The organism is Pseudomonas sp. GW821-FHT02H06 (genome assembly GCF_059421525.1).
Genome location: NZ_JBWKVD010000001.1, coordinates 573873 through 630162, shown reverse-complemented (window position 1 = coordinate 630162; position 56290 = coordinate 573873). Strand labels below are relative to the sequence as shown.

Sequence of the window (56290 nt, the reverse complement as noted above, 5' to 3'; positions counted from 1 at the left end):
TCGCCATTCGGCACGCACCAGACGTGGGAAGTCCGCCAGCACAAAGCTCAGCAACTGCGCACTGAACTGGCTTCGGTGGCGATACAACTGCTGGTGCCCACGCATCGCAAGCTGCTGCAGTTGCTCGACCAGATGACTGGCGTAGCCACGGTCGATTGCCAGCGCAAGCTGTTGGCAGATCTGACGGTATTCGCGGCTGAAGCCGGCACCGGACCCGCTTTTGCGGCGACTCGCTTCCAGCGCCTCAAGGCGTGTTGCAAAACGCTGCCAGTCTTCTGCATGGCGTTGTTCGAACAGGCTTTGCTTCATGACGAGCCGGCCAGGCTGTGGGCAATGCCATTCAATTGCTGGACCGGGTAGTGAGGATCTCGCGAGCTGGACAACTGCAAAGGCTGCGTGACGATGGCAGCAAGCTCTTGAGCCCTCGCCGAAGAAAGTGTGCCTTGCCGCTCGGCAAAGGCTTGTATGGCGCGCTGTTCCTCCAGCAAGAGGGGCAGCGGCGGAATCCTCGCGGTGGCTTCAGCCAGTGGCGGCCGTTGCGGGGGCACGTCCCGATAGATGACCAGCGTGCCCGCCGCCAGATCCCCAAGGCGTTTGAACAGCGGGTGCTGCAAACAGGTAAACGCGCCGACGCAATAGCCGAAGGGCAGCATGTCGACGAAGCGCAGCAGGTTGCGCAGCACTGAAGCCGACCAGCCAATCGGGGTGCCGTCATCGTGAATGACCCGCAGCCCCATGATCTGTTTGCCCGGAGTGCGCCCTTGATGCAGCACTTCGAAGAGCACCATATAGCCCCAGGTCCCGATAAACAGCGCGAGCATGAACAGCCCGGTGCCGAAGTCGCCCAGTGTTCCCAGCACGAAAAACAGCGCACCCAGTAGCGCGCCGCGAATCATCAGATCAATGCCGAAAGCAATTGACCGGGACAGCAACCCGGCAGGTCGCAGGATGAGGTCTATGCCCTCGGGCGTTTCCATGCGAACACGAGTGTCCAGCAGGGCAAGCGGTGCAGTAAATCCTGGCTCTGCATGGGAAAGGGACATAGAGGAAGGTACGCCGGTGGAAGAGGTTTGATGCTAGCCACGCCGGAGTGGCTAAGCAACAGGATGATTCTGGACAATGTGTGGGAAAGAGCCTGTTACAACTTGCTGGCCTTCGACAGCCGCCACTTTCGCACAAACTGTGTCGCCGTATCTCGGGCCTCGGGGTGTATTCGCTGGCGTCAGGCGCGGAGGGGCATCTGTTAAACTCGCCCGGTCTTTTGTTCAGGATCAGCCCGTGACTTCCAGCATCTTCTGGTACGACTACGAAACCACCGGGATCAATCCACGCAACGACCGGCCGCTGCAAGTGGCGGGCATTCGTACGGACGATCAGCTCAACGAGATCGGCGAGCCGATCAACCTGTATTGCCAGCCCAGCGATGACATCCTCCCCCATCCGGCGGCATGCCTGGTGACAGGCATCACGCCTGACCGGCTCGCGGAAAAAGGCTTGTGTGAAGCAGACTTCATGACCCGACTGCACGCGGAGATGTCTCTGCCCGGCACCTGCAGCGCGGGTTACAACACGTTGCGTTTTGACGATGAGATGACCCGCTACAGTCTTTATCGCAACTTTTTCGATCCCTACGCACGCGAATGGCAGGGCGGCAACAGCCGCTGGGATTTGATTGATGTGGTGCGCACGGCTTATGCGCTGCGTCCGGAGGGCATTGTCTGGCCGCAAGAAGAGGGCCGGGTCACGCTGAAACTTGAGCGGCTGACGGCGGCCAACGGGATCGATCATGGTCATGCCCATGACGCGCTCTCCGATGTCCGCGCAACCATCGCGCTGGCGCGTCTGGTCCGCGATAAGCAACCCAAACTTTACGATTATCTTTTTGGCTTGCGCTTCAAGCACAAGGTCCAGGATCAGATTCGATTGATGCAGCCACTTGTGCATATATCGGGTCGTTTTTCCGCAGCGCGAAGTTATGTGAGCGTCGTACTTCCGCTGGCTTGGCATCCGGTGAACCGAAATGCATTGATTGTCTGTGACCTGTTCCATGACCACAGCCCGTTGCTGGACGAAGACGGCGAGACCTTGCGTCAGCGTCTATATACTCGCCGCGAAGATCTGCTCGAAGGCCAGTTACCGGTTCCGCTGAAATTGCTGCATGTTAATAAATGCCCGGTCATTGCCCCGCTGAGCGTGCTTCGCGAGGAGGACCGTCAGCGTCTGCAACTGGACATGAGTGTTTATAAAACGCGCGTGGCCGCCTTGAATGAAGGGCAGACGATCTGGCAGGACAAGTTGAAAAGCGTCTATGCCAACGACAACTTCGCTGTCAGTGAGGATCCGGAACAGCAGTTGTACGACGGCTTTATCAATGATCGGGATCGTCGTCTCTGCGAGCAGGTGCGCATTGCCGAGCCCCAGCAACTGGCTACCGATGGCTGGCCGTTCGATGATCCCCGATTGCCTGAATTGTTATTCCGCTACCGCGCCCGCAACTTTGCCGAAACCCTGAGCGTTGCAGAGCAACAGCGCTGGTTGGCGTTTTGTCAGTTGCGCCTGAGCGATCCTCAGGCCGGCGCCCCCAATACGCTCAAGGCGTTCAGCCGTGCGCTGGTCGAACTCTCGCTGAAGGCCACGCCCGAGCAACTCAAAGTGCTCGCCCAGTGGCAGGAATACTCTCTGGTGTTGAAACAGCGTCTGGGACTATAAGCGCATAGGGGTAAATGGCAGGCAATAAAAAACGCCAGCATGGCTGGCGTCTTTTTGAGTCGAACATCTCTGCGCGACGGCTGACTCTAAAACCGGCAATTAGCCCAGCAGAGTTGCCCAGCCTTCAACCTCGTCGCCGCCCCACTTGGCTTTCCACTCTTTCAGCGTCTTGTGGTTGCCGCCTTTGGTTTCGATGATTTCACCGTTGTGCGGGTTTTTGTATTGCTTGACCTTGCGAGCGCGTTTGGTGCCGACCGGCTTTACAACAGCGCCGCGTGGAGCCTTCATTTTGGAGTCTGGATCCAGCAGCGCGATGATGTCGCGCAGGGATTTCTGATATTCGCCCATCAACGTGCGCAGTTTGCCTTCGAACTCAAGTTCTTTCTGCAGTTTGTCGTCTTGTTGCAGATTTTGCAGGCGGGCTTGCAGTTCTTTGATGGCTTCTTCTGTTGCGCGGTATTCGTTGATCAGTGACATGGGGGATACCTATGTTGTGATGGGCATGATGCGATGGGCGCATAATAATCAGAGTGTTTACGCAAGTAAACATTTAAGAAAAGTTTTATCCGTAGCATTTTGAAATAGCCGCAGACATACCCTCGATTTAGATACACATGTAGCGTTATAGAACGCCAATGACCTTGCTGTTTTCAGCGAAGTGTCTGGCGTCGAATTTCCGTCGCCGATGAACCGGTACGGCACTAATGCATTTATCCCCGAAGGGTGCGCTTTTTTGCCGCCTGAAATCAGCGGCATACGGGTACTGCACAGTCGTCAGGTAATCGCTAGAATGGCGGCCTTTGCGAAGTTCTGGAGTTTTTCACATGCGCACTTTTCGTCTGGTGATTGCTTGCCCGGACCGTGTCGGTATCGTTGCCAAGGTCAGTAACTTTCTGGCCTCGTACAACGGCTGGATTACCGAAGCGAGCCATCACTCTGACAATCTCAGCGGCTGGTTTTTCATGCGTCATGAAATGCGTGCCGATACCCTGCCTTTCGACCTCGAAGGTTTCCGTGCAGCTTTTGCGCCCATCGCCGAAGAGTTTTCGATGGACTGGCGCATTACCGACTCCGCGCAGAAAAAGCGCGTCGTGCTCATGGCAAGCCGGGAGTCCCATTGTCTGGCCGATCTGTTGCACCGCTGGCACAGCGACGAACTGGACTGTGAAATCGCCTGCGTGATTTCCAACCACCAGGACCTGCGCAGTATGGTCGAGTGGCACAACATTCCTTATTACCACGTGCCGGTTGATCCGAAAGACAAAGAGCCGGCGTTCGCCGAAGTCTCGCGTCTGGTCAAACACCACGAAGCCGACGTTGTTGTGCTGGCGCGTTACATGCAGATCCTGCCGCCGCAACTGTGCCGGGAATACGCGCATCAGGTCATCAACATTCACCACAGCTTCCTGCCTTCGTTTGTCGGCGCCAAGCCGTATCACCAGGCGTCGCTGCGTGGCGTGAAACTGATCGGCGCTACTTGCCACTACGTCACCGAAGAACTGGACGCCGGTCCGATCATCGAGCAGGACGTGGTGCGCGTCAGCCATCGCGACAGCATCGAAAACATGGTGCGTTTCGGTCGCGACGTGGAGAAGATGGTGCTCGCTCGCGGCCTGCGCGCACACCTTGAAGACCGCGTGCTGGTGCATGACAACAAGACAGTGGTATTTGATTAAGCAGTGATTAAGCAGTGATTAAGCGGTTTGGGTGAGCCGCTTAAGTTCAGCGGCTTACTGCAACTCGATTGTTTGCGAACAGTGCAGCTTCTCCGGCACGACAGGCGGAATCACCATGACCGACCCCCTCGACAAAGCCACATCCAAAGCCCCGCCGACCCTTGGCGAAGGATGCCTGAGCCGTTACGACGTCGACGCACTGTCGCCGGAAGACGGCACGGACTTCGAGGGGGCGGAAGCGTTATGGAAAGAACTGACGTCTGCCAGACAGGAAAACGAATCAGACCGTCTTGATCCGCAGTAACTTGTTCAAAAGGGGGCGCCCGACCATCAACAGAAACACCGGCCCGCCCGCGATCAGATAGAAGTAATAGGTGACGATCCGCCAGATGAGGATCGCGGCCGCTGCCGTCGACTTGCCCACCATCGGCGCCAACAAGGCCGCCGACGTCAACTCCGCCGCTCCCGCACCGCCCGGCGACAGGCTGAACTGCCCGGCGCTCAGCGACAGCATCTGCACCAGAAACGTCCACGCCCAGTCGATATTCACGCCCAACCCTTGCAGCGCCAGGTACAGCACGCTGTAACGCAGACTCCAGTGCACGCAGGTCAGCGCAAACACCTGCAGCAGAATGCGGTGGGGCATTTTCCAGGTCTCAGCCAGCGCGTCGCGGAAATGCAGCAGCTTGCGCGCCCAGCGAATGCGCGTGGTGTTCTTGCGCTTCAGCCGCTTGAGCACCCGACCGTTGAACAGAATGATGCGTCTGTGATACCGCGCGAAACCGGCACAGGCACAAAGTCCGGCGCCGATTAGCAGGGCGCTGGCAATGAGCATCCATTCAAGGTTTTCGCTGAGCTGGTGGAACACCGCGTAGATCAGGATGCCGATCAGCGCGAGGAGAAAAAACACCAGATCCATCAGTTGGTCAGTGGCAAAGGCCGCTGTGCTTTTCGCCGGACCAATACCACTGCGCGAGAGCAGTGCGACCAGCGTCAAGGGCGCGCCGCTGCCCCCGGGCGTGGCGCAGTAGGCAAATTCCGTGGCCATCACCACAGCGAGACTTTTGCGCATGCCGATGCCGCTGGCGGCGTCGCCGAGCAACAGGCGCAGGCGCATCGTGTTCATGCACCAGCCCACCAACACCATGACGAACATGCCGATCAAGAGCGTCACCGGGAAGTTGCGCAGGCGGTGAAACATGTCTGCGCCGCCCATGAAGAACGGAATCAGCAGGGCGAGTATCAGTGCTGCTGCGAGCCAGCCAAGTCGCCTCACGCCGCAGACCTGGCGGCATTCAGGCCCTGTAACCAGGCAAATTTGCTCATCGGCGTACGGCCGTCGTTCAACAAGCGCTCAAGGGCTTGCAGCCAGTAACGACGGGAAAAGTCGTGGCGCATGTCTACGGGGTGCAGCCCCAGACGGATGGTTGCGGCGTTATGCAATTGAGCCTCACGGTGGTTGCTGACGATTTTCGATACGCCCCGGCGCCAGGCGCTGCGAGCGCTCCAGACGATCCCGGGCGCATCGATCTCGGAAAAGTCCGGCAGACGATACAAGTGTTGGGCATCACTTGTGTAGTCCAACGGCAATTTTCGCAGGGCATTGCGCGTGCCTTCGCTCATCAGCCAGGCGGGAGCGACGAATCCGTGAAGTGGCCAGTCGTTGCGCCGGAACACCTCCATGCCTGCTTCCAGCCGTTGCATCGCCTGATGTTCGTCTAGGGTGTAGAACTCGCCCTCCCAGGTGTAAATGCGCCGCATGAAAAACTCATGGGGCGTGCGCGGGGCAGGGCTGTCGTCGCAATGGTAATAACCGTGCAGCGCCAGTTCGTCGCCCCGTGCGAGGCGGTCGTGCATCAACCGCTGGAAATCCGGGTTGGCGTCGATCGGATCGTGCTTGTGGAAATTCGGCACCACCAGCCAGGTGATGGGGATGTTCCCTAGCTTGTCGACTGCCTCAACGAAGGGTCGATAATCCGGCCAGGTTTGCGGGGCCACGTCGTGGAGCACCAGTAACAGGCTGCGCTCCGTGATTGCGGGAATCTCAGCCATGGGCATAGACCGGCTGACGGGCGCCGAGGACTGCCTGGTAATGGCCGAGCAAGCCGGCGACCACGGCGTCCCACGCATAATGTGCCTCGACATGACGCCGCGCCTCTTCGCCTCGGGATGGGGCGTTCTCGGCAAACAGCTGACGCACCGCTGCCGCCATGGCCGGTGGTTGATTGGGTTCGCACAGCAGGCCACAGTGCTCGGGGACGATTTCGCGGAAGGCCCCGGCATCGACCGCCACCACCGGAATCCCGCTGGCCATGGCTTCAATCACCACCAGACCGAAGGTTTCCTGATCCCCGGCATGTACCAGCGCATCGGCACTCGCCAATAGGCGCGCGACTTCGGCAGCAGGACGAAATTTATCCACAACCGTGACGTTGGCCGGCACGCCGGTCGGCATATGGGAGCCCACCAGCAACAGGTGATAACCCGCGCCCAGCGCCTTCATGCAGTCGAGTAGAACGGTCAGGTTTTTCTCTTTCGAACCTCGGCCCGCAAAGATAAGCAGGTGGGTTTCATCCGGCAGGCCCAGCTCGGCCTTGAGACCAGGATCTCGCCGGGAGGGATGGAACGTCTGCAGATCAACCCCCAACGGCTGCACATGAACATTCTTCACACCCAGGCGGATCAGCTTGTCCGCCATCGCCGCGCTCGGCGCCAGCACTCGGTCAAAATTGCCGTAGAGCTTGCTGACGTAATTCTCGACATTGGCCCCCAGCCAGGTGCCAATCCGGTTGCTCACCAGCAGCGGCAAGTCGGAGTGGTAAAAGCCAATCACTGGCACGTCCAGTTGGCGTCGGGCATCCAGTGCAGCCCAGGCGGTAAGATAAGGATCGCCGACTTCAATGAGGTCTGGCCGCAGACTTCGCAGGGCCTCTCGCCAGGGACCGACGCGCAGTGGAAAACGATAGCCGTTGCCAAACGGTACGGGCGGCGCCGGAACCCGGTACACGCCGTCTTCATGACTGCTTTGCGGGCCCGGGATCAGCAGGCTGTGTCGCACGCCCGGGTAAAGCGCGAGGCGGCGGTGTTTGGCATCCAGGTACGTGCGCACGCCGCCGCTTGCAGGGGCGTAGAACATGGTCATGTCAGCAATGTGCATGGGATGCCTTCGTCCATTGATTCAGTCCTTCTGGGGTTGACCATCTACAGATACAGATGTTCGGTTGCAGATCGTCGCACCCACGCCCATGAACTAGCGTTACGCCGCTTGCGCCAGAGTCTTGCGCTAGAGTAGCGAGGTGGCCTGAGGGAGGCTCGGCGGTGCCAGTCCAATTGGGCTGTCTCCGCAGTCCCTTCGGAAATATCGAATGCAACGCTTGGGTGAACGGATGCCTGACTCACAACAGATTCTTATTGGTGCTGACCTGATGGGCCAGCCGATCGGGCAGGCGATGCGTCTGGCCAACCGTCACGGGCTGGTGGCCGGCGCGACTGGCACCGGGAAAACCGTCACCTTGCAGCGCCTGGCGGAAGTGTTCAGCGACGCCGGCGTGGCCGTGTTCGCGGCGGACATCAAGGGTGATCTCTGCGGGCTCGGCGCCCCGGGCAACCCTCAAGGCAAGATCGCCGAGCGCATCGCCGGCATGCCCTGGCTGCACCATAAACCTCAGGGCTATCCGGTGACACTGTGGGACGTGCACGGTGAAACGGGCCATCCGTTGCGCACAACCCTGTCGGAAATGGGCCCGCTGCTGCTGGGAAGTTTGCTGGAATTGACGGACAGCCAACAATCGGCGCTGTACGCCGCGTTCAAGGTGGCGGATCGGGAAGGGCTGTTGTTGCTGGACATCAAGGACCTCAAGGCGCTGCTCAATCATTTGCGCGACAACCCCGAAGTCCTCGGCGACGACAGCGCATTGATGACCACGGGGTCGAGTCAGGCGCTGCTGCGTCGGCTGGCGATCCTTGAACAGCAAGGCGCCGAGGCCTTGTTCGGCGAGCCGGCGTTGCAACTGGAAGACATCTTGCAGCCCGCGAGCGATGGCCGCGGGCAGATTCATCTGCTGGACGCCAGCCGGTTGGTGCACGAGTCGCCGAAGGTCTACGCCACTTTCCTGCTGTGGCTCCTGGCCGAGCTGTTCGAGCAATTGCCTGAGCGCGGCGATGCCGATAAACCGTTGCTGGCGCTGTTCTTCGACGAAGCGCATTTGCTCTTCGCGGATACGCCGAAAGCGCTGCAGGAGCGGCTGGAGCAAGTGGTGCGGCTGATTCGCTCGAAAGGCGTCGGCGTGTATTTCGTCACTCAGTCGCCGGGGGATCTGCCGGACTCCGTTCTGGCGCAACTCGGTTTGCGCATTCAGCATGGCCTGCGCGCGTTCACCAGCAAGGAGCAACGATCGCTGAAGGCCGTTGCGGACGGGTTTCGCCCCAATCCCGAGTTCGACGCGCTCTCGGTGCTGACCGAGTTGGGCATCGGTGAGGCGCTGGTGGGCACGCTGCAGGACAAGGGCACGCCTGAAATCGTCCAGCGTGTGTTGGTCGCGCCGCCGCAATCGCGCATCGGGCCGTTGACCCAGGCTGAGCGCGACACGCTGATCGCACGGTCGCCACTGGCCGGTCGTTACGACAAACCCGTGGATCGCGAATCGGCTTACGAAATGCTCCTGGCGCGCAAGGGCGCCCCGGCGGATCCTGCGCAGAAGCCCGCCGCTGAGGAGAAGTCAGAAGGCGGCTTTGCCGACATGGCCGGTGGTTTTCTGGGCGGGCTGGCGGGGCAGGCGGTCAAAAGTGCGATGCGCCAGGCCGCCACCCAGATCGGTCGCGAACTGGTGCGCGGGTTGATGGGATCGTTGCTGGGCGGCAGCAAGAAACGCCGCTAGCGCACCCACAAAAAAGCCCATTCAATGAATGGGCTTTTCAGGTCAGGCGGTGCAGTCAGGTCAGGCCAGCGCTTTGGACGCCAACCAGAACAACCCTGCCGACAGCGCGACCGTGGCGGGCAGGGTCAACACCCATGCCAGCAGAATGTTGCGAACCGTGCCGCCCTGCAGGCCGCTCTTGTTCGCCACCATGGTCCCGGCCACGCCGGACGACAGGATGTGAGTCGTTGAAACAGGCAGGCTGAACACGTTGGCCAGCGCAATGGCGCTGGCGGTGGTGATCTGCGCGGACATGCCCTGAGCGTAGGTCATGCCTTGCTTCCCGATCTTCTCACCGATGGTCAGCACTACGCGTTTCCAGCCAACCATGGTGCCAATACCCAGCGCCAGTGCAACGGCGAAGATGACCCAGAACGGCGCGTATTCAGTGGTCGCGGTCAGGTCCTTGCGCAGCTTCTCCAGATCCGATTTTTCACGGGCATCCAGCGCAGGCAGCTTGCCGACTTTGCGTGCCGTGTCGTCCAGGCACAATAGGTAGCGACGCACTTCGATGCGACGCTCCGGTGCGAGGGTGTGGTAGTCGTTGACGCCCTTGAGGTTGTTCAGCAGAGCATCAATGGTCGGCTCGGTTTGCTCAGGGTTGCAGCTGAAACGCTCGGGCAAGTCGCCCGCCGCCGATTTGCCCAGCGCCAGGTACTCGCCCAGCGTCGCGTTGTTGCGCTGATAAAACTGGCTCAGGTGCTGGGTCGCGTCGCGGGTGCGTTCGATCTGATAAGTCGTGGTGCTTAGGTCCAGCACGAACTGCGCCGGGACGATACCGATGAGCACCAGCATGATCAGGCCGATGCCTTTCTGACCATCGTTGGAGCCGTGCACAAAACTCACTGCCATCGCCGAAATCACCAGAACCAGGCGATTCCAGAAAGGAGGGTGTTTTTTGTCATCGAGCTTGCGGCGTTGTTCTGGAGTCTTGTGCATCTTGGAGAGGGGGCGCCAGGCTTTCAGCGCCAACAGAACCAGACCTGCCACGATGAAACCGGCCAGTGGCGAGAACACCAGCGAGGCGCCGATATCGATCGCTTTCTGCCAGTTCACGCCTTCGCCCAGCGGGATGTTATTGATCAGCGCGTTGGCCAGGCCTACACCCAGAATCGAACCGATCAATGTATGGGAGCTGGACGCCGGGATGCCGAAATACCAGGTGCCGAGGTTCCAGGTGATGGCCGCAGCCAGCAGCGAGAACACCATCGCCAGACCATGACCGGTGTTGACGTTGATCAACAACTCGACCGGCAGCAGATGGACGATGGCATACGCCACGCCGACCCCACCCAGGAGCACCCCGAGGAAATTGAACACGCCCGAGAAAAATACTGCCAGATGGGGCGGCATGGCCTTGGTGTAAATGACTGTCGCCACCGCGTTGGCGGTGTCATGAAAGCCGTTGATGAACTCGAAGGTGAGGACAAACGCAAGGGCGAGCAACAAGCTCACAATTACCCAAGCATCCAGTCCGCTGAATAGATCGATCATGGAAGGTTTTCTGACCCGGTCTTAAGGGGGCGGGATTATGACAGAAAAAAAACTGCGCGATAGGCGCGCCGCTCATTGGTAGCAGCCTGCAACGAAATTTCTGTCCCGCCTGCCCGTCGACTTCCTGCCGGGAAAGAAAGTGCGAAGCACCCCTGAACCCTGGACGAGTCTGTAAAACCTGGCCTTCAACGCGATGAATACGCTTGCCGTCAGCTGTTTGAGTCAGCGACAGGCAAGCGGCGGCTCATGGCTCTTCCTTGAGTTCTTCTTCCATCTTTTGCAGCTCTTGCTTGAACGCCTGGTCAAGCAGGCTGGCCCGTTTGCGCCACGGCTTGCGCTCTGGTTCGGGCTGGGCGGCGTATGTTGTCACTTCGCCGCCGTAAACTTCCTTGTAACGTTGTTCCTGGCGCTCTAATTCTGCGCGCAGTTCATCTTTGGTCACGTTAATACCTGATCGGGTCGAGTTTAATCCCGGTGATGACGCCGAGTCTGAAAGTGTCGGACCTGACGATCGCAATGTATCGGATCAGGAATAACCATCGGGCAGGGACGCTGCGCCAAGACGATTCACACTTCAACCAAGGGCGGCTACGTGCACCGGAATGACAAAACTGTCGTAGCAACATTCTTTATTGATTGCCTGCAGGATGGCTGATGACCAAGGTATTGGCCTGCCGTCGCTGAACATTGCGATCGAGTCGAACAATGTCTGCGTGTGTTTGGATCCATGCCAGATGGGGCGAGGATTTAAACACGCGATAGCGTTATTGGGCTTCAATGACGGCCACTATCGCGAAGATGCGCAGGCGAGTCAACTGTCGAGACTGTCGCAGCCGGACAACTGAGGATTTATACCTTTTTTATGTACGAAGGTTCCTAAGTTGGACAGTCTGATTTATGACGCAACTTGGCGAGTCAAATGTTTAACGCCGCAGGCAGTTTTCTGGCGACGTAAAATTCTCGGCTTATGACCGTGCGGACAATGATGTGTATTTAAACGGTTACACATAAATGGGGAGGGCAGAGACAAAAACGGCCTTGGGTTAGCAAGACCGTGCCTGGGACTTCTCAGTGGGTACCTGACCAGTAATCCAAAGAAGCCTCATATGGCATGTGAAAGGTATAAGCAACTGGGCAGCCGGTCAATTGCGATTATCGCCCACTCGTTCGATAATCGCCCAAAGCTGGCTTGCCGTGGGCTTCAAAAACGGCGAGAGTGGCGTTCTACAAGGCTTTCGCGGCCACGACGAACGGTGCCAGCATGAACGATCAATTGCGTAATTCTTTCACGTCACTTGCGCCGCCGATTGTTGCGTCTCCTGCTAAAAGGATTCAGGCGCTCACGGGCGATCCTGACTTCATGACCTCTCTGGCGCGAGGGTTGGCCGTCATTCACGCGTTCCAGGAACGCAAGCGGCACCTGACCATCGCGCAGATCAGCCATCGCACCGAAATCCCCAGGGCGGCGGTTCGTCGTTGCCTGCATACATTGATCAAGTTGGGCTACGCCACCACTGACGGGCGCACTTACTCGCTGCTGCCTAAAGTGCTGACGCTTGGCCATGCCTATTTGTCCTCGACACCCCTGGCGGTTTCGTCACAGCCCTATCTGGACCGCATGAGTGACCAACTGCACGAGGCCTGCAACATGGCCACGCTGGAAGGCGATGACATTCTTTATATAGCCCGCTCCGCGACGACTCAGCGATTGATCTCTGTGGATCTGGCGGTGGGCGGACGTTTGCCGGCGTACTGCACGTCCATGGGCCGGATTCTGCTGGCGGCGCTGGACGATGTGTCGTTGCGGGAATACCTCGACCACGTCGATCTGCAACCCAAAACCAGCCGCACCTTACGCACCCCGGAAGCCTTGCTCGAATGCCTGCAGCAAGTGCGGCAACAGGGCTGGTGCATTGTCGATCAGGAACTGGAGCAGGGTTTGCGTTCAATCGCCGTGCCGGTCTACGACGCATCGGGTCAGGTACTCGCGGCGCTGAATGTCAGCACCAGTGCGGGCCGAGTGGCGCGCAATGACCTGGAGCAGAAGTTTCTGCCAATCATGCTGAATGCCAGCCGTGACCTGAGCACGCAGCTGTTTACCTGACCCAGCCTGTTGAACCCATGAGCTGCCCGTCACTCTCCGTTCGGTGATCGAACACTTAGTCGGTTATCGGATTGTTCCAGCCCGTGCCCAGGCATAACCTCATTCTCAACGCCACGCCTTAAATGGCGGGGCAAACGAGTGTGAACCTGGAGCACCCCATGGCTGCAATTCTTTCCCTTCACGAGGCTGTGAAGCAGTTCGTCAACGATGGCGACATTGTTGCACTGGAAGGCTTCACCCACCTGATTCCTACAGCAGCGGGACATGAGCTCATTCGTCAGAAGAAGAAGGATCTGACCCTGGTGCGCATGACCCCTGACTTGATCTATGACCAATTGATCGGCGCAGGCTGTGCAAAACGGCTGATTTTCTCGTGGGGCGGTAATCCCGGTGTCGGCTCTCTGCACAGGCTTCGCGATGCCGTCGAACGGCAATGGCCGCAGCCCATGGAGATTGAAGAACACAGCCACGCCGACCTCGCCAATGCCTATGTGGCGGGCGCATCCGGGCTGCCGTTCGCGGTGCTGCGGGCGTATGCCGGTTCGGACCTGCCCAAGGTCAACCCGCTGATCAAGTCGGTCACTTGCCCGTTCACCGGAGAAGTGCTGGCGGCGGTGCCGGCGGTACGCCCCGATGTGACGGTGATCCACGCGCAGAAAGCTGACCGTAAAGGCAACGTGCTGCTATGGGGCATTCTCGGGGTTCAGAAAGAAGCGGCGTTGGCGGCCAAGCGCTGCATTGTCACGGTCGAGGAAATTGTCGATGACCTCAAGGCGCCGATGAACGCCTGCGTGCTGCCCACCTGGGCGCTGAGTGCGGTTTGCGTCGTGCCAGGCGGAGCGCATCCTTCCTACGCCCACGGCTACTACGAGCGCGACAACCGTTTCTATCAGGCGTGGGACGCCATCGCCCGCGACCGTGAGGCGTTTACCGCCTGGATCGACGAATACATCCATGGCACCCGTGACTACAGTGAGTTCAAGCACAAGCTGGCCCACGCGGCGGAGGCTCACCAATGACTTATTCCACCAGCGAAATGATGACCGTCGCCGCCGCGCGCCGCTTGAAAAACGGCGCCGTGTGCTTTGTCGGCATCGGTCTGCCCTCGAAAGCGGCCAATCTGGCGCGCCTCACTTCCTCGCCCGACGTGGTGCTGATTTACGAATCAGGGCCGATCGGCGCCAAGCCTGACGTACTGCCACTGTCCATCGGTGACGGCGAACTGGCGGAAACCGCTGACACCGTGGTCTCCACCAGTGAGATCTTCCGTTACTGGCTGCAGGGCGGCCGTGTCGATGTCGGGTTTCTCGGCGCGGCTCAGGTCGACCGGTTCGGCAACATCAACACCACGGTGGTCGGCGATTATCACCAGCCGAAAGTACGCCTGCCGGGTGCCGGAGGCGCGCCGGAAATTGCCGGGTCGGCCAAAGAAGTGCTGATCATCCTCAAGCAATCGCCACGGACCTTCGTCAACAAGCTTGACTTCCTGACCTCGGTTGGCCACGGCGAAGGCGGCGACTCCCGCAAGCGCCTCGGCCTGCCGGGCGCCGGGCCGGTCGGCATCATCACTGACCTGTGCATCATGGAACCGGAAGCGGGCACCCACGAATTCGTCGTGACCACGCTGCACCCCGGCGTGACCCGCGAGCAGGTCATCGCCGCCACCGGTTGGGACGTGCGTTTTGCCGACACCGTGAAGACTTCCGATGCACCCAGCGAGTACGAACTGACCGCGCTGCGCGATCTGGAAGCGCGAACCGCTGCCGCCCATGGTCAGGCGCCGGGAGAAGCATGATGCGTGACGTCTTTATCTGCGACGCGATTCGCACCCCCATTGGCCGTTTTGGCGGCGGCCTGGCGACCGTTCGGGCGGATGATCTGGCAGCGCTGCCGATCAAGGCCCTGATGGCGCGCAACCCGTCTGTCAATTGGGATGAGCTGGACGAAGTGTTTCTCGGCTGTGCCAATCAGGCCGGTGAAGACAACCGCAACGTCGCGCGCATGGCTGCGCTGTTGGCGGGTCTGCCGGCCAGCGTGCCGGGCGTGACCCTCAATCGCTTGTGTGCTTCCGGCCTGGACGCGGTGGGTTCTGCGTTCCGCGCCATTGCCTGCGGAGAGATGGAGCTGGCCATTGCCGGCGGCGTCGAGTCCATGTCCCGCGCCCCATTCGTGATGGGCAAGGCCGACACGGCATTCGGCCGCGGCCAAAAGCTGGAAGACACCACCTTGGGCTGGCGTTTCGTCAATACGCAGATGAAGGACCAGTACGGCGTTGAGACCATGCCGCAGACCGGCGACAACGTCGCTGAGGATTTCGGCATCTCCCGGCAGGATCAGGACGCGTTTGCCCTGCGCAGCCAGCAGCGTACGGCGGCGGCTCAGGCTTCGGGCTTCTTCGCCGAGGAAATCGTGCCCGTGCGCGTCGCCCACAAAAAGGGCGAGGCCATCGTCGACACCGACGAGCACCCCCGTGCCGACACCAGTCTTGAAGCGCTCGCCAAGCTCAAGCCGGTCAACGGGGCTGGCAAAACCGTCACAGCGGGCAACGCGGCAGGCCTGAACGACGGCGCGGCTGCGATGATTCTGGCGTCCGCCGACGCCGTCAAGAAACACGGCCTCACGCCGCGCGCTCGCGTACTGGGGATGGCCAGTGCCGGCGTTGAGCCTCGCGTCATGGGCATCGGCCCGGTCCCGGCGGTGCGCAAGCTGGTGGCACGGCTGGGGCTGGCGGTGAGTGATTTCGACGTCATCGAGCTCAACGAAGCGTTTGCCAGCCAGGGCCTGGCGGTCTTGCGTGAATTGGGCATCGCTGACGATTCACCCAAGGTGAACCCAAACGGCGGCTCGATTTCGCTGGGGCATCCGCTGGGCATGAGCGGTGCGCGTCTGGTTCTGACCGCTTTGCACCAACTGGAGAAAACCGGCGGCAGCAAAGCGCTGGCCACGATGTGCGTCGGCGTCGGGCAGGGCCTGGCCCTCGCAATAGAGCGCTAGACGACATTTTCGCAACTCAGCCACCCGAGTCATCGGTTGCCTCCGCGAAAGGGGCAACTTGCTGACTTGGGTGGTTGTCCTTGTGATGTCGAAACGTTACTGCTTAAGTCTAAATGTTGCAGGTTATGTCTTAGACTGGCTGACCTTACTAACACCTGGGGAGATAATAATGACAACGACTCACTACACCGGAGAAGAGCGGCGCAAGCGGATCTTCGCAATTGTGGGGGCCTCATCGGGCAACCTCGTCGAATGGTTCGACTTCTACGTCTACGCCTTCTGCGCCATCTATTTCGCGCCTGCATTCTTTCCTTCCGATGACCCGACCGTTCAGTTGCTCAACACCGCCGGCGTCTTCGCCGCAGGCTTTCTTATGCGTCCCATCGGCGGCTGGCTGTTCGGTCGCGTGGCCGACAAGCACGGCCGCAAAAACTCGATGATGATTTCCGTGCTGATGATGTGCGCCGGCTCGCTGGTCATTGCCTGTCTGCCAACCTACGCGTCGATCGGTGCCTGGGCGCCGTTTCTGTTGTTGATGGCGCGCCTGTTCCAGGGCCTGTCGGTGGGTGGTGAGTACGGCACCACAGCCACGTACATGAGCGAAGTCGCGTTGCGGGGGCAGCGCGGGTTTTTCGCTTCATTTCAGTACGTGACGCTGATTGGCGGCCAGCTGTTGGCCGTGCTGACCGTGGTCATCCTGCAGCAGTTTCTCAGTGCCGATGAGCTCAAAGCCTACGGCTGGCGCATCCCGTTCGTGGTCGGTGCGGTCGCGGCGGTGATCTCGCTGGTGCTGCGCCGGTCGCTGAAAGAGACCACCACCGCCGAAGTGCGTCAGAACAAGGACGCGGGCAGCATGTCTGCGCTGTTCCGCGATCACAAAGCGGCGTTCATCACCGTGCTGGGCTACACCGCCGGCGGCTCGCTGATTTTCTACACATTCACCACGTACATGCAGAAATACCTGGTCAACACCGTGCACATGGATGCCAAGGTCGCGAGCTACATCATGACCGGTGCGCTGTTCCTGTACATGTGCATGCAGCCGGTGTTCGGGATGCTCGCTGACAAGATCGGTCGCCGCGCCTCGATGCTGTGGTTCGGCGGGCTGGGCACCCTGTGCACAGTGCCGCTGCTGCTGACGTTGAAAACCACTACCAGCCCGGTCATCGCGTTCGTGCTGATCACCCTGGCATTGGCCATCGTCAGTTTCTACACCTCGATCAGCGGTCTGGTGAAAGCCGAGATGTTTCCGGTGCAGGTTCGTGCGCTGGGCGTCGGTCTGGCCTATGCCGTGGCCAACGCTATTTTCGGTGGCTCCGCTGAATACGTGGCGCTGGGCCTGAAGAACATGGGCATGGAAAACACCTTCTACTGGTACGTCACCGCGATGATGGCGATTGCTTTCCTGTTCAGCCTGCGCCTGCCGAAGAAGCCGGCTTACCTGCACGAAGACCACTGATCCCGGATCTTGGAGCGCGCGTCCTTGCAGGGCGCGTGCTGTCCATATTGATCACACTCATTCCACGTGTTTCACGGAGCGACTGCCATGGCGTTCGTACAACTCGAAGACGGTGAACTGCATTATCAAATTGATGGCCCGGTGGATGCGCCGGTGCTGGTGCTGTCCAACTCGCTGGGCACCGACCTGCACATGTGGGACGCGCAGATTCCGGCGCTGAGCAAGTCATTCCGCGTCGTGCGTTACGACACCCGCGGCCACGGTCAGTCCCTCGTCACCCAAGGGCCTTACACCCTCTCGCAGCTGGGACGAGACGTGCTGGCGCTGCTTGATGCGTTGAAAATCGACCGCGCGCATTTCTGCGGATTGTCCATGGGTGGCCTGATCGGTCAGTGGCTGGGCATTCATGCCAACAATCGGCTGCACAAGCTGGTGCTGTGCAACACCGCCGCGAAGATCGGCGACACGGAAACGTGGGCGCCGCGCATCGCCCAGGTGGAGAAGGGCGGTGAGCGGGCCATGAAGGAAATGGGCGCCGGCGCGGTTGGGCGTTGGTTCACCCCTGACTTTGCCAGCCAGCACGCCGACAAGGTCACGCCCGTCACCGACATGCTGGCGGCGACTTCTCCGCTGGGTTACGCCGCCTGCTGCGCGGCCGTTCGGGATGCCGATCTACGCAAGCAAGTCAGTTCGATCACCGTGCCCACGCTGATCATCTGCGGCAGCCATGACGCCGTCGCCACCGTGGCGGACGGGCATTATCTGCAGAACCACATCCACGGCAGCGAACTCTCCGACTATTACGCCGCGCACCTGTCCAGCGTCGAGCTGGGTGAAGTCTTCGCCCTGCGCGTGACGGAGTTTTTGCTGGCGTAACCGCTGTGGTCTTTGCTTGAAACAGCCTGGAAAACGGTCAAAAAAAACCCACCAATCGGTGGGTTTTTTCATGCACGTTGTATCAGAACAAGCGGGTAGATGGCACATCGCCCGCGGTGGGCTGACGCTCGCCGGTCGGGGTCTGTTCGTACCAGCCGCCACCCAGCGCGCGGTACAGATTGACCTCGCTGTTGAGCTGGGACAGGCGATCGGTGATCAACGACTGTTGCGCGGTGAACAACTGGCGCTGGGCGTCGAGGAAGGTCAGGTTGCTGTCGATCCCGATGCGATAGCGTCGCTCGGCCAGACGATAGTAGTCCTGGTTGGCGTTGACGAAGTCGGTCTGCGCCTTGAGTTGATCGGTGTAGGTCTTGCGTGCAGCCAGACCGTCGGAGACTTCCTGAAACGCCGTCTGAATCGCCTTCTCGTAGTTGGCGACGCCAATGTCTTTCTGGATCTTCGAGTAGTCGAGGCTTGCGCGCAGACTGCCCGCGTTGAAGATCGGCAGATTGATCGTCGGCTCGAACAGCCACGTCCCCGAACCGCCTTTGAACAGACCGCTCAGATCGCCGCTTGCCGTACCGGCACTGGCCGTGAGGCTGATGCTCGGGAAGAACGCGGCACGTGCCGCGCCGATGTTGGCGTTGGCGGCTTTCAGGCTGTATTCGGCCTGAAGAATGTCCGGACGACGCTGCAGCAATTCCGACGGCAGACCCGCTGGCATTTCATTGAGCATGTCAGCGCTCAACGGTTTCGAGGCGGGCAGGTTGGCCGGCAGACTGGTGCCCAACAGCAGCACCAGATTGTTCTCGTCTTGGGCTACCAGCCGCTGATACTGGGCCAGCTTGACGCGGGCGCTCTCGACGGAGGTGCGCGACTGCGCCAGATCCAGCGCCGAGGCCACACCCACTTCGCTGCTGCGAGAGGTCAGACGCAAGCTTTCTTCGAAGGCGCCCAACGTGTCCTGGGTCAGCTTCAACAGCTCTTTGTCCGCTTCCCAGGTCAGATAGGCGTTGGCGACGTTGGCGACCAGACTGATCTGCGTGCTGCGACGGCCTTCTTCACCGGCGAAGTAAGTCTGCAGCGCCTGCTCACTGAGGCTGCGCACCCGGCCGAACAGATCCAGTTCATAGGAACTGATGCCCAGACCCACCGAATACTGACTGGTGATACCGGACTCGCCCGTTTGCGACAGGTCGCCCGGCACGCGCTGGCGCGTGCCGGTGCCCGATGCTGCCACGGCCGGGAACAGATCCGCACGTTGAATGCGGTACTGCGCGCGGTAAGCGTCGATGTTCAGCGCGGCGACGCGCAGGTCACGGTTGTTCTGCAGCGACGTCTGAATCAGTTGCTGCAGCGCCGGGTCATGGAAAAACTGACGCCAGCCTTGCTCGGCCGCCGCCTGATTCGCCGCCTGGGCCGGCGAATAGGCCGGACCTTGCGGGAACTGAGCCGGCACCGGTGCGGCGGGCTGCTTGTATTCGGGGATCAACGAGCAGCCGCCGAGAATGAACGCGGTGACCGCTAGCGAGATCAGGGACTTGCTCATTGGCCAGCCTCATCGTGTGGAGTGTGTTTCTGTTTGCCTTTGAACATCGAGGATATCGAAACGAAGAACAACGGTACCCAGAAGATCGCCAGAATAACCGCGGTGATCATACCGCCGATTACGCCTGTACCGATCGAATGCTGGCTACCGGCACCGGCGCCCGAGGAAATCGCCAGCGGGACCACACCGAGGATGAACGCCATGGACGTCATTACGATGGGCCGCAGACGCATCCGGCAGGCTTCGATAGTTGCATCGACGATGCCCTTGCCCTGCTCATGCAGCTCCTTGGCGAACTCGACGATCAGAATGGCGTTTTTCGCCGCCAGACCCACCGTCACCAAGAGACCTACCTGGAAGAACACGTCGTTGGAAAGGCCGCGCAGGCTCGTCGCGATCAGCGCACCGATAACCCCAAGCGGGATGACCAGCAACACCGCGATCGGAATCGACCAGCTTTCATACAGCGCCGCCAGACACAGGAACACGATCAGAATGGACAGTGCGTACAGCGCGGGCGCCTGAGAACCGGACAGACGCTCTTCATAGGACAGACCCGTCCAGGAAAGACCCACGCCGGCCGGCAACTTCTTCGCCAATTGCTCGACCTCGGCCATCGCCTCACCGGTGCTGTAACCCGGCGCCGGAGTACCCAGTACTTCCTCGGCCGGTACACCGTTGTAACGGGACAGCTTCGGCGAACCGAACACCCACTCGCCGGTGGCGAACGAGGCAAACGGCACCATCTCGCCAGCGGTGTTGCGCACGTACCACTTCTTCAAGTCTTCCGGCTTCATCCGCGCACTGGCATCGCCCTGCACGTACACCTTCTTGACCCGACCGCGGTCGATGAAGTCGTTGACGTAGTTGCCACCCATGGCGATGGACAGCGTGGTGTTGATGTCCGACAGGCTCAGGCCCAGGGCCTGCGCACGCTCGTCATCGATAACCAGTTGGTATTGCGGCTCATCGTTAAGACCGTTCGGACGCACGCCCGCCAGAATCTTGCTCTGTGCCGCCATGCCCAACAGCTGGTTACGCGCTTCCATCAGCTTGGCGTGACCCACGCCGCCCTGATCCTGCAAGTACACGTCGAAACCGGTGGCGTTACCCAGTTCCAGTACCGCAGGCGGTACGACCGCAAAGGTCATTGCGTCGCGGAAGCCAAAGAAGTGCTGCTGCGCCCGTTTGGCCAGTTCGAAGACGCTGTTGGAGGCATCACGATCGCCCCACGGTTTCAGCATGATGAACGCCAGACCGGAGCTCTGACCGCGACCGGCAAAGTTGAAGCCGTTAACGGTGAACACCGAGTTGACCGCGCCGGATTCCTCTTCCAGCAGGTACTTGCGCATGTTGTCGATGACGGTCTGCGTACGTTCCGCCGAGGAGCCCGGTGGTGTCTGCACCTGGGCAAAGATGACGCCCTGGTCTTCTTCCGGCAGGAACGCGCTCGGAATGCGGGTGAACATCCAGATGGTGCCGCAGACGATCAGCGCGTAAACGATGAAGGCCGGAATCTTGTGCTTGAGCATGTTGCCGACGCCGCGCTCATAGCTGACTACGCTGCGGTCGAAGGTGCGGTTGAACCAGCCAAAGAATCCACGTTTCGGCTGCCCGTGCTTCTCGTGATCGATCGGCTTGAGCAGAGTGGAGCACAACGCTGGAGTGAAGATCAGCGCGACCAGGACCGAAAGCGCCATCGCCGACACGATGGTGATCGAGAACTGCCGGTAGATCACACCCGTGGAGCCGCCGAAGAACGCCATTGGCAACAGAACCGCACACAATACGAGTGCGATACCGACCAGCGCGCCCTGGATCTGCTCCATGGATTTGATCGTGGCGTCCCGCGGCGAAAGTTTGTCCTCCGCCATCACCCGCTCGACGTTTTCCACCACGACGATGGCATCGTCCACCAGCAGGCCGATGGCAAGGATCACCCCGAACATGGTCAGCGTGTTGATGGTGAAACCGGCGGCAGCGAGGATCCCGAACGTACCGAGCAATACCACCGGTACGGTCATCGTGGTGATGATGGTGGCGCGGAAGTTCTGCAGGAACAGGTACATCACCAGGAACACCAGGATGATCGCTTCACCCAGGGTGTGAACCACACCGGTGATGGATTCCTGAACCACTGGCGTGGTGTCGTACGGGTAAACCACTTTCATGCCAGGCGGAAAGAACGGCTCCAGCTGCGAAATGGTGGCGCGAATCGCCTTGGCGGTGTCCAGCGCGTTGGCGCCGGTCGCCAGCTTGATCGCAAGACCCGAAGCCGGCTTGCCGTTGAACTGCGCGTCAATGCTGTAGTTCTCGCCACCCAGACCGACTTTGCCGACGTCTTTGAGGCGAACCTGCGAACCATCCTGATTGACCTTAAGCAGAATGTTGCCGAACTGCTCGGCGGTCTGCAGACGGGTTTTACCGATGATCGTGGCATTCAGCTGCTGACCCTTGAGCGCAGGCAGACCGCCGATCTGGCCGGAAGACACCTGAACGTTCTGGGCAGTGATGGCCGTCTTGACGTCTACCGGGGTCAGCTGAAAGTTGTTCAGCTTGGCCGGATCGAGCCAGATACGCATGGCGTACTGGGCACCGAAGACCTGGAAGTCACCCACACCGGAGGTACGGGAGATCGGGTCCTGCATGTTCGAGACGATGTAGTTGGACAAGTCCTCCTTGCCCATGCTGCCGTCTTCGGACACCAGACCGACGACCATCAGGAAGTTCTTCACCGCCTTGGTCACGCGGATACCCTGTTGCTGCACTTCTTGCGGCAGCAGCGGGGTGGCCAGGTTGAGCTTGTTCTGCACCTGAACCTGAGCGATGTCCGGGTTGGTACCCTGGTTGAACGTCGCGGTGATGGTCATGCTGCCGTCGGAGTTACTTTCCGACGACACATACCGCAGGTTGTCGATGCCGTTGAGCTGCTGCTCGATCACCTGAACCACGGTGTCCTGCACGGTTTGCGCGTTGGCGCCCGGGTAGGTCACGGCGATCGCGATGGCCGGCGGCGCAATGGCCGGGTATTGGTTGATCGGTAGCTTGAGGATCGAAAGCGTCCCCACCAGCATGATCACGAGGGCAATTACCCACGCGAAAATCGGCCGGTCGATAAAAAATTTCGACATGAATTACTCCCCTTTGCTGCCTGCGGCTTTATCAGTTGCCGGGGCAGGGGCCGGGTTAGCTGCATTGACGTTGGTGGCTTCGGCCACTTTCACTTCAGCACCTGGCTTGACGTATTGCAGCCCTTCGGTAATCACGCGATCACCTGCGCTCAGGCCCTTCTCAACCAGCCAGTCGCTGCCGATGGTGCGGTTGGCAACCAGCGTGCGGGACTCGACCTTATTATCGGCGTTCACCACCAGTGCGGTCGGTGTGCCTTTCAGGTCACGGGTGATGCCTTGCTGTGGAACCAGAATCGCGTTCTCGGCCACGCCCGATTGCAGTCGTGCATGCACGAACATGCCTGGCAGCAGCGTGTGGTCCGGGTTCTGGAACACGGCGCGCAGGGTCACGGAACCGGTGGTCTGGTCGACCGACACTTCGGAGAACTCAAGCTTGCCTTCGATCGGGTAGAGACTGCCGTCTTCGAGTACCAGCTTGACCTTGGCGGCGTTGTCGCCGGCTTTCTGCAGCCTGCCGCTTTCCAGATCGCGACGCAGCTTGAGCATTTCGGCCGAGGACTGGATCACGTCGACGTAGATCGGGTCGAGCTGCTGAATGGTGGCCATCGCATCGGCCTGACCATTGCTGACCAGCGCGCCTTCTGTCACCAGCGAGCGACCAATACGGCCGGAGATCGGCGCGTAGACCTTGGTGTAGCGCAGGTTGATCTCTGCGGTCTGCACCGCCGCCTTCGCTTCGCGAGCCGAACCCACCGCCGTGTCGTATTCCTGACGGCTGACGGCTTGCTCGTTGATCAGCTGCTTATAGCGGCCAGCGAGGGAGTTTGAGGATTCGTAGGTGGCTTTGGCGCTGTCCAGGGTGGCCTGGTAAATCGCCGGGTCGATCTGGTAGAGCTGCTGACCGGCTTTGACGTCTGCACCTTCGGTGAACAGGCGTTTGAGGATGATGCCGTTCACCTGAGGACGCACTTCGGCGATACGGAACGCGGTGGTCCGGCCGGGAAGTTCAGACGTCAGGGTGTAGGCCTGGGTTTTCAGAGTGACGACGCCGACCTGAGGGGGCGGTGGTGCTGCGGCCGCTTCTTCCTTCTTGCTGCATCCGGAGAGCAGCGATGCCAGGGCGACGGCAGTGACCAGTACGGTAACAGCTGGCTTGAATTGCATGAAGATCCTCGGGTCAGGAGCCTGAACTCATGGGAAGTGGAAAGGGGGCAGGAAAAGTATTCCAGCTAGATAAGTAGGATGCTAATGAATATACTTACATTCACGGTTGTTTGTAAACACCCGCGAGTGCGACACTCCAACGCACCGAGGGCATCGATTGTAGGTCCGGGACAAGGCATCACAAAGGCCGCCCGACGTGCTGTGCAGGCCACTCGACCAGAGCGCCTGAGGCATTTTCATTGAGGTTTTTACTGCCATGGTTCGACGCACGAAAGAAGAGGCTCAGGAAACGCGCAAGCAGATCCTCGAAGCTGCCGAGCAGGCTTTCTACGATCGAGGGGTCTCCCGCACGACGCTCGCCGACATTGCGGCCCTGGCTGGCGTGACCCGCGGCGCGATCTATTGGCATTTCAGCAATAAGGCCGATCTGGTCCAGGCCATGCTCGACAGTCTGCACGAGCCCCTCGAAGAAATGGCGAGGGCGAGCGAAAGCGAAGATGAAATTGATCCGCTGGGGTGGACGCGCAAGCTTCTCACTCATTTGTTTCAACAAATTGCCAGCGACCCTAAAACCCGCCGCATCAATGAAATTCTGTTTCATAAATTCGAATTTACCGACGAAATGTGTGACATGCGGCAACAGCGTCAGTTTGTCTGGCTTGACGCCAACGAGCGAATTGCGCTGGCGCTCGGTAATGCTTCTCGACAAGGCCAGCTCCCCGCTGACCTGAATCCCCAACGCGCCGCGATCTGCCTGCATGCCTATGTGCACGGCATCATCGGTCAGTGGCTGCTGGTGCCCGAGAGCTTTTCGCTGCAGGACGATGCGGAGCGACTGGTCGACGGCATCCTCGACATGCTCCGCTTCAGCCCGGCGTTACGCGATATTTCGTCGAACTAAATGGCGTTTGGCCTCTATCTATACCGCGCCTGACCTTCGCTGAACAGGCGGTTTACCTTCGCTTTACTCAGCGCGCCCGGTGATTCGGCGACCATCCAGTCTCTGATACCCATTGAAGTGCCGAATGCTGCCCTATTGCAATCCCCCGTCTACGCTTGCCCCATAACCAATAAGAGTGGGGGCGGGGCGATGGCAGTCGTGTCAAAAAACGTAGGCAGAAAACTCCTGATGGGTGCGCTCGCCGCCCTGTGCATCGGGCAAGGCTGGGCCGCTGGGGATGAAGCGCAAGAAGCAGCAGCGGCCAAGGCGCTGCTGGAAAAAGCCGTGGCCCGTTACCGCGTCCAGGGGGATAAGGCGCTGGCCGAGTTCAGCCGTCAGGGCGAGTTCGTCGATGGCGAGCGTTATGTCTTCGTCACCGATACCAAGGGGATCATGCTTGCCAGTGGCGGGCCATCAGTGGCGTTGATCGGCCGCGACGTATCGTCAGTGCTCGATCCGGAGCTGCAAAAAAACTTCAAGCAGGTGCTGCAGACGCCGGAAAGCGCCGGCGTTCAGCAGGCCGAATATCGCTGGCAAAACTGGCGCGACGGTAAGGTTGAGCGCAAGCGTGTGTATTTCCAACGCATCGGCGATCGGGTTTTGGCGGTCGGTTATTACTTGCCCCGCGCTTCGCCCGAGCAGGCGAGGGCGTTGCTCGACAAGGCGTCCAAAGCGCTGGAACAGGACAAGGACGGCACACTCCGCGCGATCAACGACCTCAAGGGCGGATTTCTGCAGGACGATCTGTACGTCTTCGTGGTGAACATCGATACCAAACGCTATGTGGCCCACGGCACCAACTTGCGGCTGGTGAATACCGACTTCAGCAAGGTCAAGGATCCGGAAGGCAAGCCGGTCGGCATTCCGATGCTCGAGCTGGTCAAGCAGCAGCCCGAAGGTGAATACGAATACCGCTGGCGCAATCCGGTCACCAGCAAGATCGAACACAAGCACGCCTACGCGCGCAAGGTCGGTGAGTTCATGGTGGCGGTGGGTTACTACAGCGGCTGATCACCCTGACCGGTTCGTTTACCGGTCCTTGTCGTCCCGCCCGCGCAGCAGGTTATTGGGCATCGCCAGCGCGGCGGACAGTCCCAGCAGCGACACCGCCGCGCTGCCCATCAACAGGTGCTGAAAGGTCATCGACAGCTGTCCGCGCAGCAGTTCAAGGGCCGGGCCGCTGGCGGCGTGCAGGCTGTCCATCAGCAAATTGCCAGAGCCTTCACCCGCAATTGAACTGCCGCCGACCTGGGCAATGCCGGAGCCGGCAAGCATCGCCAGCAGCAGCGCCGACATCGTTGCCACGCCGACTGCGCCGCCGAGGGAGCGAAACAGGTTGGTCGTGCTGGTCGCCACACCCATGTCTTTGACGTCTACCGAGTTCTGCGTGCCCACCAGCGAGGTCGGAAACTGCATGCCGCTGGCGATGCCGGTGAGGACCATGAAGATGCTCGTCAGAATGGCCGACTGCGGCGGCGTGAAGGCAATGCCGAGGATTGCCAGCGGCATTAATGCCGCGCCGGTGAGGATGATCGGTTTGTAGCGGCCCGTCAGCGAGGTGCGTCGGCCGCCGAAGTAAGCGCCCAGGGGCATGCCGATAGCCAGCGGCATCAGGTGCAACGCCGCGCTGTCGGCCCCTGCGCCCGTGACGGTCTGAAAGCGCAGCGGCAGCAGCACGATCAGCGAGATGGCCTGAAAGCTGGTGAAGAAAATCGTGCACCAGCAGAGCACCGCGCTGCGATTGGCGAACAGGTGCATGGGCAGCAGAGGTTCGCGGGTGCGCCGTTCATACAGCACAAAAATCACCAGCGCGAGCAGCGCCACCGACAACTGCATGACCACTGACTGGTCACGCCAACTGTGGCCCTGACCGATTTCGGTGATGCCCAGCAACAAGGCCGTGAGGCCGATGATCATCAGCACCGTGCCCAGGTAGTCAATCACCGGTTTGCGCTGGGGAATCGGCAGGCCGACCAGCGTCTTGCGCGCCACCCACCAGGCCGCCATCCCCAGCGGCAGATTGATAATGAACACCCAGCGCCACGACAGGTACTCGGTCATGAAGCCGCCGAGCACAGGGCCCGCGACGCTGGCCGCTGCGTACATCCCGCTGAAGTAACCCTGATAGCGGCCACGCTCTCGGGGAGGGACGATGTCGCCGATGATCGCCTGGCTCACGGAGACCATGCCCCCGGCGCCGATGCCCTGCAGCACACGCGCCAGTACCAGTTGTTCCATGCTCTGGGCCATGGCGCAGAACAGTGAGGCGAGGGTAAAGGTCGCCAGCCCGAACAGCATCAAGCGACGCCGGCCATACAAATCCCCCAGCTTGCCGTAAATCGGCACGGCCACGGTGAGCGCAACCATGTAGGCGGAGATCACCCAGGCAAGCAGGTCGAAATCCTGAAACTGGGCGGAGATGGCCGGCATCGAGACCGCAACAATGGTCTGATCCAGCGCACTGAGAAACACGGCCATCATCAGCGCGAACAGAATGCTGCGGATGTCCGGACGGGGTTGATTAAGACTCGTCACAGAAGGGACTCGACTGGCAGATTAACCCGCTGAACACCCGCAGGAATTTGTGCCAAGTCTAGTCCGTTAGCTTGCTAATCGATAGCAGGCTGTGGGGATTTTCGCAGTTCGTTGACCCGCATTACGCGGACCAGCCTTTGCCGTCAACGAAGGGCGCTGAACGTTGCATCAGTGGGCATGCAATGCCCCATTGTGCAGACCACCGCCATGCGGGGCGTCTGCCGCATTTGTTCGATTCGGTAGGCACCTGCGCCGTACAGGCTCAATACAGCGGCAACGGCGACAACATAAACGCACTGTCTTTTTATTGTGGTTCTCATGACATTTGCCTCGATCCGGTAGGACATCTGTTTCAGAGCGGACACTCTGAGTGTAGGTCGCTATTGGAGAGTGGGTCGGGCGATGGGGATTGAATGTTTGTATCAGCCGGGCCGTTGGGGAAGAGCCGGCATTGCCCCTCAACCGGTGTGCCGTTCAGCCGATTGCAGCGACAGCCATTCCAGCAGGTCCTGAAGCGGGGAAGGCGCCTCGGCGCGCTTGGGGTGCACGAAGTAATACGCCGCGCCGCTCCGGACTTTCAGCTCGAACGGCATGACCAGGCGCCCTGCGTTCAGGTCTTCACCGATTAGCGACCAGTCGCCGATCGCTACACCCGAGCCTTGTGATGCGACGGTCATCGCCAGGTCCATCGTGTCGAAGTGCTGGCCTTGCGCGACATTGATCAGCTTGGCCCCGGCGGCCTTCAGCCAGAGCGTCCAGTCACGCTCATCGAGGGTGGGGTGCAGGAGCATGTGCTGTTCCAGATCGGCGAGACGGAAGAGGGGATTGCTCGCCAGCAGCGACGCTGAGCACACGGGTGTCAGTTGTTCGTCGAAGAGGTGCCGTACGTAAGTGGAATCACCCGGATGGGCGCCGAACACAACGGCGGCGTCGAACTCTTCCCGCCGAAAATCCACCGTGTGGGCGCTGGTCGTGGTCAGTTGCACCGGCACGTCAGGCCGCTCTTTCTGCCACTGCATCAGGCGCGGCAACAACCAGCGGCTGATGCAGGTGGGCGCCTTGATCCGCAGCGCCTTTGGCTTGGCACCGACCTGATCCACCGCTTCTTCGATCAGGCTGAACACCTGTTCGATGCGCGGCAGCAGTTCGCGGCCCTGGGCGGTCAGGCTCAAGCCTCGGGCCTCGCGATAGAACAGGCGGTAGCCCAGGTGCGTTTCCAGCCCGGAGATCTGCCGGCTGACGGCACCCTGAGTGATATGCAGCACCTCCGCGGCCCGGGTGAAATTGCAGCACTTCGCCGTGATCAGGAACGTGTGCAAAGCGGGCAGGGGCGGGAGGCGTTTCATCGGGGGGACGAGCCATGAGCTGAGGACATGGCTAAGCATGACATTTTTTGCGTTGTGGTCGATACGGCCCTGCAGCTTCAATGGTCGCCTATCGAGCCTGGCAGATTGCGGGTGGCGTTGGGAAAGGCATACGAAAGGGGCAGACACATGGCGACGTGCGGGGAAGTGCTGGTCAGGTTGCTCGAAGGCTACGGGGTGGAGCGGGTGTTCGGGATTCCGGGCGTGCACACGGTCGAGCTTTACCGAGGGCTTGCGGGTTCGTCGATTACCCACATCACCCCGCGCCATGAGCAGGGCGCAGGCTTCATGGCCGACGGTTATGCGCGCACGCGAGGCAAGCCGGGCGTGTGCTTCATCATCACCGGCCCCGGCATGACCAACATCACCACGGCGATGGGCCAGGCCTATGGGGACTCGATCCCGATGCTGGTGATTTCCAGCGTGCAGTCGCGCAGTCAGTTGGGCGGCGGTCGCGGCAAGCTGCATGAGCTGCCGTCCCAGAATGTGCTGGTCGCGGGCGTCGCGGCGTTCTCCCACACGCTGATGTCAGCGGCCGAGCTGCCGTCGGTGCTGGCCCGGGCGTTCGCGGTGTTCCAAACGGCGCGGCCGCGTCCGGTGCACATCGAAATCCCGCTGGACGTGCTGGTGGAAAATGCCGATGCCCTGCTGCACTGCCAACCGGTATCGGTGAGTCGCGCGGGGCCGGCGCCTGCGGCAATCCGGCAAATGGCGAATCTGCTTGCCACCGCCCAACGGCCGCTGATTTTGGCGGGAGGCGGCGCCATTCACGCCGCCCCGGCGTTGACGCGTCTGGCCGAACGGCTCGGCGCGCCGGTCGCGCTGACCATCAACGCCAAAGGCATGCTGCCGAGCGCTCACCCGCTGCTGATTGGCTCGACGCAATCCCTCGATGCCACCCGTGAGGTCATTGAGAGTGCCGACGTGGTGCTGGCCATCGGCACTGAACTGGCCGAGACCGACTACGACATCACCTTCCAGGGCCACTTCAAGATTCCAGGCGCGTTACTGCGCATCGACATCGATCCCGATCAGACTGTGCGTCATTTCGCGCCGACGGTCGCGTTGGTGTCTGACGCTCAATACGCCGCCGAGGCCTTGGTCGATGCGCTGGCGAGCGAAGTGCTGATGCCACGCCGCGAGGAGTGGGGCACCGCGCGGGTTGCGGCGCTGAAGGCAAGTCTTGAGGCGGGCTGGGACGATGCGACCCGTGGGCAGACGCTGTTTTTGCAGACGGTGCTCGACGTGCTGCCGGAAGCCGTGATCGTGGGCGACTCGACCCAGCCTGTCTACACGGGCAACCTGACCCTGGACCTCGACAAGCCCCGTCGCTGGTTCAATTCATCAACCGGTTACGGAACCCTTGGCTACGCATTGCCCGCTGCAGTGGGCGCATGGCTGGGCAGCCGCGACGCCGGAGAATCCAACCCGGTGGTGTGCCTGATTGGCGACGGCGGTCTGCAATTCACCCTGTCCGAGCTGGCGAGTGCGGTGGAAGCGCGTACGCCCATCGTCGTGCTGCTGTGGAATAACCAGGGCTACGAAGAGATCAAGAAGTACATGGTCAACCGCGCCATCGAGCCCATCGGCGTCGACATTTTCACGCCTGATTTTGTCGGTGTTGCCAAAGCCCTGGGATGCGCCGCGGAGGCGGTCGGCCGTGTTGAGCAACTGAAGGCGGCACTGAGCTCAGCCAGTCAGCGTGACGGCCCGACGTTGATCGAGATCGATCAGCAGCGCTGGATGAGCAGCCTCGACTGACGTTTTGCGTTGTCCGAGCGGCGCGCTTCAAACCGTACTGCGCAGCCGCGCCAGGTCGCGTAACGGTGGCGCACCGAACAGGCGACTGTATTCGCGGCTGAACTGCGAAGCGCTTTCGTAGCCGACCCGGTAACCGGCGGCCGACGCTTCGAGGCCGTCCGCCAGCATCAAGCGCCGGGCCTCCTGCAGACGCAGTTGCTTCTGGTATTGCAGCGGGCTCATGGCGGTGACGGACTTGAAACGGTGGTGCAGCGTCGAAACGCTCAGGTTTACCTCCTTCGCCAGATCCTCAATCCTCAGCGGCTCCTGGAAATGGTCGTTGAGCCACTTGATCGCCTGGGTGACGCGATGGGTCTGGCAGTTGGAGATGGCGATTTCATACAGCCGGTGCCCTTCGCTCCCACGCAGAAGCCGGTAAAGGATCTCCCGATTGATCAGCGGCGCGAGCATGGGAATGTCTTTCGGCGTGTCCAGCAGGCGGATCAGCCGGATGACGGCATCGAGCAGCTGTGAATCGATCCGCTCGACGTACATGCCGCGCCCGCTGTGACGCGTCGGTACGCTCATCGGACCGGCCTCGGCGATCAATGCGTTGATTTCCACCGGATCGATTTCCAGGCGCAGGGCCAGATGCGGCTCTTCCGGCGTCGCGTAAATCACCTTGCCGCTGATAGGCAACGCCACCGACAGCACCAGGTAATTGAGCGGGTCGTAGGTGTACAACTCGCCGCCCAGCGTCACGTCCTTGCGGCCTTGGGCCATGATGCACAGCGCCGGTTGTACCAGCCCCGGCACCGATTGCGACGGATGATCGTGGCGAACCATGAACAGCGGCTTGATCACCGTCTGGAAACTGCCATCGGCGGGCGCATGACGGCGGATCAGCTCCGCCAGTTCGGCGCGCTGTTGCGTCATCTGCGCGCTCAGCTCGGCAACAGGTCGAGCATCCGGGGCGGACGGCGCAAGAGCGGATAGCGACATGGGGAATTCCTCTGACAGAGCATTGATGCAGCACAGCTTATTTTTGGGCAAGCGCAAGCGTTAGGCGAATCCTGCCGGATGCTTGCCTGATTCTGTTACCGCTGTGTTGCGTTGCCATGAACGTGCCCTGTTCGCTTGGGATCGTTGCTTGAAAGTCCATGGGCATCACGCGGCGGAGCGGCGAGCCCCGACGTAACGATGAACCTGTCAGCGCAGAATCAGGCAATAACCGGGCAGTAATTGGCTACCGCAGGTCGCGCGCCTGCCCATAACCTTCACTTCCCGTCGCGGCTCGTTTCATGGATTCCCGATCCCGGCGCGCGGCACGCACGCAAAAGACACGCACGCAAAAAAGCAGGAGCGCAGAGCATGCTAAATACTTCAGTTGTGAGCCATTGGGTTTCCGTTCGCGCCCGTGCTGGACGCAGTGCCCAACTGGGTGCCCGTTTGAGCAGTCTGATCAGCCCGTCGGCCGCTGCTGCGGGTTGTCTGCACTTCGCGCTGCAGAAGTCTTTGACCGACGAAGACCTCTGGGTTATCACCGGTACGTGGGCCGATCCTTCCGCGATGAACGACTGGTTTGCCGCGCCTGAACTGAACCTGTTTTCCGAACTGCTGACCGAAATGCTGGTGGCGAGCCTGGACTTTCAAACCTTCGCCACCGTGACGGCGTCTCAGGCACAGACGGCTTATGCCCCTGAGGGTGCTCGTCTGGCGGGCTAACAGGTTTCGGTGCTTTTGCTCGGGTGCAGGCGATGGGCCTGCGAAGAAAACCTTTCAGGTGTTCGAACGCCTGCGTTTAAAATCTCGCCTTCATTTTTCCAGGCAAGGCGTCGAACCATGGCACGCAAAGAATTCCAGCACCACGAAGCCGTCTCGGCCGCAGTCCCCGGTGACGACGGTTACAGTGCCGCAATCGCCGTCAAGGCCCGGGTCATGGGCGGTGCGCCGACCTTTCACCGCGTGCTCGCCGAACAGAAATTCCCTACCGCGCTCGCCGCTGACAACGCCGCCGTCAAAGAGCTGGAGCGGCTCGCCGACGTCACGCCAGAGGGCGAACTGGTGTTCGCCGAGGATTGATCAGACTTTTGGTCGGTACATTTTGAACAGCGACTCCGCGCTCAGCTGGAAATAGTCAGCCGGGCCGCCGCCGCGCAGGATGGGCTCGCCGGCTGCGGTGTCATACACACCTTCCTTCAGCAGCCGCTTGGCGATATGCACCGCCACCACTTCCCCCAGAATCAGCCAGCTCGGCACGACTTCCTTGTCGGCGCGTTGCAGCTGGATGATCTGCGTCACTTTGCATTCGAACGAAACCGGCGTCTCCTTGACCCTCGGCACGGAAACGATGCGCGATGGTTCTGCGGTCAGGCCAGCCAGCTCGAACTCACTCACGTCCGCCGGCACTGCCGCGCAACTCATGTTCATCTGCTCGGCTAGGCTGCGCGTGGCGAGGTTCCACACGAACTCCCCGGTCTGTTCGATATTGTTCAGGCTGTCTTTGCGACCGATGCTGCAGAACCCGATGATCGGCGGCACATAGTTGAAGGCGTTGAAGAAACTGTAGGGCGCCAGGTTCAGCTTGCCTTCGCCGTCTTGGGACGAGATCCAGCCGATCGGACGTGGGCCGACAATGGCGTTGAACGGGTCGTGGGGCAGTCCATGACCTTTGGACGGTTCGTAGAAATGAATATCGTCTGACATGGTGTGTTCCTGAATGAGGGTGTGCCGGCGAGGCGGCCAAGGTATGGGCATGTGCGGCATGCAGGCCGACATAGTGCAAGGCATTGGGTGAGGATTCCAGCAGCCTCCGAACCCCGGGCAAAAAAAAGCCCGACAAGCGTCGGGCTACAAAGGGAGTTCAGGAGGTGAAACATGAAGCGCTAAACATGCAGCGGGATGATGCGGGCACCGATTAGCTGGCGCGGTTGGCACCGACGCGATCAGCGCCGTCAGAGGCCAGGCGGTTTGCACCGATGTGATCAGCGCCATCAGCGGCCTGGCGGTTGTTGCCTACGCGGTCAGCGCCGTCGGCGGCAAGACGATTGGCGCCAACGTGGTCAGAACTATCGGAAGCCTGACGATAAGAACCGGTGTGCGACGCATTGGTGTGAGAAGAACCGCCTTCTGCTACGACAGTGCCATTAACTGCAGAGTGCTGTTCGGAAACAGGCAGAGCGAATGCGCTCGATGCCAGGATGGACAGACTAAGACCAAAAATAATATTTGAAGTTTTCATGAATGTTGCTCCAGTAAGTTCAATAATTAGTTAATTTGGGAATGGAGCCAATATTACGCGCGTACGGATTAAGTTGAAGTTAACGGTATTGGTAACGACCATCGCCAAAAATGATAGTGGGCTGGAGCGCCCGGTTTTAAAGCGTTGCAGAACTTTTTGCGCTGACATGGGGCAATTTTCGCTTGTGATGGCGAATTTGCCTATTGACTTGGGTGTCATTTGTTTGCTAGCGCTGCGCCCGGGTAGCTGCTCGGCTGGGCATGAGCCTTAGCAGGATTGGGATGGAAAGCTGCTGCGTTTCCGATGGATATCCGCCATGCGCCCAGTCAAACCAAGGGTTTCAGGTTTTTAACGCAGAAAAATTAAGCCCGGCATTAAGCCGGGCTGAGAGAACGTCATGGATGTATCAGCTCAGGCGATTTGCACCAACATGGTCCGAGCCATCAGCAGCGAGACGATTTGCGCCTACGTGATCCGAGCCATCAGCGGCCTGGCGATTTGCACCGACGCGGTCAGCACCATCAGCAGCGAGGCGGTTGGCACCTACGTGGTCCGAACTATCAGCGGCCTGGCGATTTGCACCGACGCGGTCAGCACCATCAGCAGCGAGGCGGTTGGCACCTACGTGGTCCGAGCCATCAGCGGCCTGGCGGTTTGCACCGACGCGGTCAGCACCATCAGCAGCGAGGCGGTTGGCACCTACGTGGTCAGAACCGTCAGCAGCGACGCGACCAATATTAGTGTGGGACGAGCCGTTTTCTGCAACGACCGCAGCATTCACCGCGTGGTGCGCATCAACGGCTGGAAGTGCAAAGGCGCTGCTTGCAAGAAGGGAGAAAGCGAGGCCGAAGATCAGTTTGTTAGTTTTCATGGTAGTTGCTCCAGATCGATTTAGTTAGTAGGTAACTCGGTATGGAGTGAACTTTACTCGCCTCAAAATTATTATGAAGTCAATCGCATTAGTAGCGATCATCGCTGAAATTGATACTGCAAAAAGCGATCGTTATTCATGCACTTAGCCACGCCTGCGAATGCAAAAGGGCAGCTCATGTGAGTGAGCTGCCCTTTTTTCGCCCTCTGTAAGCTGCTCGACAGCTCCGTTTCAGGTCAGTCGGTTTCGATCCGCGAGTGCTTGCGGGTGTCCTTCATGAACACATACACCAGCAGCGACACCGCAATGCAGGCCGTGACGTACCAGTAATAGCCGGTCTCCATGCCAATGCTCTTGAACCACAGCGCGATGTATTCGGCCGTACCGCCGAAGATCGACACCGTCAGTGCGTACGGCAGGCCGACGCCCAGGGCGCGGATCTCGGTCGGGAACAGCTCGGCTTTCACCACGGCGTTGATCGACGTATAGCCGCTGACGATGATCAGCGCGGCCATGATCAGGAAGAACGCGCCCCACCAGCTCTGGATGGTGTGCAGGGTGGTGAGGATCGGCACGGTACACAAGGTGCCCAGCACGCCGAAGGCAATCAGGATCGGGCGGCGGCCGACCTTGTCGGACAGCGCGCCGATCACCGGTTGCAACAGCATGAACAGGAACAGCGTCGCGGCAGAAATCGTCGTCGAGTCGGTGATGCTCATGCCCACCGTGTTCACCAGGTACTTCTGCATGTAGGTCGTGTAGGTGTAGAACGCCAGCGTGCCACCCATGGTCAGGCCGACGACGGTCATCAGCTCTTTCGGATGGCGCATCAATGTGCGCATCAGGCTTTCTTTGGGTGTGTCCTTCTTGCGGGTGAACGACTCGGTTTCTTCCATGCCGCGACGCAGGAACAGCGCCACCACCGCGCACAACGCGCCAATGGCAAACGGGATGCGCCAGCCCCACGTTTGCAGTTGTTCAGTGGTCAGCGTCTGCTGCAGCACGATGAGCACCGCCAGCGCGATGAGCTGGCCGGAGATCAGCGTCACGTACTGAAAGCTGGAGAAGAAGCCCCGGCGTTCCTTGGTCGCCATCTCGCTGAGATAGGTCGCCGAGGTGCCGTACTCGCCACCCACCGACAGCCCCTGCAGCAGGCGCGCGAACACCAGCATGATCGGGGCGCCGACGCCGATGGTTTCATAACCAGGGGTAAGAGCAATGATCAGCGAACCGAAACACATCAACAGCACCGACGCCATCAGCGCGGCCTTGCGGCCTTTGCGGTCTGCGTAGAGGCCCATAAGCCAGCCGCCGATGGGGCGCATCAAGAAGCCCACGGCAAAAATCGCGGCCGTGTTGAGCAACTGGGCAGTGGTGTCGCCCTTGGGGAAAAAGACTTTGGCGAAGTAGAGGGAGAAGGCGGCGTAGACGTACCAGTCGTACCACTCGACCATATTGCCGACCGAACCGCTGAAAATGGATTTCAGGCGACTTCCGGTGGTTTTCTCGGCGACTGGCGTGGCAGCCGCTCCGTGGGAGGCAGAATTGGGGATGGCCATGGGATTTCCTGCAGGTCATTGTTGTTAGAAGTAACGCATCGAGGCGTTCTGACGACAGTGATAGCAGGAGCTGTGCCAAAGGCTGAAAGCCCCGGAGTAGAGGGTTTGGCGTGAGGTGGATGAGCGGAAATCCGCTTGTTGTCTAAAATCCCTGAGCGAAAATCCGCTCATCGCCGCATTCTCTTCCCGGCTGAAGCCGGTCCCACTGACACCCCGCGATCATCCTGTAGGACTGTCTTCCGCTAGAAAGTCCTCGCGCACCAACCCATGCCGCTGCATCTTTTCATTCAGGGTGCGGCGGGGCAGTTGCAGTTCGTGCATGACCGCCTTGATATCGCCCCGATGGCGTCGCAACGCCGAGCGAATGCAGTGGGCTTCGAAGGCTTCCTGCTGCGCCACCAGCGACTGACCCACCGGGATGCCCTCTGCGGCGGGACCGTCCAGCCCCAGCACCTGGCGCTCGGCCGCATTCGCCAGTTCGCGCACATTCCCCGGCCAGTCGTGGCTGAGCAGATGGCTCAGCTGTTCACCGCTCAGCACCGGCGCGCTGCGGCCGAGGCGCTCTGCCGCATTCCGCGAGAAATGGCTGAACAACATAGGGATGTCTTCTCGCCGTTCACGCAGCGGTGGCAGTCGCAATTCGGCGATGTTCAGTCGATATGCCAGATCCTCGCGGAAACGCCCGGCCCTGGCTTCGTCCAGCAGATCGGGCTTGGTCGCGGCAATGATGCGCACATCAATATCGATGCTCTGGTTTGAGCCCAGTCGCTCAATGCGTCGCTCCTGAATCACCCGCAGCAGCTTGACCTGCTGCGCCAGCGGCATGCTCTCGATCTCGTCGAGAAACACCGTGCCGCCGTGGGCATACTCCAGTTTGCCGATGCGCTTGCCCTGGGCGCCGGTGAACGCACCGCTTTCGTGGCCGAAGAGCTCGGCTTCGAACAGCTGCTCCGGGATCGCCGCGCAGTTGACCGCAACGAAAGGCTTGTCCGCTCGCGGGCCGAAGTCATGCAGGCAGCGCGCGACCATTTCCTTGCCGCTGCCGGTCTCGCCGCGAATCAGCACGTTAACCGGCAGTGGCGAGAGGTCCAGGACCTGCCGCCGCAATGTCTGCATCGTCGGCGACATGCCCAGCAGCGTTGCATCCAGACGCGAGCGGTTATCCGCCCGTTCATTCAAAGCGCGGTTTTCCAGCACCAGCGCGCGTTTCTCCAGTGCCCGGCGCAAACTGCCGAGCAGAGTCTCCGGCGTGAACGGCTTCTCGAGAAAGTCATAGGCGCCGTCGCGCATGGCATCGACGGCCATCGGCACGTCGCCGTGGCCGGTCAGCAGGATCACTGGCAAGTCGCGATCCCGCCGCTGCAACTCGGCCAGCAACTGCAAACCATCCATGCCGGACATGCGCACATCGCTGAGGATCACGCCGGGAAAGTGCTCGGGCAGCTGCGCCAGGCATTCCTCGGCGCGGCTGAACAGGCGCACCTCGAACCCGGACAGCGTGAGCCATTGCTCCACCGCTTCCCGAATGGGCGCCTCGTCATCCACCACGATTACCGAGTTCAGCATGGGGCGTCGGCCTCCGGGGCCTGGATCAGACAGAAGAAAAACCGCGCGCCGTTGTTGACGTTTTCGGCGCTGAGCCGGCCGCCCAGTTCATGCACGATGGCGAACGAAACCGCGAGGCCCAGGCCCAGACCGTCGCCCACCGGTTTGGTGGTGAAAAACGGATCGAAGACGTTGGCCAGATGCGCTTCGGCAATTCCGCCGCCACTGTCGATGACCGAAACACTCCAATGCTCGCTCTGCGCGTCGATGCGAATTTCCAGACGCTTGAGGGGTTTGTCGCCCATCGCGTCCAGGGCGTTGCGCATCAGGTTGATCAGGACCTGCTCCAGCCGGATCGCATCGCCGCGCACCCAGGCTGGACGCGTCAGGTCGAGCACGCAGCTGACGCGCTCTTCACGAATTCGTGCGTCCAGCAACAGCAACGCCTGATCGACCACGGTGGCCAGATCAAGGCGCTCGCGCAGGCCGCTGGGGCTTTTGCGGGCGAAGGTTTTCAGGTGGCCGGTGAGCGCGGCCATGCGCGTCAGCTGCTGATCCAGCAGGCTCAACGCCTTGTACGCGTCATCGACACGGCCATGCTCCAGCAACAGACGCAGGGTCGCGAGTTGCATGCGCTGGGCCGTCAGCGGCTGGTTGATTTCGTGGGCGAGGGCGGCGGACATCTGGCCGAGGGCCGCCAGCTTGGTCGACTGCACCAGACCGTCCTGCGCCGTTTGCAGGTCCCGCGTGCGTTCCTCGACCAAGCGTTCGAGCTCTTCGCGACTGCGCTGGCGCACGCGGCCAAGGCGCCAGCGCTGGTACAGAAACAGCCCGAGAAACACCAGTGTCAGCCAGATGCCTGCCGCAGCGAGACCGGCATTGCGCACGTCCTCACTGGCGCCCTGCGGTTTGCGCAGGAGGTGCAAGGTCCATCCCTCGGTCGGCAGCGGCATTGACTGCCACAAGAAATCGGTCTGCTCGTTGGGGGCGTCGACACGGCTGAGATGGCTGTTTTCGCCGAACGTACGCAGCAGCTCCTGATGCAAGGGCGTCAGCGGCTGCTTGTCGTACTGACGCGTGCTCGCCAGTTCGGCGCGGTCCTGCTCGGTCAGCGGCCGCAGGGCCCGATAGCGCCAGCCCGGTTGATTGGCGATGAAGACGATGCCCTTGGCGTCGCTGACCAGCAGCAGGTCATCGTTTTGCGCCCAGGTGTGTTCAAGGTCCGGAAACTCCAGCTTGACCACCATCGCCCCGATGAACTGCCCGGCTTCGTCGCGCACCGCGTTCGACAGGAAGTAACCCGGGATGCCACTGGTCACGCCGACGGCATAAAAACGCCCGACACCGGTGGCGCGGGTTTGCGTGAAGTAGGGGCGGAAGCCGTAATTGTGGCCCACGTAGCTGCTCGGCAGACGCCAGTTGCTGGCGCCGACGGCGAGGCCGTTGCGGTCAAGCAGTTCGAGGGTGGAGGACTGGGCAGCGCCGTTGATCTGCTCCAGTTTGAGATTGAGCGCCTGGGTGGTGTCGGCGCTGACCGGTCCGCTCAGCGCCGTCCGCAGTTGAGGATCAAGGGCCAGAACGGCCGGCAGAGCCCGGTAGCGCTCGATCAGGGTCTGCAGTGTGTTGGCGTAGAGCGCCAGCCGATCTTTAGAGCGGCCAGCGTCGTCTTCCAGGGCATGCCGCTGAGCCTGATGCATCGCCAGCGTCGCCGCAATGACGGTACCGGCGAAGATCAGCAACACATAGAGCACAAGGCGGACGGAACGGGGCATGGGCATGACCTCCTTTCAGTGGCTGGCGCATTCGCCCCGGATTCCTGCCTTACAGCAAATTGAACGTCGTCTCTTTCACGTTCTCCGAATCCAGGCCGATCATCAGCTTGAACTCGCCCGCCTCGGCCGCGTACTTCAGCGACGGGTTGAAGAACTTCAGGTCTTCTTCGGTCAGGGTGAAGCTCACGGATTTCTCTTCCCCGGGGTTCAGCATGACTTTCTGGAAATTCTTCAGCTCTTTGACCGGGCGGCTGATCGATGCGGCGACGTCGCGCAGGTACAGCTGAACCACGGTTTCACCGGCGACCTTGCCGGTGTTCTTGACCATGACGCTGGCAGTCAGCTTGTCCTTGCGGGTCATCTTGTTGATCGACAGGGTGATGTCCGACACGCTGAACTGCGTGTAGCTCAGACCATAACCGAACGGGAACAGCGGGCTGGTCGGCTCTTCGAAGTAGTTCGAGGTGTAGTTCGAGTCGTTCGGGCGGTACGGGCGACCGGTGTTCAGGTGGTTGTAATAGGCTGGCACCTGACCCACGGAGCGTGGGAAGGTCATCGGCAGTTTGCCGGACGGGTTGTAGTCGCCGAACAGCACGTCAGCCAAGGCATTGCCGCCTTCTGTGCCGAGGAACCAGCTTTCCACCATGGCGTCGGCCAGTTCGTTTTCTTCACCCAGCGCCAGCGGCCGACCATTCATCAGCACCAGCACCAGCGGTTTGCCTGTGGCCTTGAGCGCGCGGATCAGGTCCCGTTGACGGCCCGGTATTACCAGGTCGACACGGCTCGCCGCTTCGTGGGACATGTTGCGCGACTCACCCACAACGGCAACCACCACGTCCGCCTGCTGCGCGGCCTTGACCGCTTCGTCGATCATCTCCTGCTCGGGACGCGGGTCGATGGCGATCTGGTCGTCCATCTTGTTCAGGTAAGTGATGGCGTGCTGGTTGTCGGTGATGTTGGAGCCCAGTGCATAAACCAGCTTGGCCTTGTCACCGACCGCCGCCGCAATGCCGTCATAAGCGTTGACGGTCTGACGCGCCAGCCCGGCCGCTGACCAACTGCCCATCATGTCCATCGAGCTCTTGGCCAGCGGACCGATCACGGCGATGGTGCCTTGCTTCTTCAGCGGCAGGGTGTCGTTCTGGTTCTTCAGCAGCACGACGCTCTTGCGCGCAACGTCGCGGGCTTCGGCACGGTGCAGACGGTTTTCGGCGTTGCGGTCGGCCGGGTCATCCACTGCCGCGCCGATGCGCAGGTACGGGTTGGCGAACAGGCCCATTTCCCACTTGGCGCCGAGCACTTCACGCACGGCGTTATCGACTTCTTTGACCGACACTTCGCCGCTCTTTACCAGGTCCGGCAGTTCTTCGCCGTAGGCCTTGTCGTTCATGCTCAGGTCGACGCCGGCCTTGATCGCCAGCTTGGCGGCTTCGCGGAAGTCCTTGGCCACGCCGTGGTCGATCAATTCCTTGATCGCGCCGTGGTCGCTGACGGTAACGCCCTTGAAGCCCCAATCCCTGCGCAAGACATCCTGCAGCAGCCAGGCGTTGGACGTGGAAGGCACGCCGTTGATGGAATTGAGCGCGATCATCACGCCGCCTGCGCCGGCATCAATCGATGCGCGGTAGGGCGGCAGGTAGTCCTGCTGCATGCGCACCGGGCTCATGTCGACGGTGTTGTAGTCGCGACCGCCCTCGACCGCGCCATACAGGGCGAAGTGTTTGACCACCGCCATGATGCTGTTGGGCGCCTGCATGCTGGTGCCCTGAAACGCGCGGGTCATGGTGGCGGAGATGCGCGACACCAGGTAGGTGTCTTCGCCGAAGCCTTCGGAGCTGCGGCCCCAGCGCGCGTCGCGGGTGATGTCGACCATGGGCGCGAAGGTCATGTCCACGCCGTCGGCGGCGGCTTCGATCGCTGACACGCGACCGGTGCGGGTGATGGCGTTCATATCCCAGGTCGACGCGAGACCCAGGCTGATCGGGAATACGGTGCGCTGGCCGTGGACGACGTCGTAGGCGAAGAACATGGGGATCTTGTTGCGGCTGTGCCCGGCGGCGTCCTGCATGGCGCGGTTGTCCGGCAGCACGACGGAGTTGAACGTGCCGCCGATGCGGCCTGCGGTGATTTCCTTGAGAATTTCCGGCTTGGGCATCTCCGGGCCGATGCTGATCAGGCGCAGTTGACCGATCTTCTCCTCCAGGGTCATTTGCTTCATCAGGTTGGCGATGAATGCATTCTTGGCTTGCAGCGTGGAGGGGGGGCCAACGCCAGTGGTGGCGTTTTCGGCCCAGGCGGACTGACTGACCAGGCCGATGACGAGACTCAGGAAACACAGCTTATTCATGAATGGTTTTCTCAAGGCGTTGCCGGCAACTCGCACGTAATACCGGTCAGCCGTTGTTATAGGTGTCGAACCTTTGGTTTTTTATTGTCGTCAGGACGGCAACGCCGCTGAACTCCTGCCTCATATGAGCATCAGTAGCGCAACGAGTTTTATCTGATTGTGGCCCGGCAATCCAGAGCCCCGACAACGCGATGGGGCGGGATTATGCCGGGGATCGTCCGGTTTGGCTAAAGTCATGACTGACAGGATTAACTATTGATGAGTACAGGGAGCACGCACGCCATGCAAACAGAGCGTTATGACCACAGCCGGGGCAGTCGTTACAAATTGTCACTGGCGTTGATGATGCTGCTGACGACCCTGTTGTCCGGCTGCGGGATCAACAACATTCCGACCTACGACGAGCAGGTCAAGGCTGCCTGGGCCCAGGTGCAGAACCAGTATCAGCGCCGCGCCGACCTGATCCCCAACCTGGTGGAAACGGTGAAGGGCTACGCCAAGCAAGAGCAGGACACCCTGACCGCAGTCATCGAAGCGCGTGCCAAGGCGACGTCGATTCAGGTGGACGCCAGTACGCTGAACGATCCGGCCAAGCTCAAGCAGTTCCAGGACGCACAAGGTCAGCTGACCGGCGCATTGAGCCGTTTGATGGTGGTCTCGGAGCGCTATCCGGACCTCAAATCCAACCAGAACTTCCTCGCGCTGCAGTCCCAGCTTGAAGGCACGGAAAACCGTATCGCGGTGGCCCGTCGCGACTTCATCACGGCGGTCGAGCGTTACAACACCGAGATCCGCACCTTCCCGGGCCGTCTGTGGCATACCGTGATGTACAGCGATCTGCCGGTGCGTCCGAACTTCGAAGCCACTGCCGCTGACGCTGACAAAGCGCCACAAGTGAAATTCTGATGGGACGCGCGCGGCGGGGAGTGCTGGTCGCGTTACTGGCGATGTCGGTGGGCGTATTTGCCCAGTGGGCGCAAGCCGACCTCACGTTTCCGCCGCTGACCGGGCGCGTCGTTGACACCGCCGGGATGATCGACGGCCCGAGCAAAGAGCATCTCGAACAGATGCTGCGCGCCCATGAAGAGCTGACCACCGAGCAGGTGGTGGTGGTCACATTGCCAGACCTGCAGAGCTCGACCATTGAGGACTACGGCTATCAGCTCGGTCGTCACTGGGGCATCGGCCAGAAGGGCAAGGACAACGGCGCTCTGTTGGTGGTCGCCCGGGACGAGCGCAAGGTGCGCATCGAAGTGGGTTACGGCCTGGAAGATCGCCTGACCGATGCGCAGTCGTCGGTGATCATCAATCAGATCATCACCCCGGCGTTCCGTCAGGGTGACTTCGTCGGCGGTATCACCAAAGGCGCCGAGGCGATGGTCCAGGTGCTCGGCGGCGATCCCCTTGCCGAGCCCGCCGTCGGCGCCACCGGCAGCACAGCGGCAAGCGAGGACGAAGGCGTCGACTGGAAAGTGACCCTGCTGTTTCTGGTGCTGTTCGTGGTCATCAGTTACATCAGCGCCCGTTCCGGGCGAGGCAGGTCCATCGGCTCCGGGGGCGGCTTTGGCGGTCTCGGTTCCGGCGGCTTGGGCGGCTTGGGCGGCTCAGGCGGCTTTGGTTCCGGGGGCTCTGGCTCTGGCTCAGGCGGTATGCGCGGTGGCGGTGGTGGATTTGGCGGGGGCGGTGCCTCCGGTGGCTGGTAGTTGTTCGCTCAGGAAGGGTTTGCTTGCATGACATTGCTCAATAAAGACGAACAACAGCGGGTTGCCCACGCCATCGAGACCGTCGAGCGTCAGACCGACGCGGAACTGGTGACGGTGCTGGCCACCAGCGCTGACGACTACACCTACGTGCCGCTGATCTGGGCCGGGGTCATCGCGTTGCTCGTACCGGGGCTGATCAACCTGCTGACGGGCTGGCTCAGCGCCAATCATCTGCTGCTGGTGCAGGTTGTCACGTTCATCGTGGTGGCGCTGGTGTGCCGGCTGCCGGGCATCACCACGCGGCTGGTGCCTGTTCGCGTGCGGCACTGGCGGGCGGGCAATCTGGCGCGTCGGCAGTTTCTTGAGCAGAACCTGCACGCCACCGCCAATGGCACCGGCGTGCTGATTTTTGTCAGCGAGGCCGAGCGTTATGTTGAGATCATCGTCGACGACGGCATAGCCCGGCGCGTGGACAACGAAGTCTGGCGCTCGATGGTCGAGACCTTCACCCGGCAGGTAAAGGACGGCCGGATTGTGGAAGGCTTTATGGGGTGCATTACTTCGTGCGGCGAGGTGCTGAGCGAGCAGGTGCCCGTGACCCAGGCGCGCAACGAGTTGCCAAACCGGTTAGTGGTGTTGGGGTGATCTGATCGTTCCCGCGCTCCGCGTGGAAATGCCTCTGCTGACCCTCCGCGTCATTTAATTGCACCTACCGCTCTCGACCCGCCTAAAATAGCGCCTCGCATTTCCGCTCCCGAGGCGCTTTCCGATGTCCGTTACCGCACCCGCCACCGTTCCTGCGCAGGATCACCGCGCTCAGTTCCTGAGTCTGCTGGACACCTGTCTGACGCAAAATTCGCTGATCAAACTGGTGCTGGCCAAGTACGTCGGAAGCGAAGCGGAATTGCAGCGGGTCAGCATCAAGCCCGTCACGGTCAAGGATCAGCCGTGCCTGTCCTTCGTCTATCGCTACAAGACCCGCGACATCACCAAGAATCACCCCCTCGCCGAGGCGCAGACGCTGATCGCCAGCCTGCTGCCCGAGTCATTCAAGAACGCTCATCTGCTGTCGCTCACCGATGAAGTGCAGCTGGAGTTCAGCAAGAAGGGCAAGAGCACGCTATTCCGCAACAAGGCCCAGCAGGAGCGCGAAGCCCCGACCGCCGAGCATGACCGCGAGAAAAAGCGTTACCTGGAACTGAGCCGGCCATTCCTGACTGATCTTGGTGTGACCAACAAGCAGCACGAGCTGATTCCGGCGATGTCACGCAAGTGGAAGCAGATCAACAAGTTCATCGAGGTGTTTTCCCACGCGCTGGTGACCTCGCCGATCACGCTGGACAAACCGCTGACGGTCGCGGATTTCGGCTCGGGCAAGGGTTATCTGACCTTTGCCATCCACGATTACCTGCGCAACACCTTGCAGGCTGAAGGCAACGTCACCGGCGTCGAGCTGCGCGAGGACATGGTCACGCTGTGCAACAACGCTGCCGCGCGGCTGGAGCATCCGGGGCTGGTGTTCAAGTGCGGTGACGTGCGTTCGGTGGCGCCCAGCGAACTGGACGTGATGATCGCCTTGCACGCCTGCGACATCGCCACCGACTACGCGATTCACACCGGTATCCGCTCGGGCGCCTCGATCATCATGTGCTCGCCGTGCTGCCACAAACAGATCCGCCTGCAGATCCAGAGCCCGACGCTGCTCAAGCCGATGCTGCAATACGGTTTGCACATGGGCCAGCAGGCCGAAATGGTCACCGATGCCTTGCGAGCGTTGCTGCTGGAAGCGTGCGGCTATGAAACCAAGGTCTTCGAGTTCATCTCGCTGGAGCACACCAACAAGAACAAGATGATTCTGGCGGTCAAGCGCGCCACCCCGGCGGATCCGGCTGAGCTGCTGGCGGAGATTCAGGAGCTGAAAGTGTTCTACGGCATTCAGGAGCAGTGCCTGGAGCGCTTGCTCCAGACGGATGGCCTGCTGGGTTAGACGCGAGCGGCGGCGACCGGCTTGGGCGCGATCACCGCCGTTTTACGCCCGATGGCCAGCGTAACCACGACACCGGCGGCGAAGATCCAGGTCGTCGGGTCGATGTGCTCACCGAAAAACAGCGCCGAGAAGGCCATGGTGAAAAACAGCTGCACCAGCTGAATCTGACTGACCCGCGCGATGCCGCCCATGGCCAGCCCGGCATACCAGGCGAAGAAGCCAATAAATTGCGAGAACAGCGACACGTAACCGAAGGCCCACCAGGTGCCGGGAGAAATCGGCCCCTGATGCTGCCACGCCAGATAGCTGACGGGCACGATCAGCACCGGGATCGAAATCACTAGCGCCCAGCAGATCACCTGCCAGCCACCCATCTCCTTGGCCAAGCGGCCGCCTTCGGCATAACCCAGCCCGCCAATCGCCACCGCGGCGACCATCAGCAGATCACCGGCCTGAAGATTGCCGGCCCCGCTGATCAGCGCGTAACCCAGCACCAGAACGCTGCCCATGGCGGCGCAGGCCCAGAAGGCTTTCGACGGGCGCTCGTGGGAGAGCCATGCGGCGTAGATGGCGACCAGCAGTGGTTGCAGGCCATTGACCAGCGCGCCGTGGGAGGCGGGCAGGGTTTTCATGGCCCAGGCTGACAGCACCGGGAAACCGACGATCACCCCCAGCGCCACCACCATCAGCGCCTTGAACTGCGCGCGGGTCGGCCATTTTTCTCTGCGCCACAGCAGTAACGCCGCCGCTGGCACCGCCGCGAACAGGGCGCGGCCCAGGCCGTTGAGCAAAGGATGGATTTCCTGCACCACGATGCGGGTCATGGGCAGTGTCAGGCTGAAGATCACCACGCCGATCAGTCCGAGGACCATTCCGGTGTTTTCCCGAGAGGACATAAGGGGCGTGCCTTGTTCTTGTTGGTGCGAAACGCGTGCTCATTCAGCCACAGAGGCGGCATGGGGGCCATTTACAGATGCGTGCGGAATCGTCCATACACTTCGTCCGTTCGATCAGTAGCGCTCAAGCCGGCCTCTTCCCGGCTGAAGCCGGTCCTATATTTCAATTGCGTGCATTCAGCCGGACTGGCGGGCGCCCTCATTGCAGGACCGGCTTCAGCCGGGAAGCGGGCGAGGGCGGAAATGCCGTTTTCGAGGATTTTGCGGCTGTGGGATGAATCGCTCTAAATGTTGGTGCAGAAGTTGAATGCAACGTTCCTGCAACAGTTTGAAGGTCAAATTGGTGCCGTCGAATTCAGCCAGGAGAGCCATCGTGTCGGTTATCGAAAAATGGGCGTTGCAGGGTGTCGTGGTATTCCTTTTCGCATGGATGGCGACGGTGGCGGCTCACTGGTCAGGCAGCGTCGTGCACACGACAAGCAGCGACCGACTCGCCGCTCTCAGCAGCATGCGCCTGACCACCGAATCGGTTGCCACCAGCGTCAATAAACACACGCAGGGTGGGGCAGTGGTGGTGGGGTCGTTGTCGGAAGGTAACGAATAAAGGGCAGCGGCTGGGAAGATTTGAAGCGGTGAGTAATTGGAAGACCGGACCTGTAGGGTCCGGTTTTTGTTTTTGTCATCAGAGTTTGTACTGGGGAAAAAATTTCTCTAGTATCCCGCCATGGCTACCGTACATAACAATCGCAACTGAAAGATCAAAATCTATCCGGACGACCATGCGCCACCCCATTTCCATGTCCAGACGCCTGACGGGGAGTCACTCGTGCAGATTGACGGTTTAAGGGTCTTAGGCAGGGGCGCTGAGGGGAAGGCGCTGAAAGAAGCGCTGCAGTGGGCCAGGAATCATACCCGGGACTTGTGGCGTATCTGGTATGAGCAGAATCGGAGGACTTGAGGCATGACCAGCAAATTACGCATCGTCGCTGCACAACCTGTCGCGAACAGCCGCTCGTTGATCCTCGACTGGAACAACGGCAACCGTCATACCGTTGATTTGTCGGCCTACATCGACCAATTTGAAGCGCTGGTGCCGCTGAAGGATGAAACGCTGTTCAGTCAGGTGACTGTGGGTGATTGGGGGTTCGACGTGTCGTGGGGGAATGATGTCGAGCTGTCTGCGTCGACGCTTCACCGGCTCGCGCTGGAGCAGGCCGGTGAAGTCATGCCGACGCGCGACTTCAAACAGTGGATGGCAAAGAACAACCTCTCGCTCTCGGCAGCGGCCATCGAGCTGGGCTTTACGCGTCGAACCATTACTGCTTACAGCAGCGGTGCTGCACTTATCCCCAAGCACGTGGCATTGGCCTGTCGGGGTTGGGAATATGAGCACTCGCCGCGCTAACCCTCAACTCTTCTTTAACTCCAACGCTTCCATCAGCCTTGCCACCGGCACCGCAAGCGTCGGATCGCCCAGCGGATGGGTCGTGGCGTTGAAGAAGGCCAGCTCGATGTTCTGCCCTTCAAACAGTTCGCTGTAGCGGCGTTTCTGGTGCTGGATGAAGGCGTCACTGCGCGGCAATACCGAGATGGCGATGCGCTTGGGACGGGCCTGGAGAATGGCGTTGAGAATGTGTCGATCCTGCTTGCCCAGCGAGTGGCCGAAGACGCATAGCGCGCCCTCATGCTGCGCCAGTTGGGCGTGGCAAAACGACAGATAGTCCGAACCGCGGATGATCTTCATCTTGTCGTCGCTAGGGCCCTCACAGACAAACAGCGGCACATCTTCCAGCGCGTTGATCGCGAAACTGCCCAGCAGCGTGCTCTCCGAAGACAGCAACTTGCGCGCCGTGCCATCGAAGTTCTTCACCAGGTGCATGCCGCCATGCAGGTACAAAATGCGCGTGGCGTGGCTGTCGGTGCGGTGCAGGTTGAACACAGCGTCATCGTCGTACAGATCATCGAACGGCTGCGCGCCATGCATCGCTGCCCAGTACGCCAGCAGGTCGTAGTTGGTGGAGTACACCGTCTGATAATGGCTCAGGGCTTCGCTGATCTTGCCAATAGTCGCCGCCTCCATCAGGCGCCACGGAATATGCGCCGAGCGGATGCCATGAATCAGGGCTTCCTTGATCGCGAAATAGCGGTTGCGTGGCGATGACGAACCAATCGTCAGCGCCGCGTTGACCCGCATCGCGACTTTCAAGCCGCTGAGTACGGGCTCGAAATTCTCCGTTTCCATGGATTTGAACAGCGCCAGCTCGGTGGCGCTCAAGGGTTTGTTGCGCGTGGTCTGCGCCAGCTCGAACAGCGAGTCGTAGGCGAAGTTCTTCCACACGGCAAGACTGGCACCGTTGCCCAGCAGCAATCCCGAGCAGGGATTGACGGCTTGCAGCGTGTTCCAGTCGGCCAGTTCGGCATCAAAATCCGTGAATTCCATCATCTCGCTTCGCTTTCAGGTGAGCAGGTACTGACCGGACGCCAGAACGGAGGGGACTTATAGAAACCCAGGTCGGCATTGTCAACGCGGCATCCCGGCTTCGAACAATTTGAGGAGGGTGCCGCTGGTCTCGGTAACGTCTATAGAGTGAATGACGGGTGTAAGGTTTAATCCGACAACCCATAACACTCTCTTGAATGAGAGGAGATGACCATGCATACCGCAATGCTCAGCAAGACGCACTTCAACGGTTACGATGTGATTAACGTGAACAACGGGCCTTGGCGGGTCTGCACCCACCGTGATCGATTAGGCTCATTCTCCACGCGCGAAGAAGCCATGGCGTTTGCGGCCTCCTTGCCAGCCTATCAAGAGCGAACAGCGTTATTACCTGCCGCCAAAGCGCACTAATGACACGACTCGTCGCCATTTGAGCTCTGGTGTTGCCGGAGCTCAATCGGCCGGATAGCAACTCGTGAACTGCACTATCCATTTGCGAAGTTTCATGCAGCCTGCACGATTTCGCATTTTCCCTGTTCGTCTAACTGCTTGATTCACTGAGCTTTTGGATAACTCGCTACATCGGCACGGTCGATGCAACTCTCATCACGAACCTGCAGGGTCGGCGCTTAGATCGATCCGCTTACCGTGATCCAGAGGAAACAACATGAACGCCATCGAACTGTTGAAAGCCGACCATGAACGCGTAAAAGCCATCTTGACCCAACTGAGCGAGTCCACCGAGCGCGGCGTTAAAAAGCGCACTGACTTGCTGGCCAAACTGGAGATGGAAATCACCATCCATACCAAGATCGAGGAAGAAATTCTCTATCCGGCGTTTAAAGAGGCGGGCGGCAAAGAGCAGGACATCATGTACTACGAAGCCAAGGAAGAGCACCGCACCGTTGACGCTCTGGTGCTGCCGGACCTCAAGCAAACTGACCCTGCCACCCCGGAATTTTCGGGTCGTGTGAAAGTGGTCAAAGAGCTGCTGGAGCACCACATCGAGGAAGAAGAGGAAGAGATGTTCCCGCAGGCTGAAAAGTTGCTGGGCAAGAAGAAGCTGGAAGAGCTGGGTGCGCAGATGGAAGCGATGAAGGCTGAGTACAAGAAGTCCCTGTCGTCGCCGAGCATTGCAGCGTAAGCGTTGATGGAATGAATAAGCCCGGAGTTTTCCGGGCTTTTTTGTGGGTGAAAGTTTTAGTCCGGTTTACTGGTGCAGCGCACTTACTTGCCTCTTCCCGGCTGAAGCCGGTCCCACAAAAAACGCGAGCTTTGTATACCTGTGTATCCAGACCCCCTGCCGATACGTGCTGACTGAAAGCTCGCCCCCAGCGACACATTGCAGATACGTGCAGCCCATTCAATGGTTCACAGCGAAGAGCGGGGCCAGGCGTTAGCTACCCCGGTCAAGGCCCGACTATGAATGCACACTGAGGAAGCACCCCATGAACAGAATCAACACGGCATTGCTGCTAAGCGTTTTTACGGCGGGCGCCCTGGTGCTGGGCGTTGCCGGTGCGGCTCAGGCGGCACCGGTGAAGAACATCGTGCTGGTGCACGGCGCCTTTGTGAACGGGTCGGGCTGGAAGCCGGTTTACGAGATCCTGCGCAAGGACGGGTACAACGTCTCGATCGCTGAACACCCACTGACTTCCTTCACCGATGACGTGACTGCCGTCAAGCGCATCGTTGACCAGCAGGATGGCCCGACGATTCTGGTCGGTCACAGTTATGGTGGCGCGATCATCACGGATGTCGGCAATGACGCTCATGTTGTGGGCCTGGTGTACATCGCCGCCCACGCACTGGATCAGGGTGAAACCGAAGCGCAGAACGGCAAGCTGTACCCCAATGCCACCAAAGCGGTGAAGAAAACCGCTGACGGCTTCCTCTCCCTTGACCCAGCGTTCTATCCGGCGGACTTCGCGGCTGACCTGCCCAAGGCTCATGCTGAATTCGAAGCCATTTCCCAGGAGCCGACCGCGGCGTCAGTGTTTACCACACCCGCTGGCGTGCCCGCGTGGAAAACCAAGCCTAGCTGGTACGCAGTGGCCGGGGCAGACCGGATCATCAACCCGGACCTTGAGCGCATGTACGCCAAGCGTGCCAACAGCCACACCATCGAGATCAAAGGCGCCAGTCACTCGGTGTACCAGTCCCGTCCGCAGGAAGTGGCCGCGTTGATCGAACAGGCAGCGACCCACGCGGCGGATTGACGCATCGCACCCACGACTGGCCTGCAACCCTTGCAACGTCCAAGGCTCACTTGTGAATCAGGCCACGTCGAAAGCGTCCGAGCCGCATATCAGCTCCACCGGCATCGGTTGCAAACGGCCGATCATGGGTTTGGCAAACAGATAGCCCTGCATCAGCTCGACGCCCAGATCCAGCAGGGCGTCGCGCTCTTCGCAGGTCTCGATGCCTTCGGCCACGACGGTGATTCCCAGCCGCTTCGAAACCAGCACAATCCCTTCAACAATCGCCCGACGCACGGCGTCCTGATCGATGTCACGGGTGAGCGCCATATCGATCTTCAGCACCTGTGGTTGAAACATCGCCAACATGTTGAGGCCGGAATAACCTGATCCGAAGTCATCAATAGCGGTGGTGAAACCTTGCCGCTCGTACTCTTCGAAAATGGATTTGAGATGATTCGGATCATCTACACGCTCACCTTCGGTGACTTCGAACATGAGCCGATCCACCGGAAAATCGAACGTCCGAGATGCCTCAAGCGTTGCCCGAATGCACGTCTCTGCGCGGTACACCGCTTTGGGCAGGAAATTGATACTCAGCTTGCAGTCTGGAATCGCGCGCAGGCCCAGCTGGGTAGCGAGCTCAATGGCCCTGACCCGGCACGCCTGATCGAAACGGTAGCGGTTGCCGTCGTTGACCTGACCCAGGATGAACGCGGCGGACTCGCCATTGACACCACGGACCAGCGCCTCATAAGCGAAGGGCGCCCCGGTGGTGACATTGAAAATAGGTTGGAAAGCCATGGTGAAGTCGAAGCCCAGCCCTTCGAGATTTCGACACTCAGCGCAGCCAATGGATTCGAAGGTTGCCAAGGGGATATGTTGCATGATCGTCACTGCCTTGAGATTTCGTCGCTCGATGGATGAATTTTGAGCAACTGGTTTCTCTGTATCGGCAGTCGGCGCGGAATCTGTGATGCGGATTTGCAGCAGGGGATTAACGGTAACGAAATCGGTGCCTGAGAAGGCGGCGGTATGAGTCGGTCTTTTAGAAGACGAGGCAGGAATCGAGCTTGATTCAGAGCGAGGAGGGCGGCTGAAAAGCCCGGAAACACTGGGGGAGATGGAGCGGGTAGAGGGAATCGAACCCTCAACTAAAGCTTGGGAAGCTTTCGTTTTGCCACTAAACTATACCCGCTTTTAACCTGACGCCTTTGGAGCGGCTGACTTTGTACCAGATGCCGCGTGTTAATTGAAGCGTTATATGCCGCACCTGCCAAATGCCATCTAGCCAACCCCTGATTCGCCGTCCAGTGGCACTCATCAGGGGCCGCAACAGACCCAGTCCTTTCCCGTCTGCTGCCCTCTCATTTCCCATTCCAATCACACCGCAAACGCCTGTTGCAACTGACCCGTTCTGTAATGAATGCGCCGGGGTTCGGGCGCGGGCGTCAGAAACCCATGCAGGGCATCTTTCGATGCCAGGCACGCGGCCTTGCTCTCCATGTCGAGAAAGTGCCCCGCATCCTGAATGGTGCTGAAATGGCAGTCTCGAATGTAGTGGGCGAAGTGCCGGGCGTCGGCAGCCGAGGTGTACTCGTCCCACACACCGTTCATGAACAGCACCGGCACATTGATGCGCCTGGCGGCTTTCATCTGCGGATGATTGCTCGCGTCCAGCACATGGTTGATGTGGTGGTGCATCTGCGCGTACTCGTGCAGATCCAGGGAGCTGACGTGCTTGTGGTTGTAGCGCTTGAACAGAGAAGGCAGGTGTTTGCCCAGCGTGCTGTTGAGTAACTCACCGACGCCATGGCGATTGTAGGCGGCGAAGTGTTGCCCGCCGCGCTCGAGGTAGTCGCGCAGCGGGTCGCTGATGACAGGGGAGAACGAGCTGATCACGGCTTTCTCGATGCGCTTGGGCCGATGCGCCAGGGCGACCAGCGCCGCCGCGCCACCCCATGAAAACGACAGCAGCAGTTCGGCGTTGAAGTGGTCGATGAGCTCCAGAAGCAACTGACCTTCCAGCTCCTTGGTCAGGGGGCGTTCATGGGCATTGTGGGGTTTTGATTTGCCGGCGTAAGGCGGGTCGTACAGCACGACGTTGAATTGCGGGTGAAGGTTGCGCACGGTTTGAGCGAAGGAGGTGGTCGTGGCGAGCGAGCCATTGACCAAAATGATGGTCTTCTCGGCGGCGTCTGCGCGATAGAGCTCCGTGTAAACCCGGAACTGGCCTTGTATGTCCAGCACAGCGATTTCTGGCTTCATCTCCATGTCTCCTGACGAAAAAACGGGGTGCGCGTAGAGACGTTGCACGCGTTTCGTGACAGGTAGGCAATTGGACGCAGGTTTCAGATCAACGCAATTTCGTCGGGCCTCAGGGCTCTGTACTGTCCGGGGGCCAGCGCCGGGTCGAGTTTCAGCGGTCCCATGCTCTCGCGGTGCAGCCGGGTCACCTTGTTGTCGAAGTGGCCGAACATGCGTTTGACCTGATGGTAACGCCCTTCCACGATGCTCAGCCGGGCGCGATGACTGCCCAGAATCGTCAGCTCGGCAGGCTGTGTCGTCAGGTCTTCAAACGCGAAATAAAAACCTTCAGCAAATTTTTCGACGTAGTGCGCACCGATGTCGTCTTCGGTCTCGACGTCATAGACCTTCGCCAGTTTGGTGATCGGCTGCGTCAGGCGGCGCGACCACTGCCCATCGTTGGTGATAAGCATCAGCCCGGAGGTGTTGAAATCCAGGCGGCCGGCGATGTGCAGGTCGTCCTTGTCGGGCTCCTCAAGCAGGTCGAGCACGGTGGGGTGCTGCGGATCGACGGTTGCGCTGACGCAGCCCTGGGGTTTGTGCAGCATGAAATACCGGGCGGGTTTGCCGAGCTGAAGGACTTCGTCGTCGATCCGTACCTGACTGAACTCGCGGACTTCGTGCAGCGGGTTTTTTACCAGCAACCCGTCGACCTGCACGCGGCCTGCGATCAGTGCCAGTCGTACCTCTTTGCGGCTGAAGCGCGGCAGGTTGCTGAGGAAACGGTCAAGACGCATCGCGAATCTTCGCCCCAACGCCTGCGCACTGCGGACACAGACATGCCTGTCCACGCACCTCTTCGGGCAGCGCTGCCAATAGCGCCGGGTCGATCTCGGCGGTAAAACACCAGCAGGCTTGATCCACTGTGCGCGGATCAGCCAGGGTGCAGCGGTTACTGGCGCCGCAAACGGGGCAGATGCTCGTGTCGATGATGTGAGTGTCCATGTAGAGCGCCGCCTTTGAGTGCCGCCAATGCTAGCGCGCGGCCCTGTCTCGCGCCATGAGCATGTGATCCCGGGCAACGCGCCTACGGGGTAATCGGCGACTGGCCTTGCGGGGCGACGAAAGAGGGCGCGCGCCCCAGCATAGAACCCACGGCAGGACAGCGGCAATGCACCAGCAGGATGTTGTCGTAGTGAATGCCCTGCCGACTCAGTTCGCCGAACAGATCCTCCAGGGTCGGGCGGGTCATACCGAACCGGTTGCGCACGGTCAGCACATCCATGGGCGTTGCAGGGAGCAGGCTGGGCAGCGGCGGTTGATGACTGTTGCGCACGATCTGGCTGATGTCCCGATAACTTTCATAGTGCTCGCTCTGAAATTTCGCCAGGGTGTAGTTCTTGATGCGTCCGGGCAGCGAGGTGCCGGCCATCAGCGTGTCCCGGGCGAACATGTCCGGAAAGGGCCCGACGCCGGGGCCGGGCACCGGCTGCGCAGTGTTCAGCAGGGCGTAGGGCCGCACCGACTGGCTGGCGATCCGGTGCAGCATCGGGTCGACCAGCTCGTGACCGTGGGGCGCGTAAGTTCGCAGTTCGGTGCCGTTGGGAATGGCCGTCGTGCGCGTCCACGGCAAGTAGTAGCCGTGGCTGCTGACGACCAGGGTGCGTGCCTGGGTCCGGTCCGATGTCCACAGCAGAAATTTGCGCCCCAGCTTCCACACTTGAACCGACGACGTGCCGAATTCGGCATTACCCGCCACGCTCCACGTCTTCATCAGGCCCGCTCCATTGAAGAATGGCTTGAGCAGCGTTTTGCGTGGGTGGGTCGCCCTGCGCAGCCAGTCGCCGAAATTGCGTGCCGGCAGCGCAGTCTTCACTCGACTCAGCCCTCGGCCCAGTGCTGTGGCAGGCGCTGCGAGTTTGCGGAACGCCTGAAAAAGTCGTGGCGTGGCCGGTGCCATGTGCAACAGCCCCAGAGACAGAATGGCGAACATCACCTGGCGCCGTTCCTCCTGACGGTCGCCGGGGAGGTTGGCGGCCTGAATGCCCAGCGCAACGCTGGCCGCGCTGGCCGTCAGCGCCGCAACGGAGGCTGCCGGTACCAAGAGCGCCATCGGTGCCAGCAGCAGTTGCAGGCGATTGAGGTGTTGAATCCAGGCGCCGAGTGCCTGCTCGCGGTCGGTCACGATGCTGTCCTCGGCGTCGTACTGGCTGTTAAGACGCAGGCCCTCACAGATGAACGCCATGGACGAACCGGACACTTCCTGCTCGCACAGTTCACGCTGCCGGGCGGCATGGGTGTCCGGGCTGTAGAGCGGCTCGGTCCAGGGGCGCAGGATCGACACCGGTTCGGCCGGCGCTCGGAGCCCGCCACACAGTTCGAGGATATAACCGAGCCTGGCGTGAAAACGGCGCGGCATGTAATTGAGCACGGTCTCGCGCCATGCAGGGTTGGCGGCAGCGGTAGTCAGGTGGTCGATGAGCTGCTGACGATCATTGAATGGCACGAACGGCGTGGACTGCCCGGCCTGATAAAGCACCCCGCCTTCCTGGTGTGGCGCGCTGATCATCAGCAAGCCCACGCAGGGAGGGCAGTGGGAGTTCGGTGGCAGTCCGCTGCTGACGTGAAAGCCCACAGCGCTCCAGCGGATCCGTTTTGCAACGAGAAGCGGCGCCTCTGGCGCAGGCACCTGCTGGGCCTGCTCCACGGCATCGATCACCCTCTGGAAACTGTCCATGGAAAGATCGCCGCTCTTGAGGGCCAGCAGCGCCTGGCTGACGAAGGTCGACCAGAGCGAACGCTCGATGTCAGTGCGTTGCTGCCGCCAGAACTG

At 60.5% G+C, this 56290-nt stretch carries 54 protein-coding genes and 1 tRNA gene (2 of these 55 only partly in view); 26 read left to right on the top strand and 29 right to left on the bottom strand.

Annotation, left to right across the window (positions count from 1 at the left end; genetic code table 11):
* Nucleotides 1-309: the 5' portion of a stage II sporulation protein M gene (locus AC07VF_RS02940; RefSeq protein WP_282366014.1), read on the bottom strand. Its footprint begins 672 nt before the window's first position; only the first 309 of its 981 coding nucleotides appear in the window; it begins with the start codon at nucleotides 307-309; its stop codon lies off the left edge, out of view.
* Entirely contained in the window at nucleotides 306-1043 is a 738-nt protein-coding gene (locus AC07VF_RS02935; RefSeq protein WP_346627083.1) for an RDD family protein, read from the bottom strand. The genes AC07VF_RS02940 and AC07VF_RS02935 overlap by 4 nt, the downstream gene beginning before the upstream one ends.
* Nucleotides 1044-1278: 235 nt before the next feature.
* Between AC07VF_RS02935 and sbcB the strand changes: the two genes are divergently transcribed.
* Nucleotides 1279-2709, top strand: a complete 1431-nt coding sequence (sbcB, locus tag AC07VF_RS02930; protein ID WP_495008635.1) for an exodeoxyribonuclease I — start codon at nucleotides 1279-1281, stop codon at nucleotides 2707-2709.
* Nucleotides 2710-2808: 99 nt separating this feature from the next.
* Here the strand turns inward: sbcB and mvaT are convergent, their stop codons facing one another.
* A complete protein-coding gene (mvaT, locus tag AC07VF_RS02925; protein WP_192171704.1) occupies nucleotides 2809-3186 on the bottom strand; it encodes a histone-like nucleoid-structuring protein MvaT in 378 nt (125 codons plus the stop codon).
* Between the two features lie 347 nt (nucleotides 3187-3533).
* Between mvaT and purU the strand changes: the two genes are divergently transcribed.
* On the top strand, nucleotides 3534-4385 hold the full coding sequence (gene purU, locus AC07VF_RS02920) for a formyltetrahydrofolate deformylase (protein ID WP_346627085.1): 852 nt from the start codon (nucleotides 3534-3536) through the stop codon (nucleotides 4383-4385).
* Between the two features lie 115 nt (nucleotides 4386-4500).
* On the top strand, nucleotides 4501-4689 hold the full coding sequence (locus AC07VF_RS02915) for a hypothetical protein (RefSeq protein WP_346630781.1): 189 nt from the start codon (nucleotides 4501-4503) through the stop codon (nucleotides 4687-4689).
* Here the strand turns inward: AC07VF_RS02915 and gpgF are convergent.
* Genes gpgF through gpgS form a run of 3 tightly spaced genes read right to left on the bottom strand, consistent with a single transcriptional unit; the run spans nucleotide 4666 to nucleotide 7542 of the window.
* Nucleotides 4666-5661: a glucosaminyl phosphatidylglycerol flippase gene (gpgF, locus tag AC07VF_RS02910; RefSeq protein ID WP_495008636.1), complete on the bottom strand. Its 996-nt coding sequence runs from the start codon at nucleotides 5659-5661 to the stop codon at nucleotides 4666-4668. The two genes, AC07VF_RS02915 and gpgF, sit on opposite strands and share 24 nt — an antisense overlap.
* A complete protein-coding gene (gene gpgD, locus AC07VF_RS02905; protein WP_495008775.1) occupies nucleotides 5658-6419 on the bottom strand; it encodes an N-acetylglucosaminyl phosphatidylglycerol deacetylase in 762 nt (253 codons plus the stop codon). The genes gpgF and gpgD overlap by 4 nt, the downstream gene beginning before the upstream one ends.
* 10 nt (nucleotides 6420-6429) lie before the next feature.
* Nucleotides 6430-7542, bottom strand: a complete 1113-nt coding sequence (gene gpgS / locus AC07VF_RS02900; RefSeq protein WP_495008637.1) for an N-acetylglucosaminyl phosphatidylglycerol synthase — start codon at nucleotides 7540-7542, stop codon at nucleotides 6430-6432.
* Nucleotides 7543-7771: 229 nt separating this feature from the next.
* On the opposite strand from gpgS, the gene AC07VF_RS02895 reads away from it, so the two are divergent.
* Nucleotides 7772-9262, top strand: coding sequence for a helicase HerA-like domain-containing protein (locus AC07VF_RS02895; protein ID WP_192171699.1), 1491 nt, complete (start codon nucleotides 7772-7774; stop codon nucleotides 9260-9262).
* A 60-nt stretch (nucleotides 9263-9322) separates the two neighbouring features.
* Here the strand turns inward: AC07VF_RS02895 and AC07VF_RS02890 are convergent, their stop codons facing one another.
* Both AC07VF_RS02890 and AC07VF_RS02885 read right to left on the bottom strand, forming a co-directional pair.
* Nucleotides 9323-10795, bottom strand: a complete 1473-nt coding sequence (locus AC07VF_RS02890; RefSeq protein WP_192171698.1) for an inorganic phosphate transporter — start codon at nucleotides 10793-10795, stop codon at nucleotides 9323-9325.
* Between the two features lie 244 nt (nucleotides 10796-11039).
* On the bottom strand, nucleotides 11040-11237 hold the full coding sequence (locus AC07VF_RS02885; RefSeq protein ID WP_037014498.1) for a hypothetical protein: 198 nt from the start codon (nucleotides 11235-11237) through the stop codon (nucleotides 11040-11042).
* A 205-nt stretch (nucleotides 11238-11442) separates the two neighbouring features.
* Here AC07VF_RS02885 and AC07VF_RS02880 point away from each other — a divergent pair, with 205 nt between their 5' ends.
* The 7 genes from AC07VF_RS02880 (at nucleotide 11443) to pcaD (ending at nucleotide 18228) form a co-directional block, all read left to right on the top strand.
* Entirely contained in the window at nucleotides 11443-11640 is a 198-nt protein-coding gene (locus AC07VF_RS02880; RefSeq protein WP_192171697.1) for a hypothetical protein, read from the top strand.
* Nucleotides 11641-12056: 416 nt separating this feature from the next.
* A complete protein-coding gene (gene pcaR / locus AC07VF_RS02875) occupies nucleotides 12057-12899 on the top strand; it encodes a pca regulon transcriptional regulator PcaR (protein ID WP_192171696.1) in 843 nt (280 codons plus the stop codon).
* 158 nt (nucleotides 12900-13057) lie between these two features.
* Nucleotides 13058-13918, top strand: a complete 861-nt coding sequence (locus AC07VF_RS02870) for a CoA transferase subunit A (RefSeq protein ID WP_495008638.1) — start codon at nucleotides 13058-13060, stop codon at nucleotides 13916-13918.
* Complete coding sequence (locus tag AC07VF_RS02865) at nucleotides 13915-14694, top strand: CoA-transferase subunit beta (protein WP_346630776.1); 780 nt, start codon at nucleotides 13915-13917, stop codon at nucleotides 14692-14694. The genes AC07VF_RS02870 and AC07VF_RS02865 overlap by 4 nt, the downstream gene beginning before the upstream one ends.
* Entirely contained in the window at nucleotides 14691-15893 is a 1203-nt protein-coding gene (pcaF, locus tag AC07VF_RS02860; protein ID WP_495008639.1) for a 3-oxoadipyl-CoA thiolase, read from the top strand. Before AC07VF_RS02865 ends, pcaF begins: the two co-directional genes overlap by 4 nt.
* Before the next feature lie 169 nt (nucleotides 15894-16062).
* Nucleotides 16063-17352, top strand: a complete 1290-nt coding sequence (locus tag AC07VF_RS02855; RefSeq protein ID WP_282366046.1) for an MFS family transporter — start codon at nucleotides 16063-16065, stop codon at nucleotides 17350-17352.
* Nucleotides 17353-17439: 87 nt separating this feature from the next.
* Nucleotides 17440-18228: a 3-oxoadipate enol-lactonase gene (gene pcaD, locus AC07VF_RS02850; RefSeq protein WP_495008640.1), complete on the top strand. Its 789-nt coding sequence runs from the start codon at nucleotides 17440-17442 to the stop codon at nucleotides 18226-18228.
* 82 nt (nucleotides 18229-18310) lie between these two features.
* Here pcaD and AC07VF_RS02845 read toward each other — a convergent pair whose 3' ends face one another.
* Genes AC07VF_RS02845 through AC07VF_RS02835 form a run of 3 tightly spaced genes read right to left on the bottom strand, consistent with a single transcriptional unit; the run spans nucleotide 18311 to nucleotide 24072 of the window.
* Nucleotides 18311-19777: an AdeC/AdeK/OprM family multidrug efflux complex outer membrane factor gene (locus AC07VF_RS02845; protein WP_282366050.1), complete on the bottom strand. Its 1467-nt coding sequence runs from the start codon at nucleotides 19775-19777 to the stop codon at nucleotides 18311-18313.
* A complete protein-coding gene (locus tag AC07VF_RS02840) occupies nucleotides 19774-22908 on the bottom strand; it encodes an efflux RND transporter permease subunit (RefSeq protein WP_192171689.1) in 3135 nt (1044 codons plus the stop codon). The genes AC07VF_RS02845 and AC07VF_RS02840 overlap by 4 nt, the downstream gene beginning before the upstream one ends.
* A gap of 3 nt (nucleotides 22909-22911) precedes the next feature.
* Complete coding sequence (locus tag AC07VF_RS02835) at nucleotides 22912-24072, bottom strand: efflux RND transporter periplasmic adaptor subunit (RefSeq protein WP_192171688.1); 1161 nt, start codon at nucleotides 24070-24072, stop codon at nucleotides 22912-22914.
* Between the two features lie 256 nt (nucleotides 24073-24328).
* Here AC07VF_RS02835 and AC07VF_RS02830 point away from each other — a divergent pair, with 256 nt between their 5' ends.
* Nucleotides 24329-24973 carry a TetR family transcriptional regulator gene (locus tag AC07VF_RS02830; protein ID WP_192171687.1) on the top strand — a complete coding sequence of 215 codons (645 nt, stop codon included), beginning with the start codon at nucleotides 24329-24331 and terminating at the stop codon, nucleotides 24971-24973.
* Between the two features lie 228 nt (nucleotides 24974-25201).
* Nucleotides 25202-26023, top strand: a complete 822-nt coding sequence (locus tag AC07VF_RS02825) for a cache domain-containing protein (protein WP_192171686.1) — start codon at nucleotides 25202-25204, stop codon at nucleotides 26021-26023.
* Nucleotides 26024-26041: 18 nt separating this feature from the next.
* On the opposite strand, the gene AC07VF_RS02820 is transcribed toward AC07VF_RS02825, so the two are convergent.
* Both AC07VF_RS02820 and AC07VF_RS02815 read right to left on the bottom strand, forming a co-directional pair.
* Nucleotides 26042-27547, bottom strand: a complete 1506-nt coding sequence (locus tag AC07VF_RS02820; RefSeq protein WP_495008641.1) for an MDR family MFS transporter — start codon at nucleotides 27545-27547, stop codon at nucleotides 26042-26044.
* A 458-nt stretch (nucleotides 27548-28005) separates the two neighbouring features.
* Nucleotides 28006-28893, bottom strand: a complete 888-nt coding sequence (locus AC07VF_RS02815; RefSeq protein ID WP_495008642.1) for a LysR substrate-binding domain-containing protein — start codon at nucleotides 28891-28893, stop codon at nucleotides 28006-28008.
* 147 nt (nucleotides 28894-29040) lie between these two features.
* On the opposite strand from AC07VF_RS02815, the gene AC07VF_RS02810 reads away from it, so the two are divergent.
* The gene (locus AC07VF_RS02810) at nucleotides 29041-30672 is read left to right on the top strand and encodes a 5-guanidino-2-oxopentanoate decarboxylase (protein WP_495008643.1); all 1632 of its coding nucleotides are present in this window, start codon (nucleotides 29041-29043) and stop codon (nucleotides 30670-30672) included.
* A 27-nt stretch (nucleotides 30673-30699) separates the two neighbouring features.
* Here AC07VF_RS02810 and AC07VF_RS02805 read toward each other — a convergent pair whose 3' ends face one another.
* Entirely contained in the window at nucleotides 30700-31653 is a 954-nt protein-coding gene (locus tag AC07VF_RS02805) for an AraC family transcriptional regulator (protein WP_442969426.1), read from the bottom strand.
* A 369-nt stretch (nucleotides 31654-32022) separates the two neighbouring features.
* Between AC07VF_RS02805 and AC07VF_RS02800 the strand changes: the two genes are divergently transcribed.
* Together AC07VF_RS02800 and AC07VF_RS02795 are read left to right on the top strand one after the other, a co-directional pair.
* Nucleotides 32023-32376: an antibiotic biosynthesis monooxygenase family protein gene (locus AC07VF_RS02800; RefSeq protein ID WP_346627100.1), complete on the top strand. Its 354-nt coding sequence runs from the start codon at nucleotides 32023-32025 to the stop codon at nucleotides 32374-32376.
* A 117-nt stretch (nucleotides 32377-32493) separates the two neighbouring features.
* A complete protein-coding gene (locus tag AC07VF_RS02795; RefSeq protein WP_346627101.1) occupies nucleotides 32494-32733 on the top strand; it encodes a hypothetical protein in 240 nt (79 codons plus the stop codon).
* Here AC07VF_RS02795 and AC07VF_RS02790 read toward each other — a convergent pair whose 3' ends face one another.
* From AC07VF_RS02790 to bglX, 7 genes are all read right to left on the bottom strand, one after another.
* Nucleotides 32734-33357 (bottom strand): flavin reductase family protein, encoded by a 624-nt coding sequence (locus tag AC07VF_RS02790; RefSeq protein ID WP_282366070.1) that lies wholly within the window; start codon nucleotides 33355-33357, stop codon nucleotides 32734-32736.
* A gap of 211 nt (nucleotides 33358-33568) precedes the next feature.
* The gene (locus AC07VF_RS02785; RefSeq protein WP_495008644.1) at nucleotides 33569-33892 is read right to left on the bottom strand and encodes a hypothetical protein; all 324 of its coding nucleotides are present in this window, start codon (nucleotides 33890-33892) and stop codon (nucleotides 33569-33571) included.
* 406 nt (nucleotides 33893-34298) lie between these two features.
* Nucleotides 34299-34763, bottom strand: a complete 465-nt coding sequence (locus AC07VF_RS02780) for a hypothetical protein (protein ID WP_495008645.1) — start codon at nucleotides 34761-34763, stop codon at nucleotides 34299-34301.
* A gap of 236 nt (nucleotides 34764-34999) precedes the next feature.
* Nucleotides 35000-36322 (bottom strand): MFS transporter, encoded by a 1323-nt coding sequence (locus AC07VF_RS02775; protein WP_495008646.1) that lies wholly within the window; start codon nucleotides 36320-36322, stop codon nucleotides 35000-35002.
* Nucleotides 36323-36541: 219 nt separating this feature from the next.
* Entirely contained in the window at nucleotides 36542-37888 is a 1347-nt protein-coding gene (locus tag AC07VF_RS02770) for a sigma-54-dependent transcriptional regulator (RefSeq protein WP_495008647.1), read from the bottom strand.
* Nucleotides 37882-39645, bottom strand: coding sequence for a sensor histidine kinase (locus tag AC07VF_RS02765; protein WP_495008648.1), 1764 nt, complete (start codon nucleotides 39643-39645; stop codon nucleotides 37882-37884). Before AC07VF_RS02765 ends, AC07VF_RS02770 begins: the two co-directional genes overlap by 7 nt.
* Nucleotides 39646-39688: 43 nt before the next feature.
* Entirely contained in the window at nucleotides 39689-41986 is a 2298-nt protein-coding gene (gene bglX, locus AC07VF_RS02760) for a beta-glucosidase BglX (RefSeq protein ID WP_495008649.1), read from the bottom strand.
* A gap of 342 nt (nucleotides 41987-42328) precedes the next feature.
* On the opposite strand from bglX, the gene AC07VF_RS02755 reads away from it, so the two are divergent.
* The 4 genes from AC07VF_RS02755 to AC07VF_RS02740 all read left to right on the top strand — a co-directional run bounded on the left by AC07VF_RS02755 (nucleotide 42329) and on the right by AC07VF_RS02740 (nucleotide 45676).
* Nucleotides 42329-42892, top strand: a complete 564-nt coding sequence (locus AC07VF_RS02755; RefSeq protein WP_420793016.1) for a LemA family protein — start codon at nucleotides 42329-42331, stop codon at nucleotides 42890-42892.
* Nucleotides 42892-43689, top strand: a complete 798-nt coding sequence (locus AC07VF_RS02750) for a TPM domain-containing protein (RefSeq protein WP_495008650.1) — start codon at nucleotides 42892-42894, stop codon at nucleotides 43687-43689. Before AC07VF_RS02755 ends, AC07VF_RS02750 begins: the two co-directional genes overlap by 1 nt.
* A gap of 27 nt (nucleotides 43690-43716) precedes the next feature.
* Nucleotides 43717-44334 (top strand): TPM domain-containing protein, encoded by a 618-nt coding sequence (locus AC07VF_RS02745; protein WP_423572276.1) that lies wholly within the window; start codon nucleotides 43717-43719, stop codon nucleotides 44332-44334.
* Between the two features lie 124 nt (nucleotides 44335-44458).
* Entirely contained in the window at nucleotides 44459-45676 is a 1218-nt protein-coding gene (locus AC07VF_RS02740) for a class I SAM-dependent methyltransferase (protein WP_495008651.1), read from the top strand.
* Here AC07VF_RS02740 and AC07VF_RS02735 read toward each other — a convergent pair.
* Nucleotides 45673-46572 carry a DMT family transporter gene (locus AC07VF_RS02735; RefSeq protein ID WP_495008652.1) on the bottom strand — a complete coding sequence of 300 codons (900 nt, stop codon included), beginning with the start codon at nucleotides 46570-46572 and terminating at the stop codon, nucleotides 45673-45675. The two genes, AC07VF_RS02740 and AC07VF_RS02735, sit on opposite strands and share 4 nt — an antisense overlap.
* A gap of 373 nt (nucleotides 46573-46945) precedes the next feature.
* Here AC07VF_RS02735 and AC07VF_RS02730 point away from each other — a divergent pair, with 373 nt between their 5' ends.
* The 3 genes from AC07VF_RS02730 to AC07VF_RS02720 all read left to right on the top strand — a co-directional run bounded on the left by AC07VF_RS02730 (nucleotide 46946) and on the right by AC07VF_RS02720 (nucleotide 47977).
* The gene (locus AC07VF_RS02730; RefSeq protein ID WP_192171667.1) at nucleotides 46946-47176 is read left to right on the top strand and encodes a hypothetical protein; all 231 of its coding nucleotides are present in this window, start codon (nucleotides 46946-46948) and stop codon (nucleotides 47174-47176) included.
* Between the two features lie 153 nt (nucleotides 47177-47329).
* The gene (locus AC07VF_RS02725; protein WP_495031049.1) at nucleotides 47330-47530 is read left to right on the top strand and encodes a DUF4160 domain-containing protein; all 201 of its coding nucleotides are present in this window, start codon (nucleotides 47330-47332) and stop codon (nucleotides 47528-47530) included.
* Between the two features lie 3 nt (nucleotides 47531-47533).
* Nucleotides 47534-47977 (top strand): DUF2442 domain-containing protein, encoded by a 444-nt coding sequence (locus AC07VF_RS02720; protein WP_495008653.1) that lies wholly within the window; start codon nucleotides 47534-47536, stop codon nucleotides 47975-47977.
* 3 nt (nucleotides 47978-47980) lie between these two features.
* Here the strand turns inward: AC07VF_RS02720 and AC07VF_RS02715 are convergent, their stop codons facing one another.
* On the bottom strand, nucleotides 47981-49012 hold the full coding sequence (locus tag AC07VF_RS02715) for a DUF4917 family protein (RefSeq protein ID WP_495008777.1): 1032 nt from the start codon (nucleotides 49010-49012) through the stop codon (nucleotides 47981-47983).
* A gap of 213 nt (nucleotides 49013-49225) precedes the next feature.
* On the opposite strand from AC07VF_RS02715, the gene AC07VF_RS02710 reads away from it, so the two are divergent.
* The 3 genes from AC07VF_RS02710 (at nucleotide 49226) to AC07VF_RS02700 (ending at nucleotide 51231) form a co-directional block, all read left to right on the top strand.
* Nucleotides 49226-49423: an SPOR domain-containing protein gene (locus AC07VF_RS02710; RefSeq protein ID WP_192171886.1), complete on the top strand. Its 198-nt coding sequence runs from the start codon at nucleotides 49226-49228 to the stop codon at nucleotides 49421-49423.
* A gap of 256 nt (nucleotides 49424-49679) precedes the next feature.
* Nucleotides 49680-50156 carry a PA2171 family ribosome-binding persister protein gene (locus AC07VF_RS02705; protein ID WP_346627110.1) on the top strand — a complete coding sequence of 159 codons (477 nt, stop codon included), beginning with the start codon at nucleotides 49680-49682 and terminating at the stop codon, nucleotides 50154-50156.
* A 304-nt stretch (nucleotides 50157-50460) separates the two neighbouring features.
* Complete coding sequence (locus AC07VF_RS02700) at nucleotides 50461-51231, top strand: alpha/beta hydrolase (RefSeq protein WP_495008654.1); 771 nt, start codon at nucleotides 50461-50463, stop codon at nucleotides 51229-51231.
* A 57-nt stretch (nucleotides 51232-51288) separates the two neighbouring features.
* Here the strand turns inward: AC07VF_RS02700 and AC07VF_RS02695 are convergent, their stop codons facing one another.
* From AC07VF_RS02695 to AC07VF_RS02670, 6 genes are all read right to left on the bottom strand, one after another.
* Complete coding sequence (locus AC07VF_RS02695) at nucleotides 51289-52098, bottom strand: EAL domain-containing protein (protein ID WP_495008778.1); 810 nt, start codon at nucleotides 52096-52098, stop codon at nucleotides 51289-51291.
* A gap of 236 nt (nucleotides 52099-52334) precedes the next feature.
* Nucleotides 52335-52408 (bottom strand) — tRNA-Gly (locus AC07VF_RS02690).
* Between the two features lie 185 nt (nucleotides 52409-52593).
* A complete protein-coding gene (locus AC07VF_RS02685; protein ID WP_495008655.1) occupies nucleotides 52594-53478 on the bottom strand; it encodes an alpha/beta fold hydrolase in 885 nt (294 codons plus the stop codon).
* An 83-nt stretch (nucleotides 53479-53561) separates the two neighbouring features.
* Nucleotides 53562-54254 carry a pseudouridine synthase gene (locus AC07VF_RS02680; protein ID WP_495008656.1) on the bottom strand — a complete coding sequence of 231 codons (693 nt, stop codon included), beginning with the start codon at nucleotides 54252-54254 and terminating at the stop codon, nucleotides 53562-53564.
* A complete protein-coding gene (locus AC07VF_RS02675; RefSeq protein WP_192171658.1) occupies nucleotides 54244-54462 on the bottom strand; it encodes a cysteine-rich CWC family protein in 219 nt (72 codons plus the stop codon). Before AC07VF_RS02675 ends, AC07VF_RS02680 begins: the two co-directional genes overlap by 11 nt.
* Before the next feature lie 82 nt (nucleotides 54463-54544).
* Nucleotides 54545-56290 carry the 3' portion of a dermonecrotic toxin domain-containing protein gene (locus AC07VF_RS02670; protein WP_495008657.1) on the bottom strand. 1647 nt of this gene lie beyond the right edge of the window, so 1746 of the gene's 3393 nt are visible here — the last part of the coding sequence; its start codon lies off the right edge, out of view; its stop codon occupies nucleotides 54545-54547.

Coding starts and splice junctions, on each gene's coding strand:
- AC07VF_RS02935 (WP_346627083.1), bottom strand. CDS start 1,043: ATGTCCCTTTCCCATGCAGAGCCAGGATTTACTGCACCGCTTGCCCTG.
- mvaT (WP_192171704.1), bottom strand. CDS start 3,186: ATGTCACTGATCAACGAATACCGCGCAACAGAAGAAGCCATCAAAGAA.
- purU (WP_346627085.1), top strand. CDS start 3,534: ATGCGCACTTTTCGTCTGGTGATTGCTTGCCCGGACCGTGTCGGTATC.
- AC07VF_RS02915 (WP_346630781.1), top strand. CDS start 4,501: ATGACCGACCCCCTCGACAAAGCCACATCCAAAGCCCCGCCGACCCTT.
- gpgS (WP_495008637.1), bottom strand. CDS start 7,542: ATGCACATTGCTGACATGACCATGTTCTACGCCCCTGCAAGCGGCGGC.
- AC07VF_RS02895 (WP_192171699.1), top strand. CDS start 7,772: ATGCCTGACTCACAACAGATTCTTATTGGTGCTGACCTGATGGGCCAG.
- AC07VF_RS02890 (WP_192171698.1), bottom strand. CDS start 10,795: ATGATCGATCTATTCAGCGGACTGGATGCTTGGGTAATTGTGAGCTTG.
- AC07VF_RS02880 (WP_192171697.1), top strand. CDS start 11,443: ATGGCTGATGACCAAGGTATTGGCCTGCCGTCGCTGAACATTGCGATC.
- pcaR (WP_192171696.1), top strand. CDS start 12,057: ATGAACGATCAATTGCGTAATTCTTTCACGTCACTTGCGCCGCCGATT.
- AC07VF_RS02870 (WP_495008638.1), top strand. CDS start 13,058: ATGGCTGCAATTCTTTCCCTTCACGAGGCTGTGAAGCAGTTCGTCAAC.
- AC07VF_RS02865 (WP_346630776.1), top strand. CDS start 13,915: ATGACTTATTCCACCAGCGAAATGATGACCGTCGCCGCCGCGCGCCGC.
- pcaF (WP_495008639.1), top strand. CDS start 14,691: ATGATGCGTGACGTCTTTATCTGCGACGCGATTCGCACCCCCATTGGC.
- AC07VF_RS02855 (WP_282366046.1), top strand. CDS start 16,063: ATGACAACGACTCACTACACCGGAGAAGAGCGGCGCAAGCGGATCTTC.
- pcaD (WP_495008640.1), top strand. CDS start 17,440: ATGGCGTTCGTACAACTCGAAGACGGTGAACTGCATTATCAAATTGAT.
- AC07VF_RS02845 (WP_282366050.1), bottom strand. CDS start 19,777: ATGAGCAAGTCCCTGATCTCGCTAGCGGTCACCGCGTTCATTCTCGGC.
- AC07VF_RS02840 (WP_192171689.1), bottom strand. CDS start 22,908: ATGTCGAAATTTTTTATCGACCGGCCGATTTTCGCGTGGGTAATTGCC.
- AC07VF_RS02835 (WP_192171688.1), bottom strand. CDS start 24,072: ATGCAATTCAAGCCAGCTGTTACCGTACTGGTCACTGCCGTCGCCCTG.
- AC07VF_RS02830 (WP_192171687.1), top strand. CDS start 24,329: ATGGTTCGACGCACGAAAGAAGAGGCTCAGGAAACGCGCAAGCAGATC.
- AC07VF_RS02825 (WP_192171686.1), top strand. CDS start 25,202: ATGGGTGCGCTCGCCGCCCTGTGCATCGGGCAAGGCTGGGCCGCTGGG.
- AC07VF_RS02815 (WP_495008642.1), bottom strand. CDS start 28,893: ATGAAACGCCTCCCGCCCCTGCCCGCTTTGCACACGTTCCTGATCACG.
- AC07VF_RS02810 (WP_495008643.1), top strand. CDS start 29,041: ATGGCGACGTGCGGGGAAGTGCTGGTCAGGTTGCTCGAAGGCTACGGG.
- AC07VF_RS02805 (WP_442969426.1), bottom strand. CDS start 31,653: ATGTCGCTATCCGCTCTTGCGCCGTCCGCCCCGGATGCTCGACCTGTT.
- AC07VF_RS02800 (WP_346627100.1), top strand. CDS start 32,023: ATGCTAAATACTTCAGTTGTGAGCCATTGGGTTTCCGTTCGCGCCCGT.
- AC07VF_RS02795 (WP_346627101.1), top strand. CDS start 32,494: ATGGCACGCAAAGAATTCCAGCACCACGAAGCCGTCTCGGCCGCAGTC.
- AC07VF_RS02790 (WP_282366070.1), bottom strand. CDS start 33,357: ATGTCAGACGATATTCATTTCTACGAACCGTCCAAAGGTCATGGACTG.
- AC07VF_RS02785 (WP_495008644.1), bottom strand. CDS start 33,892: ATGAAAACTTCAAATATTATTTTTGGTCTTAGTCTGTCCATCCTGGCA.
- AC07VF_RS02780 (WP_495008645.1), bottom strand. CDS start 34,763: ATGAAAACTAACAAACTGATCTTCGGCCTCGCTTTCTCCCTTCTTGCA.
- AC07VF_RS02775 (WP_495008646.1), bottom strand. CDS start 36,322: ATGGCCATCCCCAATTCTGCCTCCCACGGAGCGGCTGCCACGCCAGTC.
- AC07VF_RS02770 (WP_495008647.1), bottom strand. CDS start 37,888: ATGCTGAACTCGGTAATCGTGGTGGATGACGAGGCGCCCATTCGGGAA.
- AC07VF_RS02765 (WP_495008648.1), bottom strand. CDS start 39,645: ATGCCCATGCCCCGTTCCGTCCGCCTTGTGCTCTATGTGTTGCTGATC.
- bglX (WP_495008649.1), bottom strand. CDS start 41,986: ATGAATAAGCTGTGTTTCCTGAGTCTCGTCATCGGCCTGGTCAGTCAG.
- AC07VF_RS02755 (WP_420793016.1), top strand. CDS start 42,329: ATGATGCTGCTGACGACCCTGTTGTCCGGCTGCGGGATCAACAACATT.
- AC07VF_RS02750 (WP_495008650.1), top strand. CDS start 42,892: ATGGGACGCGCGCGGCGGGGAGTGCTGGTCGCGTTACTGGCGATGTCG.
- AC07VF_RS02745 (WP_423572276.1), top strand. CDS start 43,717: ATGACATTGCTCAATAAAGACGAACAACAGCGGGTTGCCCACGCCATC.
- AC07VF_RS02740 (WP_495008651.1), top strand. CDS start 44,459: ATGTCCGTTACCGCACCCGCCACCGTTCCTGCGCAGGATCACCGCGCT.
- AC07VF_RS02735 (WP_495008652.1), bottom strand. CDS start 46,572: ATGTCCTCTCGGGAAAACACCGGAATGGTCCTCGGACTGATCGGCGTG.
- AC07VF_RS02720 (WP_495008653.1), top strand. CDS start 47,534: ATGACCAGCAAATTACGCATCGTCGCTGCACAACCTGTCGCGAACAGC.
- AC07VF_RS02715 (WP_495008777.1), bottom strand. CDS start 49,012: ATGGAATTCACGGATTTTGATGCCGAACTGGCCGACTGGAACACGCTG.
- AC07VF_RS02710 (WP_192171886.1), top strand. CDS start 49,226: ATGCATACCGCAATGCTCAGCAAGACGCACTTCAACGGTTACGATGTG.
- AC07VF_RS02705 (WP_346627110.1), top strand. CDS start 49,680: ATGAACGCCATCGAACTGTTGAAAGCCGACCATGAACGCGTAAAAGCC.
- AC07VF_RS02700 (WP_495008654.1), top strand. CDS start 50,461: ATGAACAGAATCAACACGGCATTGCTGCTAAGCGTTTTTACGGCGGGC.
- AC07VF_RS02695 (WP_495008778.1), bottom strand. CDS start 52,098: ATGCAACATATCCCCTTGGCAACCTTCGAATCCATTGGCTGCGCTGAG.
- AC07VF_RS02685 (WP_495008655.1), bottom strand. CDS start 53,478: ATGAAGCCAGAAATCGCTGTGCTGGACATACAAGGCCAGTTCCGGGTT.
- AC07VF_RS02680 (WP_495008656.1), bottom strand. CDS start 54,254: ATGCGTCTTGACCGTTTCCTCAGCAACCTGCCGCGCTTCAGCCGCAAA.
- AC07VF_RS02675 (WP_192171658.1), bottom strand. CDS start 54,462: ATGGACACTCACATCATCGACACGAGCATCTGCCCCGTTTGCGGCGCC.